Raw genomic sequence first — 57,317 nt, 5'->3', positions numbered from 1 at the left:
AACAAAGCCTTGATGGAGAAGGCCGGCGTTTCCGTGCCAAAGTCCCTCGATGACATTCCCGCCATGTGCACCGCCCTTCGCAATGCCGGGATCACACCGATCGCCATCGACGGGCAGGACCAGTGGCCGCTGGAACGCTACGTCGCGTACCAGCCGTTCCGTGAAGCGGGGCCCGATTTCGTCCAGAAGCTGAAGAAGGGCGAGGCGTCCTTCTCGGATGCCGCCGGCCAGAAGACCGTGAAGTGGATGGCAGACCTTGGAAAGGCCAAGTGCTTCCAAGAGGGCTTCTCCGCCCAGGGATACTCGGACGCACAGAACCAGTTCACCTCGGGACAGGCCGCCATGTACAACATCGGCACCTGGGAACTTCCCAGCCTCGCCACGGACAAGCTCAACCCTGATGTGCGGGACGACATCGATTTCTTCACCTTGCCCACCACGGAAGGTTCGGTGACCGCCGCGAACGAGTTCGTCTCGCCCTCCGGTATTGGCATGGCGGTGAATTCGAAGACCTATGACCCGTTGGTGAGCGACTTCCTGAAGTTCGCCCTGGAGAAGTACCCGGCTGAATACGCCGCCACCGGGGCCCTCTCCCCCACCACCAACGTACAAACGGCCATCCCGGCGAACGCGACTCCGCTGTACAAGAAGGCGCTCGAAACGGCCAACACCCTTGGGGACAAGCAAGCAATGCCGTGGGATACCCAGCTGGACCCCACCACCAACGGCCGACTGCAACAGGAACTCGTCCTCCTGGTCCAGGGCAACATCACGCCCGAACAGTTCACCAAGACCATGGACGACGCCATCAAGCAGAACGCCCCAAAGTTCTTCAAGTAAACCGAAACGGCGGGGGCTCCCAAGCCCCCGCCCGAAAGGCCCACCATGCTACCCAACAGGTCAAAAACCTCGGTCCTGGTTTTCCTGCTTCCACCACTGCTGCTCTACTGCGCGGCCGTACTCTTCCCGATTCTTCAGTCGTTGTTCCTGAGCTTCTTCTCTTGGAACGGCATCAGCGAGATGGAGTTCGTAGGGCTCGCCAACTATGTCCGGATGCTCACCGCGGACGACATTTTCTGGAGGTCCTTCTTCAACGCACTTCTCTACCTGGCCATCTGCCTGGTGCTGCAGCTCGGCGGAGCACTGGTTGTAGCCAGTCTGCTCACGTCACTTCGCCGGGGCCGGGAACTCATCAAAACCCTCTACTTGCTACCAGCCGTGATCTCCACGGTCGCGATTGCATTCCTCTTTATCCGTATCTACTCCATTGACCCCGTTGGCTTGTTGAACCAGCTGCTGCATTGGGTAGGTTTGGGTTCCCTCGAGCGGGCCTGGCTCTCCGACGTGAACACGGTGCTGGCCGCCGTATCTGCGCCCGAAGGCTGGCGGTTTACAGGGCTGTACATGCTCATCATTTACGCCGCCCTTATCGCCGTTCCCAAGGAATTGGAAGAAGCAGCTGTCCTGGACGGCGCCTCGAAGTGGACTCTCTTCACCAAGATCCGTTTCCCCTATATACGTCCCGTGTGGATTACCACCACCATCATGGCCACCACCTACGGCCTGCGCGGTTTCGATATCCCGTACCTCATGACCAACGGTGGCCCCGGGCAGTCCTCGGAGCTGCTTACCACCTACATGTACAAGACAGCCTTCACCAGCACGGACTTCGGCTACGCAAGTACCATCTCCGTCTTCATCGTGATCGAGTGCCTCGTCGCCGTCGGCCTCATCTTGTTCATGCTCAAGCGGAAGGCCGATTCATGATCACCCAGACAGCCCCGTCTACCCCGCGGGCTTCTGCTCCGTCCAAGCCGGTTAATCAGCGACGGCGGCGCAAGCCGAGCCTGTATCGGACACTCTCGCGGGTCCTGATGATGCTCATCGTGATCGTCCAGGTCTACCCGCTCGCCTGGCTGTTCCTTACCAGCCTGCGGACGGAACACGACTTCGCTACCGGTGATCCCTTCGCGCTCCCCAGCTCGTTGACGTGGGAAAACTATGCGCGGGCCTTTGAAACCGGCGATCTGGGCCGGAACATCCTGAACAGCTTCATTGTCACCATGGGCGCCAACATCCTCATTGTGTTGTTCGGCATGATGGCTGCTTACGCCATTCAGGTTCTCGGCTTCCGCCTGAGCCGATTCGTCCGCGGTTTGTTCCTGGTGGGGATTATTGTTCCCGTTCAGATCGCTTTGGTCCCGCTGTTCATCGACTACTCCGCAGTGAACCTGTTGGACACCTACCAGTCGATGATCATCCCCTTGGCCGGCTTTGCACTGCCCATGTCCATTTACCTGTTCTCATCCTTCTTCGAGTACATTCCGCGGGAAACCTACGAGGCTGCGTCCTTGGATGGTGCCGGCCCGTACAGGATTTTCGGTTTGATAACCCTGCCACTGTCACTGAACACCGTGGTCACAGTTGTCCTGGTGAACAGCATTTTCATTTGGAACGACTTCATCTTCGCCAACACTTTTGTACTCTCCGAGGACTTGAAGACTATTCCGCTGGGCCTGCAAAACTACATCGGCGCCATGGGCAAGGTGGATTGGACGGCCACCTTCGCTGCGGTCTGCGTGACCATTACTCCCCTGCTCCTGGTCTTCCTGGTCCTGAACAAGGCCATGATCCAGGGCTTGGAAAGCGGGGCGACGAAGGGATGACCGCCATGGCAGACGGATATACTCCAGAAGGAGGACAGATGATTTCGCAGGAGAAAAATTCAGGCAACGCGGCCGCCCCCATCGTTCATGCCACAGCGGGCCGCGCCCATCCGGTGACCCTCCGCGAAGTCGCTGAACTAGCGGGCGTGTCCACTGCCACTGTCTCCCTGGTCATTAACAAAAAGAAGAACGCGCGCATTGCGGACGAGACTCGTCAACGGGTCACTGAGGCAATTGCTCAACTGGGCTACCGTCCAAATGCCATGGCCAAAACACTTGTTAGTGGAACCTCGAAGTTCATCGGGCTGGTGGCCGACGGCGTAGCCACCACGCCCTTCGCCGGCCAGATCATCCATGGTGCACAAGACGAGGCCTGGAAGCATGGTTACGCCCTGCTGATCGCCAATACCGAAGGCAACCAAGACCTCGAAAAAGATGCCATCGCCATGATGCTGGAATACAAAGTCCGCGGCATCCTGTACTCAACGTGGTTCCACCGCCCCACCGACATCCCGGATACCCTTCGCGAGGCGGATTTTGTCCTGGTCAATTGTTTCTCCCCCGACGCCGGGGCCGCGCGGGCCGTAGTACCGGATGAAGCGCAAGGTGGACGATCTGCCACTGAAATCCTGCTCCGCGGCGGCCACCGGCGGATCGCGTTCATTAACACCACAACCCCTGCACCCGCCAGAGACGGACGACTTCAGGGCTACAAGGACGCACTCGAAGCGGCCGGTATTCCTTTTGATCCCCATTTGGTGCTCGAAGCGTACCCGGATCAGGAAGGCGGCTACGGAGCCACTGAGGATCTGCTCGAGCTAGGGGTCAGCGCCGTGTACTGCTACAACGACCGTATGGCGATGGGACTTTACGACGGCCTGCGGGAGAACGGACTCTCCATTCCGGAGGACATTGCCGTGGTGGGTTTCGACAACCAGGAAGTCATTGCGGCGCACCTGCGTCCTCCACTTTCAACGGTGTCATTGCCCCACTATGAACTAGGCGCTGCGGGCGTTCGGATGCTGTTGGGCCTTGATGCAGCGCCTCTCGAGTCCGCTGTGAAGGTCGCTTGCCCGGCCGTTGAGCGCCACTCCGTTGCCGTTCATTCACCTGCCTAGAAACCTCTCGACATTGCTTGTTGCCCGAGGGCGTGGATAGGAATAGCGTTGAGGTGGAAGCCCAGTGGTCCCCCATCACTGGGCTTCCCTTTGGAACCGGCCGCTTGCGCCTCAGGCCTCTACGGCAGCGTCGCTTAGGAAAGGAGATCCACCTGATCAGTTTTCACAAGGCGACTGCTGCAGCCGATGAATTGACCGGGATTGTCGGTATCGCCGCGCAGGTAATCGAAGCCCTCGGTGAATGGGGCGTGGGCTTGCTGACGCTTCTGGAGACTGTATTCCCACCCATTCCCAGCGAGGTGATCCTCCCACTCGCTGGATTCCTTACCCAGCAGGGAAGCATGAACCTGATCCTGGTGTTCGTCACCAGCACCCTCGGCGCATATGCCGGCGCAATGCTCCTCTATTGGCTGGGGTACAAGGTGGGGTTGGAGCGGTCCATCAAGCTACTTTCGAAACTGCCGTTGGTTGACCGGGAAGACTTCGAGAAGGCCGCCGATTGGTTCGAGCGCCACGGTAAATCAGCAATTTTCTTTGGCAGGCTGCTACCCGGCGTTCGCAGCCTTATCTCCCTCCCGGCAGGTGCCGAACGCATGAACCTGCTGACGTTCAGCCTCTTTACCGTGGCCGGGACCGGCGTATGGAACGCCCTGCTCATTGGGGCGGGATCACTGCTCGGCACGCAATATCACCTTGTGGACCAGTACTCACGATTCCTCAATTACGCCGTGTATGCGGGACTTGCCGCCTTCATAGTGTGGCTCATCATCCGAAGGGTCAAAAAGCGCAAGGAAAGCACTAAGTAACTGAGGAAAGTGCCAGTTACGAGGCCGCAGGTGACGGCCACTAGGCTGGCCGTATGCCCTCGCCATGGACCTTCCTCATCGCCCTGCACGCCATCGCAGCAGGTTACGCCCTGATCTTCGGCGCCGTGAACCTGCTTCGCCGCAACAAAGGCAGCGCAGCACACAAGATCCTGGGCCGCATCTGGGCAGTGGCCATGTACGTCGTGGTCCTCACCTCCTTCGGGATCAGAACCATCGACGGCGGGTTCAACTGGCTCCACGCCCTCTCTGTGCTGACGTTCTGTACGCTGACCATGGGCCTATGGTCCGTCCGCCGCGGCAATATCCGTGCGCACCAGCGGTTTATGACAGGCAGTTACTTCGGACTCATCGGTGCGTTCATCGGCGTCGTAGCCGTACCGGACAGAAGGCTCCCGCAGATGGCCATCCATGACCTCGCCGGCCTCACCCTCTGGGTGGCGGCCCTCACACTTACCGCCGGGCTGACCGTCGCGGGGCTGATGCAACTGCGCCGGAAACCCGTACTAAGCCCCGGCACCCGAAAGTACGGGCCCACTAAGCTCTGAACCGTTATCGCCGCCGCCTCTAACCGTCTTTGATGGTTTCGCTGGCGTTGCGAACGTCGTCCAGCGCAACGCGGTCATCCGTGCGGGCCATTGTGGACTGGAAGCGGGCTCGGTATTCACTGGGCGACACACTAAGGCGCTGGTTGAAGATCCTCCGCATGGACTCCGAGCTTCCAAAACCTGCCACCGCTGCCGTTTTTGTGATGCCTTGTCCTGCCGCAAGAAGTGCTTTCGCCCGGTCAAGACGAACCTGCTCAACAAACTTCGTCGGGGAAGTTTGCAGTTCCGTGGCAAAAAGGCGCGCCACCTGCCGGGGGCTCAGTCCCACCATCCTGGCAATGGAGCCGGAGGTGTGGTTTTGCTCCGGATACGCCGAGATCAGTTCTACCGCTTCACGCAAGGGTTGATTCTTGGGCTTTTCTACGGATAGGGGTGCCGAGAACTGTGACTGTCCTCCTGGCCTCTGCATAAACAGAACCAACTTCTGAGCCACCTCACGGGCGAGGGCAGGGCCGTGGTCTTTCTCCACTAATGCCAGTGCAAGATCAATGCCGGCAGAGACACCAGCCGATGTGAAGACATTTCCGTCTTCGACGAAAAGCGAATCAGGCTGCACCCGGATTTCGGGGTGGGCGGCGGCAAGGAGCCGCGTGTGCTGCCAGTGCGTTGTCGCCCGTCGTTGATCCAACAGGCCGGCGGCAGCAAGAACGAACGCGCCGGTACAGATGGCAACCACCCTCCGGGAACGTCCCTGAATGGACTGAACAGCCGCCACCAGTTCCGTGGCGATAGGGGTATTGGGCAGGTGATCACCGCCCGGAACGATCAAAGTATCGAGGCTTTTCAAGTCGGCGGGGCATCCGTCTACCCCTGCTGGGAGACCGATGGAAGTGCTGACGGGCTCCCCCGAGACAGAAATGTATTTCAGGGTATAGGCAGCTCCGAGCTTGTTCGCTTCGGCAAAAACTTCTGCCGGCCCTGCTACATCGAGCATGGTCACACCATCAAACATGAGGAAAACGACCATACCGTCGTGCTGCATGCGACCATCCTGACCTGGTTGTAAACGACGCTGCTGGCGCCGGCGAATTCACCGGCTCCAGCGAAAACCTTATTCCGGCCAATCGTTATTCTGGATGATCTGCACGAAGTTCGATCGTACGAATGACGGATCGAAGTGAGCGAGCACGTCGTCGTTCATTGTCCCGAACGTCGTGTCCGGGCGCTCCCGCATTCCCTCGTAGAACGCTTCCAGAATTTTTCCTTTGAATCCGGGCCTTGGATGCGAAGCGAGGACGTTCGCGCGTTCAGTCGGCGAAATCTTATCAAGGTTCATTCCCAGCACGTCGGTCTCCACCCCCAGCGATACAACCGCCACGTCGGGACCCAAATGCTCTGGAATCCCGGGTGTTGTGTGGAGGGCAATCGCCAACCAGACGTTCCGGGCATCTTCCTCGGAACGGCCGTGCTCCTTCAGGAAATCAAACGCCAAATCCGCGCCGTCGACTTCGAAACGCTGCCCGGTGCTTCTGTACTTGGCTGTCAGTCCCAGATCGTGGAACAGCCCGCCGACGTAGGCGAGTTCGGGGTCCACTTCCCAGTCCCTTGCGCGAGCCTGCAGGGTTCCCCAGAGGAAGACCCTGCGGGAATGGTGAAAGACAGCTGCCTCCGCTGCATCCATCACCAGTGATGTGGCTTCGCGGACCAGTTCAGTTTCGGGCACTTCGACGCCGGCGATAAATTCGGTCATTTTTCCTCCTGGATGGGTTACCTACCCAGCATTTCGTGGCGTCGACGGCGAAGGAACCGTCCAAAACGACAACCATCCCACAGATTCGGACACTTCCGGGAAGGTGCTTGCTGCTAAACGCCTGCAGCGATCCGGCGTAAATTCTCGTAAGCCTAACCTTAACCGTCGATTCGAATATGGGCCGTTGGTGCACGGTGTTGTGATCCATACCATTGACCCATCGCACTTTCCCGCAAGCCCCATGACGCAGCGCTGCAGAGACTCGACAGGGGCAGCACTCTCATTTTTCGCCCGCATCGGCGCACCATCATCAGGAGACAGCATGTCGGAATCGACAAACAGATCAAACGACCACCAGTTGCCCGCGGCGCAGCATCGGGACACAGGAGTCAAACCCGCTCCGCGCGGATTGAGGACTTTTGCCAAGGGTGCGGCCATCTTGACCACAGGCTTGCTTGCCTTGTCCGCGTGCACCAATGCTTCCGGATCCACAGCGAGTCCCACCTCCGGCCCGCACAATGCCACATTCGATCCCGTCAGCGTAACGGCGGATGAAACGCTCGCGTCACAGGTACCGGAAGCCATCAAGTCCAAGGGCACCTTGGTCATCGGCTCCGACACAACCTACGCTCCGGCTGAGTTCCTCGGTGGCGCGGACAACCGCACCCCCATGGGCTACGGCGTCGACCTCGCGAAGGCCATCGGAGCCACCTTGGACCTGAAAGTGGACGTACAGACCGCAGAATTCACAGGCATCCTCCCTGCCCTGGGACCCAAGTACGATCTCGGGATCAGCTCTTTCAGCATCACCAAAGAGCGGCTCGAGGCCGTCAACTTCGTCAGCTACCTCAACGCCGGGACAGCCTGGGCCGTGCAGAAGGGCGACCCCAGGAAGTTCTCCCCCGATGACGTCTGCGGAAAATCCGTGGGCGTGCAGACGGGAACAACCCAGGAAGATCCTGACCTCAAGAACCGCAACGATGAATGTGTCAAAGCCGGTAAACAGCCCATCGACATTGTCACCCTGAAGAACCAGACGGATGTCACCACACGCTTGGTCAACGGAAGCATCGACGCCATGATCGCAGAGTCCACCCTGATCGGATACGCCATCCAGCAGACCAACGGAGCCGTAGAAAAAGCCGGAGGGGTATACAACACCTCCCCGGTGGGCATCGCTGTCCCCAAGAATGACACGGCGCTGGCCGAGCTCGTCCGAAAAGTGGTTGCCAAGTTGATTGCTGACGGAACGTACCAGCGCATCCTCGATTCCTGGAGCAACTCCGACGGCGCCATCACCACGCCCGAAGTCAACCCTGCCGTGCAGTCATGAGCATTACCACCAACCCCTTGAGCACCATGCGGGGAAATCCTTCACCGGAGCTGATCAAAGCAGTTCCCGTCCGCCACCCCGGACGCTGGGTGGGAGCCGCCGCCATTCTTGTGGTGGCTGCCATTGGCATCCATAGCCTGGCCACCAACCCCAACTTCCACTGGGATACCTTCGGCCTGTACGTCCTCGACGAAAACGTTATCCGCGGCGTCGGTTGGACCTTGTTGCTCACCGTTCTCTCGATGGCCATAGCGGTGACCTTGGCTATTTTGCTGGCCTTCATGCGCCAGTCTGACAACCCTATCTTCCGGTGGTCCAGCTGGTTCTGGGTCTGGTTCTTCCGGGGCACCCCGGTCTACACCCAGTTGATCTTCTGGGGACTGGTGGCCGTCCTTTATCCTAAGATCACTCTCGGGGTGCCGTTCGGCCCGGAGCTACTTACCCTCACTACACAAGACCTGCTTAACGCTTTCTGGGCTGCGGTCTTGGGGCTCGCACTGAACGAGTCGGCGTATCTGGCCGAGATCTTCCGCGCCGGCCTGAAGTCAGTGGACAAGGGACAAATTGAAGCCGCTGAAGCCTTGGGCATGCGTGGCACAAAAATCATGTGGCGGATTGTGCTTCCGCAAGCGATGCGCATCATCGTCCCGCCAACCGGCAACGAAACCATTGGAATGCTCAAGACGACTTCCCTGGTTCTCGCAGTTCCTTTCACACTGGATCTAACCTTCGTCACCAATACCCTTGCCAACAGAAGCTACCTCCCCATTCCGTTGCTCATAGTCGCGGCCTTCTGGTACCTGGTGGTCACAAGCATCCTCATGGTGTGCCAGCACTTCATCGAGAAGCACTACGGGAAGGGCATCGATATTTCCACGCGCATCACAGTCAATCCCGCAGCCCTTCAGGCAGCCGGCGCAAGCGTCAACCTGGCACCGGCCACCACCACCCCTGATAGCGCACCAACCATTGAGGAGAACGGCCGATGAGGGCAGCAACCACCGATCTGGTCATGATTGAGGGCGTCCACAAGTATTTTGGGGATCATCACGTCCTTAGTGGCATCGATATGACCGTCAAACAAGGTGAAGTCGCAGTCCTGATCGGCCCCTCGGGGTCTGGAAAGTCAACCCTCCTGCGCTGCATCAACCATTTGGAGAGCATTAGCGCCGGCCGGATCCGCGTCAACGGCGAACTCATTGGATACCGCGAAAAGGATGGAAAGCTCCACGAACTGCATCTCAAGGACGTCGCCCGCCAACGCCGACACATCGGCATGGTCTTCCAACGGTTCAACCTCTTTGGCCACAAGACAGCCCTGGAGAACATCATTGAGGCTCCCGTGCAGGTCAGAGGGCTCGAAAAAGTTCCGGCGAAACGCCGTGCCCAGGAGCTCCTTGACCGCGTGGGACTCGCCCATCGCGCCGGTTACTACCCCGCGCAGCTCTCCGGTGGCCAGCAACAGCGTGTTGCCATCGCCCGGGCTTTGGCCATGGATCCGGAGCTGATGCTCTTCGACGAACCGACCTCGGCACTCGATCCTGAACTGGTGGGAGACGTCCTGGATGTTATGAAAGACCTCGCGAAGTCGGGCATGACCATGATCGTAGTAACCCACGAGATCGGTTTTGCCCGGGAGGTCGGAGACACTCTGACGTTCATGGACGGCGGGATCATCGTAGAGTCCGGCAATCCCCGCGAGCTCATAGCCAACCCTCAGCAGGAACGCACCAAGAGTTTCTTCAGCAAAGTCCTGTAAACAACGTCTCGATCCCCCAGGTGCGGGCCGCCGAGTCAGCGGCCCGCACAGGGGCAGGACCCAAACCAGCCAAGGTATTTACGTTTACACCATGAACTTCGAACATCTGAAGGCTCTAAGCGCCATCGTCGAGGCCGGATCATTCGATGCTGCCGCGACCCTGCTCGGCATCACGCCTTCCGCTGTCAGCCAGCGCATCAGGGCTTTGGAAACCTCTGCCGGGCAAATACTGGTCCGCCGCAGCCTGCCGAGCAGCCCCACGGAAGCCGGCGCCGTACTCCTGCGCACAGCCCGACAGATTCTAGCGTTGGAGGCAGACGCACTGCAGTCCTTGGGCCAAAGGCCTACGGGGCGGGCCACTGTTGCCCTCGCCGTCAACGCCGATTCGCTGGCCACCTGGTTTGTCCCGGTACTACAGGATGCGGCCGCATGGCCGGATACAGTGCTGGACCTGCACATCGGAGACCAAGACCACAGCAGCCGGTTACTGCGCCAAGGAGACGTACTGGGGGCAGTCACCACCGATCCAAAAGCCGCCGGCGGATGCCGGGCGGAGTTGCTCGGCGTGATGCGCTATGTCCCGGCAGCCTCAACTACACTGCGGCAACGGCACCAAACTTCTGATGGGGTGAACTGGTCGGAAATGCCGATGCTCCGCTTCAGCACCGACGATGACATGCAGCACCGCTTCCTTCGTTCCCAGGGTATTGAACACTTCCCCCCAACCCATACCATCCCTTCCTCCGAAGCGTTCCTTGCGGCCGCATGCGCCGGACTGGGCTGGGGCATGATCCCCGAGCAGCAACTCCAGCAGGACCTGTCCCATGGGCTGGTTCCCCTCCCCGGGGCCCCAAGTGACGTAGCGCTGTACTGGCAGTGCTGGTCAATGGTCTCACCACGTCTCGAACGAATCACCAAAGCCGTCCGGGCGGCGGGTAGCAAGCTTCGCCAATCTGACCCCCTTACATAGTGCACTAAAAGTGCAGTATGATGCCTTTATGGAAACCTCAACCCTTCTCGTGAACGCCAGCTACGTTGATCCGGCCATCTTTGAATTGCGCCCGGACTATCGAGCTCTGCTGCTCACCGTCGATGGCCTCGTACCGGGGGCCAGCAATGACGCAAGCGAGGCGCTACTCCATAGAGCGGAAGCTTCCGCCCGGCTGGCACTTCAGGAGCAAAAGGTGGAGGCACTCCCGCATGTCGCCGCGTGGCGAGCGGCCTATCAAGACTTCGGCGCCAAGCCCAACCGAACACGGAACAGCCTTGAGGCGCTCCTCCGGCGCGGTGCCACAGGACTCCCCAGAGTGAACCGGCTGACAGACATCTACAACGCCATCTCCGTGCTTTACCAAATCCCGCTCGGCGGTGAAGACCTCTCCAAATACAGCGGTCCGCCCCGGCTCATGCGCGCTACCGGCGAGGAACCTTTCGACACAACAGCCAACGGGGAGGCCGTCGTCGAGTATCCCGAACCAGGCGAAGTCATCTGGTGCGACGACGACGGCGTGACTTGCCGACGCTGGAACTGGCGGCAAGGCCGACGGACACAGCTACGGGACGAAACCTCCAGCGCGTTGTTCATCCTGGATGCCCTGGATCCTGTTAGCACTGAGGCCTTGAAGGCGGCTGCCGAGGAACTCGCAACCCACCTGACCGGGCTCGGGCCCGACATCACCATCTCAGACCATCTCATCAACAAAGCCACCCTGACGTGACCAGGCCTCCGAGGTTGCGCACAAGCAGTGGATGCCCGACCGAGGGGAACCAACAATGACCACTTCCAACCCCGCAATACCACCGTGGGCGCTGACCATAGCAGCCATGTTTTCCATCCAGCTTGGCTCTGCCCTGTCAGCAGGATTGATGCCGGCGCTCGGACCCATCGGAACGGCGTGGCTTCGGCTAAGCATGGGCGCGCTCATCCTGCTGCTCTTGGCCCGCCCGCCGCTGAAGTCCCTCCGCCTTCGTGACGCCCCGGCCGTCCTGGGTCTTGGCATCGCCGTTGGAGTGATGTCAGTGACGTTCCTCGCCGCCATGGAACGTCTTCCGCTTGGCACCGCTGTCGCCATTGAATTCCTTGGCCCGCTCAGCGTCGCGGCACTTCGCGGGCGGGGCGTTCGATCGTTGGTCTTGCCTGCAACTGCACTGGCAGGCGTCCTCCTGCTCACCGAACCATGGGCCAGCGAAGTTGACCTGATCGGCGTCGGTTTCGCTGCCATGGGCGCGGTCGGCTGGGCGGCCTACGTTCTGTTGACCCAAAAAGTGGGTGACCGGTTCAGCGGAATTGGTGGCCTCGCGCTAACCATTCCTATTGCAGCCGTGGTTGTGACGCCGTTCGGACTGCCGCAGGCTTTCGGGCACATCACATGGGAACTCGTTGCCGTGGCCGCCGCCCTGGCGGTACTGATACCGGTGCTGCCCTACATCCTGGAAATGCGGGCGCTACGTCGGATGACGCACACAGCGTTCGGCACCCTGCTGGCGTTGGAGCCCGCCATCGGCCTCCTGTTGGGTATGGTCGTGCTCGCCCAGTCCCCTTCGGCTCTCCAACTCGCGGGAATCCTGCTGGTTATCTTCGCAGGCGCGGCAGCACAACGCGGAGGGCACCGACAACAGCAGCCCCACATATCTGCGCCTGTACAGGCGTGAAACACAGTCCCCGCAACCCGGATACAGACAAAGCGGCCTTTCACACATTCGTGGAAGGCCGTTTTGCCTTTCCGTGAAGATTCCGGAGCATCAGGCCAATGGCCGATGCGGCCAAACTGCCCACATTTTTGGGCGTTTCGGCATCTCCGGCAGGCGATTCGTACCTAGGAAACTGACATACCCGGGAACGAGGCTTAAAGGACAGCATCACCGCCCTACCAAGGAGATCCCGTGACTACTTACAATCTGGCCCTGATCGGTTTCGGAGGCGTCAACCGCGCCCTGGCCGAATTGATCCGCGACGAACCCCAGCGCTTCACTTCCCTCGGGTTCGAGCTCCGCGTCGTAGCCATCACCGACCTTGCTTTCGGATCGCTTGTCCAGGGCGACGGCATCGACCTTGCAGCCGTCCTGGCCATGCCCCGCGGATCCTCCTTCGACGGGCTCCCTGGCGGCAGCTCCGACCCCCGCAACGAAGACGTCATCAAGAACAGCCTCGCCGACATCGTCGTCGAAGCGACCTTCACCAGCCCAATCGATGGCGAACCCGCCGTCTCGCACGTGAAGTGGGCCATCGAGTCGGGCAAGCACGTGGTGAGCACCAACAAGGGACCCGTCGCCCTCCGAGGCCCTGAACTGAGCAAACTCGCCGCAAGCAACGGTGTCCGCTTCGAATACGAAGGCGCCGTCATGAGCGGCACACCTGTTATCCGTCTTGCACACAAGATGCTCGGAGGTCTCGAGCTGACCGCAGTCCAGGGCATCCTGAATGGAACCAGCAATTATGTGCTGGGCCGCATGGAAGCCGGTTTGCGCTTGGACGAAGCTATCGCGGAGGCCCAGGATCTCGGGTACGCGGAGGCGGACCCGACCGCGGACATCGGCGGCTCCGATGTCCGGCTCAAGGTCGCCATTCTGGCCAACGAACTGCTCGGCGCCAGCATGAACCCCAGCGATATAGAGACCACTGGCATCCAAGACATCAAGAGCGATGACGTGGCCAAGGCGTTGGCAAGTGGACTTCGTTGGAAGTTGATCGGCGAAGCCCGCCGCGAGAGTGATGGCCGGGTCGTTGCCAGTGTCCAGCCGATCGCCCTGCCGGCCGATCACCCACTCGCAGGCATTTCCGGTGCCACCAACGCGGTGTCCTTCACCACCGACTTGCTCGGGGCAGTCACCGTGTCCGGCCCGGGCGCTGGTCGTGTGGAGACCGCCTACGCCCTCATCTCGGACATCATGGCCGTCAACGAATTCGTCAAAGGAGCCGTCCGTGCCTGAAACAGCGATTGCCGAAGTCAGCTCCACCGTGACAACCCACGATCTGGTGGTGCACAACAAGTTTGACGGTTCCGTTTTGGCAACGTTGCCCCAGTGCAGCGAGGCAGATGTACAGGTGGAACTGATCCGTGCCGCTTCCGCCGCTCCGGCAGCGGCCTCCATGCCCCGCCACGAGCGTGGGCGGATCTTGGACACCGCCGCGGACCTTCTTCAGGAGCGGTCCCAAAAAGTCGCGGAACTGATCGTTGCCGAAGCGGGCAAGACCATCAAACAGGCACGCAAGGAAGTCGCGCGGGCCGTCAACACGCTCAAGCTCTCGGCTGCAGAGACGCGCCGGAATGTCGGCGAAGTGGTTCCCTTCGACTCCTTCGCAGGCTCCGAGAACCGGCAGGGTTGGTTCACCCGTGAACCGTTGGGACTCATTGCGGCCATTACCCCGTACAACGACGCTTTGAACTTGGTGGCCCACAAGCTCGGCCCAGCGATTGCCGGCGGCAACACCGTGATTCTGAAGCCATCGCAACTGACTCCGTTGACAGCCATCCTTCTCGTGGACCTGTTGCGTGAGGCCGGCCTGCCGGCGGAGTTCGTCACCGTTGTCTTGGGTGATCGCACTATTGCGCAGACCATCATTGCCTCCAAGCTGGTCCGCATGGTTTCCTTCACCGGAGGTTTTGCCACCGGGCGTGCCATCGCAGCGAATGCCGGCATCAAGCGTCTGTCCATGGAACTCGGCGGCAACGCGCCCGTGATTGTGTTCGACGACGCCGACCTTGCCACCGCCGTCGAGGCCTGTGTCTCCGGCTCCTTCTGGGCAGCCGGACAGAACTGCATCGGCGCGCAGCGCATCCTTGTCCAAAGGACTGTCTTCGATGCCTTCTTGAAGGACTTCGTCGGCCAAACGGCTGCTTTGAAAACCGGCGACCCGCGCAACGAACAAACCGACGTCGGGCCGATGATCAGTAATGGCTCCGCGGTCGAAGCGAAGCGCAAGATCGATGACGCAGTGGCTGCCGGGGCACAGCTACTCACTGGCGGCACCCTCAACGGGCCAGTCCTGACGCCCGCTGTGCTCACGGGCGTCCCCCGCAACTGTGAGGCCTGGAGCGAGGAACTGTTTGCCCCCGTCGTCTTGGTGGAACCGTTCGAGACCGCCGAGGAAGCCATCAAGCTGGCTAACGACAGCGAATACGCCTTGCAGGCCGGGGTATTCACCAAGGACCTGGGCCGAGCACTGGCAACCGCCAAGGCGATTGACGCAGGCGGCGTGATGATCAACGACTCCTCGGACTACCGGCATGACGCAATGCCGTTCGGTGGTTCAAAATACGGCAGCATGGGCCGCGAAGGTGTCCACTTCGCCTACGAAGAAATGACCCAGCCCAAAGTCATCGCGATCGCCTCATGACCACAGGCGTAAGAATTGAACAGGACAGCCTGGGGACCTTGGCGGTCCCCAGGTCCGCCTTGTGGGGAATCCATACTGAACGGGCCATCCTCAACTTCCCCATCAGCGGCATCCAACTGGGAACCCACCGGCACCTGGTCCGAGCCCTTGCCCACGTAAAGAAGGCTGCGGCGCAGACCAACACCGAGTTGAGCCTGATCCCGGCAGACATTGGCCACGCCATCGTTGCAGCCTGTGACACTGTGGCCTCAGGCGACGTCGACCATGCTTTTCCAGTGGACGTCATCCAAGGTGGCGCCGGGACTTCCACCAACATGAACGCCAACGAGGTCATCGCCAACCTCGCGCTGGAAGCCTTGGGCCATCCCCGAGGCTCCTACGAGGTTGTTGATCCGATCGGGCACGTCAACAAGTGCCAGTCCACCAATGACGTCTACCCAACGGCGGTGCGTTTGGCTCTGGTGTTCGCTTTGGAGGACTTGTTGGAGCGCCTGGCCCTGCTTTCAGCTGCGTTCGCCGGACGGGGTCAGGCGTTCGCATCCATCCCGAAGGTTGGTCGTACGCAGTTGCAGGATGCGGTGCCAATGACCCTTGGTCAGGAGTTCACCGCGTTCTCCGTGACGCTGGAGGAAGACCAGCGCCGGCTGCGCGAGGCGGCTGCGCTGTTGCTTGAGTGCAGTCTGGGTGCCACCGCCATCGGCACGGGCATCACCGCCGATCCACTGTATGTTAACAGGGTCATCGACAAGCTCTCAGCCGTCAGCGGCGTGAAGCTGGTCCGTGCCCACGACTTCGTCGAAGCAACGTGGGACACCGGCGCCTTCATGACGTTCTCCGGAGCGCTCAAACGCACCGCTATCAAGCTGTCCAAGATCTGCAGCGACCTGCGGCTGCTCTCCAGCGGGCCGCAAACAGGACTAGCCGAGATCCGGTTGCCCGCGCGTCAAGCGGGCTCCTCGATCATGCCCGGCAAGGTCAACCCCGTGGTTCCCGAGGTCGTCAATCAGATCGCCTTCTTCGTCGCCGGAGCTGACGTAACTGTAACCATGGCGGCAGAAAACGGACAGCTTCAGCTGAACGCGTTCGAACCAGCCATAGCCCACGCCCTGCTTCAGTCAGTGAGCTGGCTGACCAACGGTGCCGACGTGCTGCGGGACCTTTGCGTGGAGGGCATTGAAGCGAACGAGGCTTTGCTGCGCTCCCGGGCGAGGGCCTCCACAGCGCAGGCCACTGCGCTGCTCCCGTTGCTGGGCTATGCAGTGGCGGCAGAGCTCGCCCACCGCGCCCTTGCTTCAGGGCACAGCGTCATGGACCTCGCTGTCACCGAAGGCCTGCTTCTGCCCGAGCAGGTTGAGGCACTGTTGGGCGCCTGACCAGGGTCAAAAGCTCGCAGCAAATCCGGCGCTGCGGACCTACGCGGGTCCGCAACGCCGGATTCTTTTATTTACTCAGTATCTGCGCACCATTTAGCGTGGAATCTGCCTGTCTATCACCGTCGAGAGGGATAAGGCAGTGGTTGTATCCCGGACTCCGGGAAACTCTGAAACCTGCCGCCAGATTTCCTGGATCCTGGCTGCGTCCGGTGCCTCCACCCTGGCGATCAGATCAAGCTCCCCACTCACGACGTCGCAGGTGATGATTTCCGGAATCGCCCGCAGGCCGGCGATGACGTCGCCACCCCTCATCCTGTCCTGACGCTGAATCAGGAGCACGGCGTTGACCGTGGGCGTTCCGTTCCCCGTGGATTCTTTGATGGTGTAACCGTTGATGAAGCCGTCCCGTTCCAGCCGTTCGACGCGCTGCCGCACAGCGTTACGGGAAAGCAGCACCTTCTCGCCAAGTTGAGCCAGGCTGATGCGGGCGTTTCGACGAAGCTCGGCAAGAATCTGCGCGTCTATCTCATCGCGTGGATTCTTGGGCATGGGCGCTCCTGACTGAGGGGGGTTGAACATGCGATTGGGCGATCCCGCGCAAAGCATCGATAACGACTGCCACTGCCCGGTGAACTACCCGTTCGGGGCGGACCAGCATGTCCACGTGGCGAACTGTCTGGACGCCTTCCAGCGGACGCAGGACGACGTCCTGGGATGCAGGAATCCGAACGGTATGCCGGGGCAGCAATGCAAGGTGTCCGCCTTCGGACACCATGGCCGCCGCAGTGCTGAAGTCATTGATCCTGTGCACAACGCGCATCGGATACCCGGCCGCAGCGGCTACGGCGTCGAGCATGTCGGCCGGTGAAAAACCAGCATGGGTGGAAATCCACGTCGTTCCGACCAAGTCAGCCGGTTTCAGCGTCTTCTTCATTGCCAGGTCATGGGACGAATGCATTGCCACATCCATGGGTTCCCGCAACAACGACAACACTGCAAGCCTGTCCCGGGGCCACGGGGGTGTGTGGCTCATTCTGTGGCCGATCACAATGTCGTAGCTGGCGGTCAGAGCCGGGAACGAAACACGGTCAACGTCTTCATCGACGCATTCAACCACTGGGAATCCTTCCGTATGTTCCAGGGCGGCCAGCTCGGGGAAGAACGTCATCGCAGCGCTGTGGAAAGCACTGACGCGCACGGTCCGGTCGATGCCTCCGACAAACTCGTCCACAGTGGCTTCGGCGCGAGTGATCGCCTCGGAAACAGCAATGGCCGCTACCGCTAGAGCCTGTCCGGCATCAGTGAGTTCAACGGATCGCCCCCGTTTCTGGGTTAAGGGGGCCTTGAACTTACGTTGGAGCGCGGCAAGTGACTGGGAAACCGCCGAGGGACTGACGCCAAGAGCGCGTGCCGTCGCGGCCACACTGCCATGATCACCGAGCTCGCGCAAGACGCTGAGTTGATATGGATCCATAAGCCTTACCTAAATTGTTGATAACAACATATCCCATTGGCGCTATGTTTCCGCCACTCCGGGCTGCGGCAGGAACAGATCACGGAACCCTAACCCTGACTAGCATCGATACCCATTGAAAGTGCACTCTAAGTGCAGTATGCTGCATTCATGGATGAGAACATCGCAACTTTGGCTTCGGCGATCGGCACTCGGGTGAAGCAGGAGCGCCTGGCCCGCCGAATGACGCTGGACCAACTGGCCGAAGCGGCGGGCGTGAGCCGCCGCATGCTGATCAACGTTGAGCAGGCAACCATGAATCCCAGCGTCGGCACTTTGCTAAGGATCAGCGACGCCTTGGGGGTAGGGTTGCCGGACCTGGTCCAGTCTCCCGAACCCAAGGCCGTCAAAGTGACCCGCCAAGGTGAAGGTGCCGTGCTGTGGAGCAGTGACTCGGGCGGACGCGGCGTGTTGGTCGGCGGAACAGAGCCACCGGAAGTGGTGGAGTTGTGGGACTGGATTCTCGGACCAGGCGACCAGCATTCAAGCGAAGCACATACTCCCGGCACCAAGGAACTCCTGCAGGTTCAGGAAGGCACCGTCACGGTGGGCATCGCGGATCAAACGGTCATTCTCGAAGTCGGGGATTCGGTTACTTTCCCCGGAGACGTGGCCCACTCGTACAGCAACAGCACCTCTGAGCCGGCACGGTTCTCCCTCGCGGTCTTTGAACGTGGTGTCGGTTCAGGCCATCGGGAGGCAGGCAATGCCTAGTATCCAAGCCCTTCAGGAAACCCTGGACGCCGCCCGAGTCGAACCCGCTGTTTTCGAACTTCGACCCGACTACCGGGCCCTGCTGGTTGCGGTCGATGGGATCGTCCCCGGGGCCAGCGATGAAGCAAGCAACGCTTTGCTGGAGCAAGCTGAGGAAGTTGCCCGCACAGCCCTGAGCGGGCAGAAGGCCGAACACCTTCCGCACATTGCCGCATGGCGGGAGGCGTACCAAGCCTTTGGAGCCAAGCCCAACCGCACACGCAACAGCCTTGAAGCATTGGTTCGCCGGGCGGACGCGGGTCTCCCGAGGGTCAACAGGCTCACCGACCTTTACAACGCAATCTCGGTCCTGCACCAGATTCCGCTCGGTGGCGAAGACCTCGCCCGTTACAGCGGGGCACCACGACTGATCCGTGCGACGGGTCAGGAACCTTTCGACACCATAGCCAGCGGAGAACCCATCGTCGAATACCCCGACGCCGGTGAAGTTCTCTGGTGCGACGACGACGGCGTCACCTGTCGCCGATGGAATTGGCGTCAAGGCCGCCGCACGCAATTGCGTGACCAGACCACCTCGGCATTGTTCATTCTGGACGCACTTGCACCCATGAGCACCGAATCGTTGCTTGCCGCAGGCGCTGACCTTAAGCGGCACTTGTCCACGCTGGGTTCAGAGGTCGTCAGCGTCCAGCGACTGATCGGCCACCAAATCTCTCCCTTGCCCACTGATTAGGGCATACCCTCCGAAAGGAAACCCGAACAATGAACCGCACACCTGACAAGCACAACCGGGCCTCCGTCCATGACGCTACCTGGGCCGTCCATGGAGGAAACAGCATCGACAAGGGCACCGGCGCCCTCCGCACTCCCCTGGTCATGGCCAACTCCTACCTTCTTCCGGACGACCCCTCGGAGATGGACTGGTCGAGCGTTGACGACGGACTGGTCTACACCCGAAACGCCGGCGCCAACCAGGTTGCCCTCGAAACAAAGCTTGCCGCTATGGAAGGCGCCGAAGCCGCAGCCGCTTTTGCCACCGGCGTCGCCGCCTTGCACGGAGTGTTCTTCGCCCTCCTGAAGTCCGGCGATCACGTAGTGGTTTCCAACGTCACCTACGAAGCGGTATACCGTCTTTTCGGGGAACTTCTTCCGGAAAAGTACGGCATCGAGGCCACCTTCGTTGACGCGGACGATCTGGAAGCTGTCCGGGCGGCCGTTCGTCCGAACACCAAACTGATTCACGCTGAAACCATCGCCAACCCCACCACCAAGGTGGCCAACGTCGCAGCCCTGTCCAGGATCGCCAAGGACGCCGGCGTCCTGCTGACCGTTGATGCCACGTTCACTCCGGCACCTTTCTACCGGGCCCTCGACGACGGCGCAGACTTGGTCATCCACTCGCTGACCAAGTACATCAACGGTCATGGCGACGCCATGGGCGGTGTGGTCATTGGACGACGCGAACTCGTCCAGCACATCCGACACGATGCCATTGTTGATGCCGGCGGTGTCATTTCCCCGTTCAACGCCTGGATGATCATGCGCGGTTCTGTCACTCTTCCGCTGCGTCTCAAGCAGCAATTCTCCAGCGCCGAGAAGGTTGCGGCGGTCCTCGAATCCGATGCCCGGATCGCCTACGTCCTCTACCCTGGCCTCGTCTCTCACCCGCAGCATGAACTGGCCGGCAAACAATTCGGAGGTCGCGGCTTCGGAGGTGTCCTCGCGTTCGCTGTCGAAGGTGACTCAAACACCCAAAACACCTTCGTGAAAAACCTGCAGGTCATCACCTCGGCAGTCTCGCTCGGCCACGATGAAACGCTGATCGTCCACGTTGGCCCGGACGCCCGCGGCGGATCCGAAAACTACCCGGCATCGTTCCACAAATACGGCCACCTGCGCCTGTCCATCGGACTTGAAGACCCCGAGGACATCATTGATGACATCCTCAGCGCCCTGGACAAGACCTTCGGTGACAAATAGCCACCATAGGACAGGAAGGGTCAGCGTCGGGACCGATCCTGATGGCGGTCAACCAAGGATGCCACCACCGCCGAGACGACGAGGCCGGCTGCCAGGTATAGGGGAAGCTGGGCCGCGGGCGCGATGAGTGCTCCCGCCAGTGCTGTCCCGGCCGAACCGGCAGTGATTTTCAGGGCGCCGATCCAGACGAACACCTGACCTCGCGCAGCGGGCGGCGCGTATTCGCTGCGGGCCGCCAAGGTGGAGGCGAAGAAGTAGGAGTTCAGTACGCCGGCACAAGCAAACGCTGCGACCGCCATCGGGAATGTCCCGGCCAGGGCTGCACCGCACAAGGCAATCCCTACCGCGGCGGCCAGCCAGGTCATTAGTGGGTCTGCGTCTGTTCGCAGCGGGCGGACCATGACTCCCGCCGAGCCCAGGAGCCCGCCCAGTCCATAGGCGGCTGTCAGGATGCCGGCTGCTGCCGGCGCTACGCCCAGTGCGCCTGTGGATGCTACAGCGGTGATCGGTAGTGCGGCCACTGACAGTGCTACGACAACGGTCATATAGAGGGTTCGTCGCAGCGGGCCATTGGAGATCATCATTAGAAGTGTCCGGCCAGGCCGTGGAACTTCGGCGGCAACCGAAGCTGGAGGCGTGTAGGGCAATAGCCTGATGAGAGCAGCTGCCACGAACGTCGCCCCTGCAAGGATCAGTGCTGCGGCGGCGGGATCTGCCCAGGCGGAGACGGCCGCAACCAAGGACGGCCCAATCGTCCCGCTGATGCCGTAAGTCGCCACGTCCCAGCCCTGAGCGCGCCGTTGGCTGGTGCGCTCAGGGCCTGCGATTGCGGCCAATCTGCTGCTGATCCCGCCCGTGAGGAGAGGACCGACCAGACCGGAAGCGATGAGCAGGAGGGCCGGGACGATGGGCGGAGTTACCGGGAAAAGAAGAACCGCAGCCGCCAGGGTTGCCCCATGGACAACACAAGCCCACGCAATTACTGTCCTGCCGTCCTTGGCTGTATCCAGGCTGCGCGCTATGAGGGGCCCGAAGAGATGCGGCGCAGTGATGCACGCACCCAAAATTCCAGCCAACCAGCCGGGCGCTCCGCTCGTGGTTGCCAGCAGAACTATCGCGACCACGGCGCCGCCATCGGCACTACGCGCCAGGGTGGCAGCCAGGACATAGCGTGCAAGGCCGCCCGGAGAGCCTGGCTGGTTCTGGTTCTTCCCTGCCAGGGTTACTGCCGCGCTGTGGCCTCTGCCTTCGGTTGTTTCGGAAGATTCAACCTGAGACATCTAAGCTTCCAAACCGCATTGCCGGATAGCCTCGGCCACCCTTTCCCGCCCCTCGGAATCCAAGCCGTGGAGAGGCAACGGCAAAGCCGAGGACGGCACGACGCCTAGGTCCTCAGCCAGGGCTGCGGTGACGCGCAGGCTTCCATAGCTGCGGAACAGGGACCAGAGGGGTTCCAAATCGGAGGAGGCGGCCAAAGCCAGATCGCTTCGCCCCGCGACAGCATGATCAACAAGGGTCCTTGCCTGTCGAGGCAACACCCCGGCAATCACTGAGTACCAAACGTTGCATCCGGCCAGCAGCGCCTCGGCGGCAGCCCAGTCTCCACTGATGCCCAGTGACGTTTCGTCCGGCAAACCGGCCTTGAGCTTGGCAACCCTGGCGGCTACTTCACCGGAGGCGGGCGGCGGAATCTTTACGGACGCAATTCCCGGGATCCGGGCAATCCTGGCGTGCAGGTCATCGCTGAAGGTAAAGCCGGTGGTGCTTGGGTTGTCGTAGACAACAATTGGAAGATCCGACTCTGCCGCCACAGTATCGAAAAGCCCGAAAACCTCGGCCTCCGATAGCTTCTGGTAGGACACCGGGGCCAGGAGCAATGCGGAAGCACCTGCTGCATGCGCATCAGCGGCGGACAGCAGCACGTCCCGGGTGCGCACTGCGCCGACTCCGGCGAGAACAGGCACCCCGTTGGCAGCCTCTACTGCAGCTTCAAGGACGGCCCTACGTTCCTCGCGGGAGAGGTAGGCGTAGTTTCCGGTTGAACCGAGAACACCCAGCGAATCCGCTCCGGCCTTCGCAGCACGGTTCACCACCCGGCCAAGTGCCTTCAGATCGACGCTTTCACCGGCCATGGGGGTGAGTGGGAATGCACTGAGGCCGTTGAACACTGGTTCCTACTTTCGTCATGCCGCAAAATCGCAGCGCTTCGTGGTGACACGGTCCATGCTTCCAAAAGCTTTGGTCCTACACTAGGTCCAAGAACGCGTAAGCCTGGAGGTCCAAATGACTGAAGCTGAAATACCGATTGAACTGGACAGGAACAGTCCAATGTCGCTCACGGCACAAGTGGCCAGCAAACTACGCACTGCAATCCTCAACGGCATTCTTCAGCCAGAGCACACGCTGCCTGCGACCCGAAGACTCGCAACTGAACTGGGAATTTCGCGAGGTGTGGTGGTGCGCGCCTTCGAACAACTTTCAGGCGAGGGGTTCCTCGAGAGCAACGGCGCGGGCGGGACCAAGGTGGCCATCCGCCCCGACATCCAGCCCCGCCCCTCCAACGGAAGACGACCCAGTAGGAGCACACCCCCGGCCGATGTGATCGACCTGACGCCTGGCCGTCCATCCGGATCACCGTTTCAGGACAGGCAATGGCGTACCGCCTGGAAGTCGGCCCTGGCGGAACAGGGGAATGTCCAACTTCCGCCACCCCTGGGGACCACGTCACTTCGGGAGGCGGTGGCGGATCACCTTGCCGTATCACGAGGACTCGCCGTCGATGCAGAAGACGTCATCATTACCGGTGGCACCAGTGACGCGCTGCATCTCGTAGTAGCCATGCTCCGCAACCGCTCGGCACAGCCCCGCATCCTGGTTGAGGATCCCGGCTACCCCACGGCACGCCGGGTCATGACCGCGGCCGGTGCTCAGCTGGCGACGGTGCCGGTGGATCAAAACGGCCTCAACAGCTCTCAGCTGGCCGTGCTGGAGGAAGTACCGGATGCAGTCCTGGTGACCCCGAGCCACCAATACCCCTTGGGCGGCAGGATGGCCGTCCAGGAAAGGCTTGGGCTGCTCAAATGGGCGGGCCAACACAGTGTTCTGGTGCTGGAGGATGACTATGACAGCGAATTCCGCCACAGCAGAATGCCCCTTCCAGCCATGGCATCCCTCCCAAGCGCGGCCGACGTCGTCCTGCTGGGAACGTTTTCCAAGAACCTAAGCCCCTGGCTGCGATGCGGATACTTAGTGGCTCGGGGCAACGCCGGAGAAATGCTGAAGGCCACGAGGGAGGCCTTGGACACGCCCGTGGCCGGGGTGCTGCAGTCGGCTATCGCCCACTACATCAAGGGCGGCGGGCTTTCCCGGCATGTCACTCGCGCCAGGCGCGAATATGCGCATCGACGATCCCTCCTCATCGACCGCCTGGGCCCGCGGGATGACTTGGAGCTCACCGGACTCGACGGCGGGCTGCATGCCGTCATTCGCTTCAAAAGCCCAGACGCTGCAAGCGTGGCAACAAAGGCCTTGGAGTTAGGAGTTCGGGTGGTTCCCTTGGCCGGGTACTACGCCGATCGCCCAGCCGAAAACGGCTTGGTGGTTGGCTATGGCGCCGTCTCCGACCTACAACTTTCCAAGGCCCTGACTGTTCTTTCGGGACTAATAGGGGGCGCTGCCTAAGGTCGAGCAATTTTCCCTCCGCCCGCAGGTTAAAGTGCACTCCACTGCCCTAATAGTGCATAATGAGTGTCACCCGCAGTGTTCACTAATCCATCAGCACGAAAAGGTGCAGATCAGGGTTTCACTTCAGCAAGGAAAAGCTCATGGCGTGGCTCGTACTCATACTGTCCGGCGTGCTCGAAGCCGTTTGGGCAACTGCGCTAGGCGCCTCAGACGGTTTCAAGCGCAAGCTTCCAACATTTGTCTTCATCGCTTCCATGGCCGTCAGCATGGCCGGACTGGCCTACGCGATGAGGGAACTGCCCACCGGCACGTCCTATGCGGTATGGGTGGGCATCGGCGCGGTACTAACTGCGGTGCTTGCCGTCCTCCGCAAACAGGAGAGACTCTCCCTTTCGCGCGCCGCACTGCTCACCACCTTGATTGGGTGCGTCGTCGGGCTGAAGGTGGTCAGCTGATGCACTGGATAGTACTTCTTGCCAGCGCCGTCCTCGAAGCCATATGGGCTACGGCCCTCGGGCAAAGTGAGGGATTCACCAACAGCGCTGCAACAACCGTTTTCGCTGTAGGCCTGGTGCTCAGCATGCTTGGCTTGGGATTTGCAGCCAAACAGATTCCAATGAGCACCGCCTACGCCGTATGGACCGGCACCGGAGCCGCGCTGACCGTTACCTGGGCAATGATCGAAGGCAATGAGACACCCACTGCGCTCCGAATAATCTTCCTCGTGGGCATCATCGCCTGTGTCATCGGTCTGAAACTCATACCCGCGAAGACCATCAAGGCAGCCGACAAATCAATTCCGTGACGCTCAGAAGCGCCCAACCGACGAGCCGTTAGGCTTCAGGCTTCTGGTTCGCGGTTACCTTCGCATGGAGCTTCGGGCCAATGAACTGCCCCAGGACAAGCCAGGAAATCGTCGCCACCAACGCGACATTGCCAAAGGCCAGGTTGCCGCCCGTGACACCGTTGATGTCCAGCCACACAATAAAATCGGCCACAAGGATAGCCAAGGTGATTGGCCACAGCGGGCGCCGCCACGCATACATTCTCTGTCCCAGCATTTCCGGTTCCCCCAAGCAGTTGATACTACGCCGGCCGCATGGCCCGTGTCCGCGCCCAGTCTTCAGCGAAGGCGCTGGCGCTGCAAGTCGACCCGCCCTGCATGTCAGACACGAAAAACCCCTCCACCCCGGAAAATCCGGAGCGGAGGGGTTCGTGGAGCCCCCTGTCGGATTCGAACCGACGACCCCCGCTTTACAAGAGCGGTGCTCTGGCCAACTGAGCTAAGGAGGCACGCTCCGGTTACCCGAAGCAAAGCGCGAAAGAGCGCTAGATAAGGTTAGCCCAGACCATCCCCGTCAACGAAATTCACGAGCAAAGCAACGGCAGCAACAAGGCCCAAACGCAACAGCGGCCGGCCACCCCCAAAGGGTGACCGGCCGCCGTCGTGATTTCCAGGGGTTAGCCCTTGGCGGTAATTGCCGTCTGGATCTCGGCGTTGAGGTCGGACCTGCCGTCCCACTGCTTGCCGTCGATGAACACGGTGGGCGTACCGGTGACGCCGATCGCCGCAGCTTCCTGCGTGGCAACCTTCACCCACGGACGGAACTGCTTGCTGTCGATGCAGGAGTCGATGTTGGCCGCACCGATTTCGGTGGCCATTTTCTTGAGGTCGTTGTCAGAGATGCCTGCTCCGCCTTCAGCCGGCTGGCGTTCGAAGAGCAGGTTGAAGAATTCCGCGTACTTCTCGGGGGAAGAGTTGACCACGCAGGCAGCAGCGTTGGCTGCACGGGATGAGTAGTTGGTGGTGGACTGGCGGTCCAGGAAACCGAGGGCGCGGTACTCAACCGAAATCTTGCCTTCGTTGCGAAGGTTGGTGAGTGACTCGCCGTAAGCGGTCTCAAACTGCTTGCAGACCGGGCAGATGAAGTCGATGTAGGCAACAACCTTGACGGGCTTGCCGGCCTCGGCCTCGCCACCGGGAACGGCTACCGTGGCGGGCTTGGTATCAAGAGGAGCCGGTACATCTGCCACGTTGACGGTGGCAGGTTCGGACTTCACAACTTCAGTGTTGGCAAGCAGCGTGATGCCGCCGTGAACGTTGCCGTTGGCCGGTGTTGGTCCTTGATCAGCTACGGGCGCGTTGTTCTGAGCATTACCGATAACCACAAACGCAATCAAAGCGATGATGACAACAACGGCCACCACGATGCCCCAGCCGACAAGAAGCTTGTTGCGCTTCTCCTTCTTCAGCTGTTCTTCGCGGATAGCGTGCGCTTTCTCCCGCGCCTGGGCGGTCTTTTCGGCCTTGGACAGGCGTGGTTCGTTTGCGGGGCTCATCAGTTCCTCGGGTATTCGACGTCAAAGTGCATTATCTAGGGCAACGGGGTCAGTTTACGGGAGCAAACTTGGGCTTTGCCCCACACCTCGTGGCCCGGTTGTTGAACGATCAACTGCCGGGGAAGATTCCGCTAGTAGGCTGGGAGTTGAGTCACAGCAACCCCAGGGAGCGTTAATGCAGGATTTGGCAAGCGAAAAACTCACTACCGAACAAAGCGCCAAGGCTTCTCCAACAAAGAAGCCGACGGCGAGCACGTTCGATTTCATGGTGGTTTCCAACCGGCTGCCCGTGGACCGGTGCAGCAGCGACGGAAACGACGACGGCGGAGATGGCTGGCGTCGTTCGCCCGGCGGCCTGGTCACGGCCCTCGCCCCGATGATGACAAAGTCCGACGGCGCGTGGGTGGGTTGGCATGGCGCCCCGGACGAGACTGTGCGCCCGTTCAGCCACGAAGGCATGGACCTGGTTCCGGTTCAGCTCAGCAGCCACGAAGTGGAGCTGTACTACGAAGGTTTCTCTAACGCGACCATCTGGCCGCTCTACCACGATGTCATCGCACCGCCCGAGTTCCACCGTACGTGGTGGGATTCGTACCGCCAGGTCAACAAAAAATTCGCCGACGCCGTCATTCGCCACGCCGCCGACGGCGCCACAGTGTGGGTTCAGGACTACCAACTGCAGCTGGTTCCGCGGATGCTCCGCGAGGCCCGACCGGACCTGAAGATCGGCTTCTTCAACCACATCCCCTTCCCTCCCCCGGAGATTTTCGCTCAGCTCCCGTGGCGCCGGGAGATCATTGACGGCTTGCTGGGCGCGGATCTTCTGGGGTTCCAGCGCCCCAGCGACGCAGGCAATTTCATGCGCTCTGCACGCCGGTTCCTGGGTGCCAGCGTCAAACAGCAGCAGGTTCATGTGAAGGGCCCGGACGGCGAAGTCACTCACATCGCCCGGGCACAGGCCTTCCCCATCTCCATCGACGTTGACCAGATCCGCGAGCTCGCGGCCAGGCCTGACATCATCGAGCGGGCCAAGCAGATCCGCAAGGACCTGGGCGATCCCAAGACCATTCTGTTGGGTGTGGACCGGCTGGATTACACCAAGGGAATCGGCCACCGCTTGAAAGCCTTCGAGGAACTCCTTCGCGAAGGCAGCATCAAGGTGGAGGACGCCACCCTGATTCAGGTGGCCAGCCCCAGCCGTGAACGCGTGGAACAGTACAGGCTGCTGCGCGAGGAAATCGAAGGCACGGTTGGCCACATCAACGGCACTTACGACACCATCCAGAACACGGCCGTCCGCTACCTGCACCACAGCTATCCGGTGGAGGAAATGGTGGCGCTGTACCTCGCCGCGGACGTCATGCTCGTAACCGCACTGCGCGATGGCATGAACCTGGTGGCAAAGGAGTACGTCACGGCACGCTCCGAAGATGACGGCGCCTTGGTACTCAGCGAGTTCGCCGGTGCCGCCGATCAACTCAAGCAAGCACTCCTGATCAACCCGCACGATATTGACGGACTCAAGTCGGCCATTTTGCGTGCGGTGAACCTCCCGCCCAAAGAAGCCCGCCGCCGTATGAAACTGATGCGCAAGCAGATCCTGGACCATGATGTAGATCATTGGTCAGCTGAGTTCCTGGCTGCGTTGGAGGAAAAGGTGGTGCGTGATGACAGCTGAGAGCCTTTCCCTGTCACCGGAACTGCTGGACGCCGTCCGGCGCATTTCCGGCACGGAACACCTCTTGGTCGCCCTCGACTTCGATGGGACCCTGTCCCCCATCGTGGACCACGCTGAGGACGCACGCCCCCTGCCCCGCTCCGCTGCTGCATTGGAAGCCCTCGCCCAACTTCCACGCACGACGACGGCCCTCATCTCGGGCCGCGCACTGGACAGTTTGAGGTTGGTCGCCTCGCCTCCGACGGACACGCTGCTGATCGGTAGCCACGGCGCTGAGGTCTGGCTGGGCGAGGGATCTTTGGGCCTTGAACTCGACGAAGACCAGCGGCTCAAGCTGGCCGCGGTCCGTGAGGTCCTTGCGGAAATCGTGAACATTGCACCGGGAACCTTGCTCGAGGACAAGCCTGCCGGCGTCGTCCTCCATACGAGGATGGCCGACGACGACGTTGCGGAAGACGCCGTCGAGGCCGCGATGCGGGTGCTCCGCGAGCACCCAGGTGTCTACCTGAAGACGGGCAAGCGCGTGCTGGAGACGTCCGTAGTCCATGCATCCAAGGGTGAGGCCGTGGAGTTCCTCCGTCAGGCAACCGGAGCTACGGCCATCCTGTTCGCGGGTGACGATGTGACCGATGAGGATGCCCTGGGCCGGCTGATGGGCGACGACGTGGGCATCAAGGTGGGTTTGGATTTCACTCAAGCCCAGTACCGGGTGGAGGCGCCGGTCCACGTGGCGGAGCTGTTGGAAGCCTTGCTCCGGGAACGTAAACGGGTCACCGCTGAGGCCTGAAGCGTGACGAACCCAACATGTGACGTTCGTAACATTTAGGTAGTTAGTCAAAAAGTCTGACATACTCTTGGTTGTGATGTGACGCACAGTACCGTGCGGCGTCGCACGATCCTCCCCGGCCATTGGCCGGGGAGTTCAACTGAAGAAAATGAACCATTCACAACGGATCGTCCGGCACGTACCTGCCGGTGAAGGGATTGATAACTGTGGCTACAGTTACTTTTGATAACGCTACGCGTCTGTACCCGGGCACAGATAAGCCCGCCGTCGATAAGCTCAACATCGACATCGCCGATGGCGAATTCCTGGTCCTCGTTGGACCCTCCGGTTGCGGTAAGTCCACCTCGCTGCGCATGCTCGCAGGCCTTGAGGATGTCAACGCCGGCCGCATCCTGATCGGTGATCGCGACGTCACGGACGTCCCGCCGAAGGACCGCGACATCGCAATGGTCTTCCAGAACTACGCCCTGTACCCGCACATGACCGTTGCGGACAACATGGGCTTCGCACTCAAGATCGCCGGCGTCTCCAAGGAAGAGCGTGCCGAGCGTGTCCGCGAAGCCGCCAAGCTTCTTGACCTTGAGCAGTACCTGGACCGCAAGCCGAAGGCACTCTCCGGTGGTCAGCGCCAGCGTGTTGCCATGGGCCGTGCGATCGTCCGTAACCCGCAGGTCTTCCTCATGGATGAGCCGCTTTCCAACCTTGACGCCAAGCTCCGCGTCCAGACCCGTACGCAGATCGCATCCCTGACCCGTCGTCTCGGCGTCACCACGGTTTACGTGACCCACGACCAGGTCGAAGCAATGACCATGGGCGATCGCGTTGCAGTCCTGAAGGACGGCCTGCTGCAGCAGGTCGACACCCCGCGCAACCTGTACGACCGCCCGCAGAACGTCTTCGTCGCAGGCTTCATTGGCTCCCCGGCCATGAACCTGCTCGAACTGCCTGTAGTCGACGGCGGCGTCCAGTTCGGTGGAACTGTTTACCCCGTGCCGCGCAACATCCTCGAAGAGGCTCACGGCCAGACCGTCACCGTCGGTTCCCGCCCGGAAGACCTCGAGACTGTCGGCAACGGCGAAGGCCTCCAGGTTGAGGTTGACGTCGTCGAAGAACTCGGCGCCGATGCCTACGTCTACGGCCACACCATCCTGGATGGCAAGAGCCACGACATCGTTGCCCGCGTCGACGGTCGTCGCCCCCCGATGAAGGGCGAGTCCATCTTCGTTCGTCCGCAGTCCGGCCACGTGCACCTGTTCGACACGAAGACCGGCCTCCGCCTGGGCGACTAGTCCCCAGCGGCGCTGACCAGTCTGTACGTTCCGCAGTGTGATAGCGGCCCGACCCCTACCGGTCGGGCCGCTCTCGCGTTAACCTTTCTCCCGGAAAGAACGGCATGAACACCACAGATAACCTGATCCCACGGCCTTCGCACGTGGCACTCCTGGATGGACAGGGTTTCACCCTCGCATCCGCAGCACGGATTGCCGCTCCCCACCAAGCAGTACCGGTCGCTGAGCAGCTCGCCTCGGTGTTGCGCCGCGGCACCGGCTTTGATTTGCCCCTAGTTGAGGACACCCAACCAGGTGACATCACACTGGAGTTGCTGGAAGAGTTCGACGGCGGCGCGGAAGCTTACGCGATAAGCGCCACCGAGGGTGAGGTAAGGCTCACGGCCTCCACTGCCGCAGGACTTTTCAACGGAATCCAGACGCTTCGCCAGCTCTTCCCCGCGGCCGTTGAGGGCGCTGAGGGCCCTGAGGGTCCTCACTCAAGCCAACGCGCGTGGGTGATCCCCGCCGTCGAGATTGCGGACGCCCCGCGATTCGCGTATCGCGGACTAATGCTGGACGTTGCCCGCAGCTTCTTCACAGTGGAGGAGGTGAAGAAGCAGATCGATGTCATGACGCAGTTCAAGCTGAACGCCCTGCACTTGCACCTCACTGACGATCAAGCATGGCGGATCGAGATCCACGATCCCGGGTCTGGGGGCAATCCCTCCGGAATGCCCTATGCGAATCTCACCGCCGTGGGCGGACGAGGCGCTGTTGAGGTCCCCACCGCTATGCCCGCTCGGGGCCGCGAAGGGTTCTACACGCAGCAGGACTTCAAAGACATCCAAGCCTATGCCGCCAGCAAGAACGTCCTGGTGGTGCCTGAGATCGACCTCCCGGGACACGTCAATGCTGCCCTCGCCGCCATTCCACAGCTGAGTGCTGACGGCCAAGCCAAGCCCATGAGCACCACGGCGGACGTGGGCTGGTCAACGCTCAGCGCAGACTTGCCAGCAACGTATGAGTTCGTACGCGAGGTCCTCGGACAGCTCGCTTCCATCACTGCGGGCCCGTACCTCCACATCGGTGGCGACGAAGCCCTGGTGACCGGTCATGAGAACTACGTGACCATGGTTCAGGAGTTTGCCAACATTGCCGCCCGGACCGGTAAAACAGTGGTGGGCTGGAACGAGTACGCCGCAGGTGAACTTCCCCAAGGCGCTGTGATCCAGTACTGGCACGGCGACCTCGCTCCGGTGGTCCAACAAGCGGAGACCGGTGGTTCACCCGTGATCATGTCGCCGGCCGCCAATACATATCTGGACCAAAAGTACGCGCCGGACTCGCCCATCGGACTCGAATGGGTGGAAGGCGGACCGTTCACCTGGGCGGAGTACTACAACTGGGATCCTGCCCAAGGCGGGCTGAAAGAGCACCATATCCTCGGCGTCGAGGGTCCCCTGTGGACCGAAACGGTCCGTGACAACCAGCAAGCCCAGTGGCTCCTTTATCCGAGGGCCATTTCCCTGGCCGAGGTTGCCTGGTCCGGTCAGGAGGTCCGGAACGCCGGTGACTTCCGACGACGACTGGGCGCCTTGGGTGAGCGGCTCACCAGGCAGGGCGTCGTCTTCCAGGAAGCGCCCGACGTCGAGTGGTCGGCAAGGTCCACGTGGACGTTCCCGGAAGCGGCGACGTCCTTCCCTCCCAAGTACGGAACAATTGAGGCATGAGCGAGCAAAACGAAGCCCAGTGGCACGACGAACCCACCGACTACGGGCAGATCGGAAAGCTCCCCAGGACCGAAGCGGCAAGTGCCCAGGACACCGCACCACCTGCGAGTGTCATCGGATCCCTGAACATCACCGCAGCGGCGGCAGATCCGGAGTTGCTGGACCTCCCGTGGCACATCGCCCTGGAAGACTGGCCTGCCGAGAACCTTGCAGCGCTCCCCCGCGGTATCTCCCGGCACATCGTCCGCTTCGCCCACTTGGGCGGCTCGGTTATCGCCATCAAGGAAACCTCTGAGCACGTTGCCCGTCACGAATACCACATGCTGCGTAAGCTGGCCCGGCTGGACGTCCCCTGCGTTGAGCCGGTAGCTGTCATTACGGGCAGGACCACCGCCGACGGCAAGCCGCTGAACCCGGTACTGGTTACGCGGCACCTGAAGTTCTCCATGCCGTACCGTGCGCTGTTCTCGCAGATGCTCCGCAAGGACACCCTCACGCGACTCATCGATGCGCAGGCGCTGCTGCTGGTGCGGTTGCACCTCATCGGCTTCTACTGGGGTGACGTTTCGCTGTCCAACACCTTGTTCCGCCGTGATGCCGGCGCCTTTGCGGCTTACCTCGTGGACGCGGAAACGGGCGAGCTCTACCCGGACCTGTCCATGGGCCAGCGGGAATACGACCTTGAAATCGCCCGCGTCAACATCGCCGGTGAACTAATGGACCTGCTGGACGGCGGCCTCATCGAGGAAAAGGTGGACCCCGTGGCCACCAGTGAGCTGATCATGGACAGCTATCGCCGGCTCTGGACCGAGCTGACGGAAAAGGAGTCCTTCGAGCTCGGCGAACGGTGGCGGGTGGGTGCCCGCATCCGACGCCTCAACGAGCTCGGCTTCGACGTGGAGGAGTATGCCATCAAGACCACGGCGGACGGCTCCACCATCCAGCTCCAGCCCAAAGTCGTCGACGCCGGTCACCACCAGCGCCGGTTGCTGCGCCTTACCGGACTGGACGCGCAGGAGAACCAGGCCCGCAGGCTCCTCAATGACATGGACCAGTTCCGTGCGGACAACAACCCGGACTTGGACGAGGAAATCAGCGCCCATATCTGGGTTAGCCAGATCTTCGAGCCCATCGTGCGCTCCATCCCCCGGCACTTGGCCGGAAAGCTGGAGCCCGCGGAAGTAGTGCACGAAGTTCTGGAGCACCGCTGGTACATGAGCCAGAAGCAGGACAGGTATGTCCCCTTGGCCGAGACCGTACAGTCCTACCTGGACACCGTGCTGCAGCACCGCCGCGACGAAGCTGCCATCATGCTGAACCCGGACACCGAGCTGCTCAAGATCCTTGAGGTCGAGGTAGAGGAATCCGGCCGGTACGACGAAGTGGACGAGTACCCGGACGCCGACGACTAGCTACGGCTCCAGGGTCTCGGCGAGGCCGGCCAGGACTGGTTCGCGGCCCAGTTCGATGTGTGAGTACGCCAGCGAATAGGCCAGGTCCGGCTTACCCTTCAGGATCGCGTTGCAAAGTTCCGTGTGTTCATCGCGCTGGAGTTCGTTGCTGCGATTGTGCGCCAGCCCGAAAATCCAGCGCATCCGTCCGAACAGCGGTTTCACGGATTCAATCAGCAGCCTGTTCCCCGAGAGGCGTACGATCTCGGCGTGAAGCTCGGCGCTGATCACGGCCACGTCGTCGGTGCGGCCGTCGTCGATGGCTGCCTTCGAGGCCTCCATGAGTTCTTCCAGTCGACCACCGTCGCTGCCCTCGGCGACACGTGTGGCAGCCATCCGCGCAGCGAACGTTTCCAGGCAGAGGCGGACGTCGAAGAGCTCGTTGACATCGGTGAGGGTCAGCTGGCGCACCACGGCACCGCGCCGCGGGAAGGTCGCGACGAATCCGTCCTGCTCCAGGCGCTGGATGGCTTCGCGCACGGGAATACGGGAGACGTTGTAAAGCTCCGAGAGTTCGCGTTCCCGCAACCGCATACCTTGCGCGTAAGTGCCTGTGACGATGCCCTCCAACACCAGTTGGTAGACGTTCTCCGCACGGGCCTCTTCATCGCGGCCATTTCCGGTTTCCGGCATCGCCTCAGCCACTGTCAAACTTCCCTTCACGCCAGCGTCCGCTCCCTGTGCCGGACGGCGCCGGTCAGCGTTCCACCCGAGCATACACGGGAGGAAACAGCTCACCGGCCCCACGGTTCCGGGCGTCCCGCATGGTGTAGGCGTTGCGCATCTTATCGAAGAGCTCCTGCCCCTTGACGCGCCAGTAGTCCAGGTCCACTCCCTCGATCTCACCGTTGACCATGATGGTCCTGCCTGCCACCACAGAGAGCACGGCCTGGCGGGCTGTGCCGTTCAGGAGGAGGGTCCGGAGCGGGTCGTCGTGGACGCCGTCGCGGATGTCTCCCAGCGAGAAGGCCACAAGGTCTGCTTGGGCACCGGGTTCGAGCCGCCCCAGGTCAGGACGGCGCAGTGCATGTGCTCCTCCAACCGTGGCGGCGTCGAAGTATCCGGCGACGTTGCCGGCGTCGTTGGTCCCCTCGATGATTTTGGCGAGCTGCACACCGGCATCAATGCCCCTGATCAGGTCCGGCGGGAACGAGTCAGTGCCCAGGGAAATGTTGATGCCTGCCGCCTTATAGGCGTTGAAGGAATCCAACGTGCTGCCATAGCGCATGGAAGTCAATGGGCAGTGAATGATGCTGGCGCCGCTGGCTGCCAGTCGGGCGAGGTCGCCGCGGTCCTCGCTGTGCACCGCAGGATTCCGGTCCGTGTAGGTGGCATGGGGGATCAGCAGGCGTTCGTTGAGCATTCCTACCTGCTCCAAAAGCTCGAGGGGCGTCACCCCGTGCCAGTCCAGAATGAGCTCGCGCTCCACAAGTCCTTGAAGTGAGTGCAGGCGCACCAACACATCGCGTTCCGCGGAGGATGCCGCCGTCTCCTTGAGCAAGTCGAGATCCAGCGTCTCGATCCGGCACGGGAGCAGGACTCCATTAACCAGGGGATCGTCGAGTTCGGTGGCGTGGTCAATGAAGCGCAAGGCATCGGTCAACCCCTCCCGCCCGCGGTCGACGTCGAACATCACTGAACGTTCGCCGTTCTCCAACACCACATTGACGCCCGAGCGGTACGCCGGGCCCATGTAGCCTCGCAGGCCCAGGCGTCGACTGGTCTCGGCCATGCCTACCAGTTCCTCGAAGGGTTCTGCCCACTCGGAATGAACCTCCGATGCGATGGGCATGTAGGTGGTGATGCCATGCAGAACCAGCTGGATCAAGGCGTACTCGCGAATCTCCTGTCGCTCTTCGGCCGTGAAGACGTCAGAGCGGCGGTGACGGAAGTAGTCCTCGGACCACTGATGCCCCTTGGCCTGCTCCGGACCTGCCCAGCTGTCCAGAATGAGGTGGTCAATGTCCGTGAGGGCATCGAGGTCGATCAAGCCGGGCATGAGCAACGCCTCGCCTACGTGGAGTTCTTCGTCCACCGGACCCGTGTAGCCAGTCCCCACGTAGTCAATGGTGTGGCCGCTGTAGACCACGGATGCATTCTCCAGCAACACGTGGCGTCCGTTGTGATGGCCCAGCACATAGCGGGCGGTGACCTTGGTAGGCACGGCGACTCCTGTTTCCTGTCCGCCAGGACAGCTCGTATTACTCTCTGGTATTCCAAACAGTACATTATTTGTGATTTACATCGCATCAATCCTGCTCTAGTCTATTTTGGTATACAAGAACTCCGGAGCCAGCTCCTGATCATGAAACGAGCAGAACCGTTGACCCAGATACAATCCGTCGAACCAAGCATTGGCAGCCCGCCTCTCCCTCCGGCAGGGTCGCCGGAGGCCAAGGCACCTGCCGAAGCACGTTCCCTCCTCGCCACAGCTTGGATGAGGATCCGGCGCAGCAAGATTGCCCTCCTCAGCCTGTGCGTGGTGGTGGCCATCCTGCTGTTCGCCATCCTGGCTCCCGTACTGAGCGCCATGTCCGGCAACGATCCCTACACGTCCAACACCAGCCCGGAAGTTCTGGACGACTTTCAAACGCCCGGCCTGCCGCTTCCCGGCTATATGTACCCGTCGGCCCAGCACTGGTTGGGAGTGGAGCCCGGGCTGGGGCGCGATCTCTTCGCGAGGCTCGCGTATGGCGGACAGGTCTCCCTCACCATCGCTTTGCTCTCCACCGTTGTTTCAGTGGTCCTCGGAACCGTCCTCGGCGCGGCAGCCGGCTACTTCGGTGGCAAGACCGACGCCATCATCAGCCGCATCATGGACTTGTTCCTGGCCTTCCCGCATCTTCTCCTGGTGCTCTCCCTGACACCCATCCTGCAGTCACGGCTCAGGGATACGCCGCTGGGTGAAGGAAGCTTCCTGCCCATGGCCTCCCTGGTCATCATCCTGGGCTTCTTCGGCTGGGCGTATCTCGCAAGAATCGTCCGCGGGCAGGTGCTGAGCCTCCGCGAGCGCGAGTTCGTGGAAGCCGCGCGCTCCTTCGGCGCCTCACACCTCAGCATTCTTTTCCGGCAGATCATCCCCAACGTCATGGGTGTGGTCCTGGTCTATGCCACCATGCTGATCCCCACCAACATCTCGGCCGAGGCAGCTCTGTCCTTCCTGGGCGTTGGCGTAAAGGACCCCACACCGTCGTGGGGCCAGATGCTCAACGCCGCCCAATCCGGCAACTGGTACCTCAGTGATCCGTGGTTCCTCGCTGTTCCCGGCATCATGCTCATCGTCACAGTCCTGGCCTTCAACCTCCTGGGCGATGCCGTCCGGGATGCCTTGGACCCTAAAGCTTCGCGCCACTAACCCTCATCGCCTTACACCCCCTCACAAGGAGCATCATGAAAACCCCTGCAAGAGCTCTGGCACTTTCAGTGTTGATCGCCATGGCCGCTACCGGTTGCGGCGCCGGCCAAAGCCAGCCCAGCAGTTCCAAGCCTGCCGGGTCGGTCACGGAGCTGGCCCCCAACGTGGTCAAGTCGGGCTTCAATGGCAAGGGCGGCAATATCAACGTCCTGATGTCATCCGATTTCCAGACGCTGGACCCCGGAAACAGCAACTACGTCCAGACGGCCAATGTCGGTCAGCTCTACTACCGAACCCTGACCATGGCCAAGGAGACAGCCGGCCAGCCGCCAACAGTGGTCCCGGACCTCGCAACGGATACTGGCAAAGTCTCCGACGACGGCCTCAGCTGGACGTTCACCCTGAAGGAAGGCGTGAAGTTCGAAGACGGCACGCCCATCACCTCGGCCGACATCAAGTACGGCGTGGAACGCACCTTCGCGCAGGATGTCTTCACCCAGGCACCGCAGGAGCTGAATGCAGCCCTCGACGCCGGCGGGTACAAGGGGCCGTACAAGGATCCTTCCGCTGTGCTCAAGGCCGTTGAAACGCCTGATGACCGCACCGTGGTGTTCCACCTGAAGAAACCGTTCGCCGAGTTCCCGGCGTTGGCATCACGCTCCAACACAGCTCCTGTCCCGAAGGCCAAGGACACCAAGCTGGACTACACCAACCACCCCGTGTCCTCGGGCCCGTACATGGTGGAGTCCTATAACCGTGGCAAGTCCCTCAAACTGGTTCGCAACCCGCACTGGGATCCCGCGACGGACCCCAACCGCTCAGCACTGCCGGACACGTTCAGCTTCTCGCTTTCCACCTCGCAGGCCACCATCAGCCAGCAGCTTCTGGCGGACTCGGACCCCAATGCCATCACCTTGGACTCCAATGGCGCGCTCCAAACCTCGGACTCCGCCAAGCTGGCCGACGCCAAGGTTAAAGACCGGGTGGCCTCAGGTCTTTTGGGGTGCAACGACGTCCTGAGCTTGAACACGGAAAAGATCAAGGACCCGGACGTCCGCAAGGCGATCGCGTTGGCCCTTGATCGCCAGTCCATCCTGGTTCAGTACGGTGGACGACGCTTCGGCGAAATCACCCAGAGCCCGCTGAACTCAAAGATGCGCGGCTATGTGGAGACCGAACTGGAACTGGACCCCGCCGGAAAGCCGAAACTGGAAGAAGCCAAGAAGCTCTTGGAAGGCAAGGACTTCCCCAAGACCTTGACCTACGGTTACGCCAACAACCGCGATGCCTTCAAGAACACCGGCACAGTTGTCCAGCAGAACCTCAAGTCCCTGGGCATCGAAGTTGAACTGGTTCCGATTCCGGCACCCAACTACTACTCCGTTCTGGCCAGTGAGCAGCTGCCGGACATGGGCCGTTCCGGCTGGTGCGGCGGAGCCGACCCGGCTTCGGTCCGCACCTCCGCGGATCCCCTGCTGGGACCGAACAACGAGGGCACTAGCTACGGTTTCTCCAATACGTCCCGATACTTTGATCCTGTAGTTTCCAAGGCCATGTTCGACCTGCGAAATACAGACGGCAGCTCCGAGGAACTTGGCAAGAAGTGGTCGGAGGCGTTCGGCTCAGCCCTGAAGACCTACCCGATCGTCCCGCTCATCCGCAGCCACACCAACAGCGTGGTGGGTTCCAACGTCCGCAACGCCCAAGTGGGCTACTTCTTCGGCGGCATCGATCTCTCGATCGTCGGCGTCGAGCAATAACCGGGCTTCGTCAACTAATCGGGCTTCGTCAACTAATCGGCCATAGTCCAGAAGGAGAAGCGGGCCGCCCGCATCAGCGGGCGGTCCGCAAACCACCACCATGATGACTTTCATTCTTCGCCGGGCCGGCTCGTTGGTCCTGCTTCTCGCCGCGGTCAGCTTCATTACCTTTACGCTTTTCCAACTCGGCCCCTCCGACCCCGCAGCTGCTGCTTGCGGGCAGGAATGCACACCCGAACGGGTCGCCGAGGCCCGCGTTGCCTTGGGCATGGATCAGCCCTTTTTCGTCCAGTACGCCGATTACATCCGCGGGCTCTTTTCGTCACGAATGATCGGCGCCCCGGGTGCACAGACCCTCTGTGAATGGCCGTGCCTTGGCAAGTCCTTCCAAACCAATGAGAACGTTGCGGACATTATCGCCCGTTCACTCCCCTACACCTTCTCCATGGCCATCGGCGCGCTGGTGCTGTGGACCATCACCGGCGTCGGGCTCGGCCTGATGGCCGCCCTGCGCAAGGGCTCGTCCGTGGACAAATTCATTGTTGGCGCGGCATCCGTTGGTGTCTCCCTGCCCATCCCGGTTACGGGCTTGTTCCTGCTGCTCCTGTTCGTCAACCAGTTGCACCTCTTGCCCTTCACTACCAACGAGATCAACAGCCCGTTCGGCCCCCAAGGACCTGGTGCGTGGGTGGCCAACTACCTGCTGCCCTGGATTGCGCTGGCTGTGCTCTTCAGTGCCTCCTACATCCGGGTCACCCGCACCAACATGATCGAGACGTTCGGCGAGGACTTCATCCGGACGGCCCGCGCCAAAGGACTGGCACCGCGGACGGTAACGTTCAAGCACGGCGTACGGGCAGGCATTACACCGGTTGTGACCATGCTCGGCATGGACATCGGCTTGCTGCTGGGCGGGGCAGTCCTCACCGAACAGATCTTCTCCGTCCCCGGTCTGGGCTTCACGGCCGTGCACGCCGCCATTTCGGGCGATCTCCCCGTCACCATGGCCATCACCATGCTGGCCGCGTTCTTCGTCATCGTGGCCAACGTCGTAGTGGACCTCGCCTACGCCGCTATCGATCCCCGAGTGAGGCTCCAATGATCCAGTTGAGTAACAACGCCGCAGCGGCGAGCGCCTTGGCCGGCAGTACCGCCACTGCACCGTTCCTTGAAGTCCGTAGCCTTACAGTGAAGTTCCCTACTGATGACGGCGTTGTCTCCGCAGTGAACGGAATGGACTTCTCGCTGGAGCGCGGCCAGACCCTTGGCATTGTGGGCGAGTCCGGTTCCGGAAAGTCCGTCACCAGCCAAGCATTGATGGGCCTGCTGAAGGGCACTTCGGCGCAGGTCACAGGCCAGGCGCTGTTCCAGGGCAAGGACTTGGTCAGCCTGCCCGAGTCCGCGATGCGGCCGCTCCGCGGCCGCAACATCGGGATGATTTTCCAGGATCCCCTCTCGGCACTGCACCCGTTCTACACTGTGGGCCACCAGATCGCCGAGGCCTATCTGGTCCACAACAAGGCGAGCAAAAAGCAGGCCCGGGCTGCCGCCGTCGACATGCTGGGAAGGGTGGGTATCCCCAGCCCGGAGCAGCGCTACGACGAGTACCCCCACCACTTCTCCGGCGGCATGCGCCAACGTGCAATGATCGCCATGGCACTGATCTGCGAGCCTGAGCTCTTGATCGCGGATGAACCAACAACCGCTCTGGACGTGACGGTTCAGGCGCAGATCCTGGACCTCATGTCAGAGCTCCAAGAAGAAACCAATTCCGCGTTGATCCTCATCACGCACGACCTCGGTGTGGTGGCTGAAGTCTGCGACAACGTGCTTGTCATGTACGGCGGGCAGTGCGTCGAGTCCGGCCCCGTGGACGAGATCTTCTACGACACCCAGCACCCCTATACTCTGGGGCTGCTCAACTCGATGCCCACGCTCAACAGCGCATCGAGCCGGCTAAACCCCATACCGGGCCAGCCGCCGTCGCTCCTTGACCTGCCCAAGGGCTGCATTTTCAGTGCAAGGTGCCAATACGCAGAACTGGCCGGCGACGGCATCTGTGCCAGCCAGCGGCCTGAGCTGCTGGTCGAGGAAGGGCACGGCAAACGCTGCCATCTGAGCGGCCCGCAGATCATCACCATTCGGAATTCGCGTTAGGACCTGCCATGGAACATCAGCCAATTCTTCAGGTGGAGAACCTGCAAAAACACTTTCCGCTGAAGGGAGGCCTGCTTCCGGGAGCCGCGAAACGTTCGGTCAAAGCGGTCGACGGCGTATCGTTCAGTCTCGCCCGAGGCCAGACTCTGGGTCTCGTCGGTGAGTCCGGGTGCGGTAAATCGACCACTGGCCGCATGGTGGCGCGCCTCATGGACCCGACGGGCGGCCGGATCCTGGTGGACGGCGAGGACATCAGCCAGCTTCGCGGCAAGGATCTCTACAACTTCCGCCGTAAAGTCCAGATGATCTTCCAGGACCCCTTCGCGTCCCTGAATCCGCGGCAGACAGTGGGTACGGCCATCGCCGCTCCCATGGTGGCGCAGAAGATCAATCCGCCCGGTGGTCTTAAGAACCGGGTGAAGGAACTCCTGGACCAGGTAGGGCTCAAACCCGAGCACTACAACCGTTTCCCGCATGAGTTTTCCGGAGGCCAGCGCCAGCGCGTGGGTATTGCCCGGGCGATTTCCCTGAATCCGTCGGTAATCGTGTGCGATGAACCAGTGTCCGCTTTGGACGTCTCGGTGCAGGCACAGGTGGTGAACCTGTTGCAACAGATCCAGCGTGACACCGGCGTTTCCTACATTTTCATCGCGCACGATCTCTCTGTGGTCCGGCACATCTCCCACGAAGTGGCTGTGATGTACCTGGGCAAGATCGTCGAGCAGGGGCCTCGGGACGCTTTGTTCAGCGATCCCTTGCATCCGTACACCAAAGCACTTCTCTCGGCAGTGCCCCTTCCGGATCCGCGGGCAGCCCGTGAACAGGTGAAGATCCGGCTTCGTGGCGACCTCCCCTCGCCGGCAAACCCACCCAGCGGCTGCGTCTTCCGGACACGGTGCCCGCTCATTGGCACGCTTCCCGATGAACGGCGCCAAAAGTGCATTGACCAGATCCCCACCCCCGCCAAGCCCGCAGCGCCTGCCTGCCATCACACAGGTGTAGCCGCGACGGTGCTGGCGGGCGTGCAATAGAAGCAGGCAACAGATTTACTATCAGAGGAGTAACCATTGAATACCCTGATCCGCGCCGTCCGCCCCTGGGGGCAAGCGCTCAGCGACGTCAGCCTGGTGGCGGGCGAAGCAGGCGGCAAGATCACCGCCGTCGAACCGCATGATCCGGGCCGTGTGGTTCCAGGTGGCGTCACGGTGGTGGAAGGCCGCGGACGTTTGCTGCTTCCGTCCTTCTCGGATATCCACGTCCACCTTGATTCCACCCGTATCGGCCTCCCGTTCCGGGAGCACACCGGCGGTCCGGGCGTGTGGACCATGATGATGAACGACCGTCAAAACTGGCGCAATGCGGAAGTCCCACTGCAGGATCGCGTGAACGACACCCTTGCCCGGATGATCGCCCGGGGCACTACCCGGGTCCGCTCCTACGCGCAGGTTGACGTGGACTGCAGGCTTGAGCGCTTCGACGCCGTTGCTGCCGCCAAGGAGAAATTCGCGGGACAGGCATCCGTGGACATCATTGCTTTCCCACAGGCTGGATTGTTACTGGAAGAGGGGACGGTGGAACTCATGGAGGAGGCGCTGAAAGCCGGCGCCAACGTGATGGGTGGCATCGATCCCTGCACGTTGGACCGCGATCCGGCAAAGCACTTGGACATCGTGTTTGGCCTGGCAGAGAAGTATCAGGTTCCCATCGACATCCACCTCCACGAGCCCGGCGAATTGGGTGTTTTCAGCACCGACCTGGTGCTCGAGCGCACCCGGGCGCTGGGGATGCAGGGGAAGGTAACCATGTCCCACGCCTACCAATTGGGCAGCGTTAACGAGGCCACTACGCGCAGGCTCATTGATGCCTTCGCGGAACTGGACGTGTCCTTGGCCTCGGTCGCTCCGGCTGCTGCAGGCCAACTGCCCATTCCGCTGCTCACCGAGGCCGGCGTTCGTTTGGGATTGGGCGAGGACGGTCAGCGCGACTACTGGTCCCCCTACGGCAATACGGACATGCTGGACCGAACCTGGCAGCTCGCCTTCACCCACGGTTTCCGCAAGGACGAGCTGATCGAGCACTGCCTTGCCATCGCCACCATCGGTGGTGCGAGCATCCTTGACCCCGGCGCAATCAGGCTGAAGGACACGGCCCATCGTCCCGGCGTCGAGGTTGGCGATCCCGCGGAACTGTTACTGGTGGATGGCGAAACTGTGGCTTCAACAGTCATGGACCGGGGCAGAGACCGGACGGTCATCCACGCCGGAAGAGTTGTGGCTGACCAACTGGAACTGGTCTAGCCTCACTGGAACCCGCCCTTGTCCGAACTCCTCACCGTTGAACGTGGAGGAAGTCGGACAAGGGCGGGTTTCTGCGTTGCCAGGCTACTCGCTACTCCCTACTCACCTCTGGCCGTAGGCGCATCATCCAGCGGCGACCACCATGTCACAGCGGGAGTGACAGTGAAGCGACGGCCTGTCACTTCACTGGGTGTGATGCGGATGAACTGGTCCTTCTGGCCAGCTTCCCACGGGAACAGCAGGAGTCCGATGGTATCCAGTACGTCCTGCGTCAACTTCACGGCCGACGCTTGGCCCTTGACCACCACGCTCCATGCCACCCCTGTTTCGGAGTTGACGCCGTCGGCTTCGATGGCCACAGGCGCGTCGCCAAGGGCTGCATGAAGTTTGGTGCCTTCGCCCGTCCGGAACACCATGGTCCCGTGGTCAACCTTGTAATTCACGGGAAAGATGTCCGGGTGGTCATCCACCACAACTGCAAGCCTGCCCACTGAGACACCGCGGAGGAGCTCCCAGCATTCGTTGGTTTCCAGGATTTCCGTGGCAGGTGTTTCCGGCTGTTGAGTCCCTGATGGTGAGTTCGTCATATCGCCGAGGATACGCCGGAGCATAGCCTGCCGACAGTGGCCGAACACCATCTAACGGACTATTCACCCCCGCGTGCGAGGGTGAATAGTCCGTTGGGGGACGAATTTTGGCGCGATGGCTCAACGTTGACCACCGGCCCACGGATGGCCAGGAAACCGGCACCGGCCAGAACTACGGCTTCGGCGGCGAGCGCCTGGAATGTCAGCTCCCAGCCCCCGGTCCAGGTATAGAGGAGTCCGGCCACCAGTGGACCGAGCGAGGCGAGTGCGAACCCCAGCCCCTGGCTCATTGCCGAGAGCTTTCCTGCAGATTGTGGTCCGTCAGATCGGATCACCACCAACGCCATGGCAAGGCCAAACCCTGCGCTCTGGACGACTCCCAGTATCCCCACCATGACGAACTGCAGAGCGGACGGCGCCGCGAGGACTCCCAAAAGTGCCAGGGCAACCGCCAGTCCGAGCCCCGGCGCCATGATCCGAAGGATGGCAGGACGACCGGCCAGCACGGGTGCCAACAAACTGGCCGGCAGGCCCGCCAAGCTGAACCATGCGAGCAGGGCTGCGGCATCGGCTGTTGCGAGCCCGCGGGATACCAAAAATACCGCCAGCCAGGATGTGATCGCGAAGTAGAGCATGGCTTGGAGGCCGAAGAACGCAGTCACGGCCCACGCGGTGCGCTGCTTCCGGAGCGGGACGGCCCGCTTTCCCGTGGCAGTCGTCGACGGCGCGTCCCCGCCCGACGTCGTGACAGCGCCACCCTTGGACCCTCCTGTTCGGCGGATCAGGAAGGCTCCCAACAACGCGGGAACAGCCCATACAGCCAGCGCCGATGGCAGGTTGCCGCCGAAGGCGTGCTCCAGTGGTTGGACCAGTCCCGCCCCAAGCGCCGCTCCAAGGCCGAATCCCATGGTGCACAGCCCTGTCCACCAGCCCGTGCCGCGGTTGGCTTTAACGATCTGGGGCACCAGGACACTCGCGGTCATGATCGCCATGCCGGCCAGGAACGTGCCCGGCAGCAGGAGTGCCGGCACGGTGGCCCGAACCACCAACGCCGCAGCGAGCACCAGCAGGGCAAGAGCCACAGCCCGCCCCGTGCCGTATCGTCTAGCAAGCCAAGGCCCGATGGGACCGGAAATACCAAACGCCAGCACGGGCAAGGTCCCCAGCAACGGCAGCAGCGCGGGGTCCAGGTTGAAAACTCCCGGCACCTGGTTCATGACCCCGGCAACGGTCGTAATCGCCGGTCGAAGGTTAACTGACACCACGACAAGTGCGAGCAGCACCAGGCCAGTCATCAACCTCGGTCTAAATCCCGTCCCAGCCAACCGCTTCACACCCACGTCATTCCCCTCACAAGCCTTTTGGTATACCAAGTAAGACTAAGAGGTGATCAGTGGAAAGTAAATGCCGCAAAAATACGGTCACTAAGTTGACCCCCAGTGCAACCGGTCAAATTTGGGATACCAGGAAGTGCCAAGGCGATCGGGGTTTTGGAGGTGATAGAGCGTCACGCTCAAACACGAGGGACCTGATAGAGCGTCAGAGGGTCTTTTACCTGCGGGACGCCTCAGGGCTTGATCAGATAGCCTTCCCCGGGTTCAGAATCCCCAGTGGGTCGAACAGTTCTTTGACCCGCCGTTGCAGCTCCCGCACGGGCCCGGGCTGCTCCAGGCCGAGCCATCGGAGCTTGTATTGGCCAACGCCGTGCTCACCCGTGATGGTGCCGCCCATATCCAGGCCCACGCGAATGGATTCGTCCAAAGCAGCATTCAGCCTCTTCAAAGCCTCCGCATCGGTGGCTGGGTCCACCCTGTCCATCCAGAAGGTGGGGTGCAGGTTGCCGTCGCCGGCGTGGGCTACTACTTTGAGGCGGACTTGGAATCGGGCTGCCATCGCTTCAAGTTCGGCGACGAAATCCACTAGTCGCGAGCGCGGGACGGCGATGTCTTCGCCCACCCTGAATTCGTCGTCTACTTCCACACCGCGGCTGTTGCGTCGCATTTCCACCAACATTTCGGCTTCGGCGCTGACTTCCGTGGTCACTGTGGCGCCGCCTTCAGCCAGGACTCGCCGAACGACGTCGGCCTCCGCTGCGGCACCAAAGCCGTCAGTCTGGATCAGAAGCAAGGATTTACCGCGTTTTTGGAGGTCGCCGCCATGGAGTTCGTCGAGCTGCACCAACGTGCCGTTGTCCAGGAGCTCCATGATGGCGGGCTGTACCCTGGCCCTGCCCACGGCGAGTACTCCGGCGGCGGCGCTGCGGAAGTCCTGGTAGAAGGCAGCGATGGTGTGCACCTCGGGAGGCAGGTACTTCAGGCGGACGGTCACGCCCACCACGATTCCCAAGGTTCCTTCAGACCCAACAAGCAGCGCGGTCAGGTCGTAGCCTGCCACGCCTTTGAAGGTCTGATGGCCTGTGTGCATCAGTGATCCGTCGGCCATGACAACGTCCAGGGCCAGCACGGAATCCCGGGTCACACCGTACTTGGCGCAACGCAGTCCTCCGGCATTAGTGGCCACGTTGCCCCCGATGGTGGACATCTTGTAACTCGCGGGGTCGGGCGCGTACATCAGGCCGTGTTTGGCCGCGGCAGCGTTCAGGTCCGCGTTGATGACGCCGGGTTCGACGACGGCGGTCTCGTCGTCGGGGTTGAGGTCCAGGATGCGGTTCATCCGTTCGAGGCTCAGGACGATGCAGCCTTGGGTGGCGTGCGCTCCCCCGGAGACGCCGGTTCCGGCTCCTCGGGGAACGATCGGCACTTGATGGGCGGCGCAGCGGCGAACAATGTGTTGTACGTCTTCCACTGACTCAGCCCACACCACAGCGAGGGGCAGGTGCCTTTCCAGCAGTGGTCCTTGATCCACCGAGTACACAGTGAGGGTTTCTTCATCGTCCGCCACCTGCCCGGCCACAAGCCCAGCTGCGAGCTCCTCCAGGAAAGTTCCCCGGATGGCAGGTGGTTGGGTGGCTTCCCCCCGGCCCACTGTGCGTTCCTTGATGCTTTCCCCTGATGTTCCGGCGATGGCCGTTTCGTCCGACAAGGCTTTCCCTCCACATGAGCACCGCGGACACGCCAAACCGGCAGTCTTCGCAGTCTTTCCTTGCCAGTCTAGCCAGCACCGGCATCGCCTTGGGCGCCCTCTAGTGCGTGGGAAGCCGGGTTCCGGGGATCGCCCAGATTCCTGCGGAGATACCTTCCGAGCGCAGGCAAACACCTTCGACGCCGGATGGATCGGCAGTTGCCGTTGCCACCGTTCCGAAGTGGTGCAGTGGCGACAATAGTAAAGCCTCAAGCTGCGCGTCGCTGAGGACCTGATCGTCGAGGACCACAGCGGCAGCATCCCTTGAAACGAAGACCAGTACTGATGACTCCATGGTTTCCCGGACAAAGATCAGGGCGTCGCCCTGGGCGTGCAGCCACCGCACGCCGCCCTCAGTCAGCGCGGGCAGTTCCCTGCGGAGCCGCGCGAGGCTCGCGTAGACGGATCGCAGGTCCTTGACCACGCGATGCTTGACCACAGTAGCCGGCGTATCTTCCGATCCCGGCTCGGTCCACGGCATGGGAGTCCTGGAGTCCTCGCCGTTGAACCCTTCGAATCCAAACTCGTCACCGGCAAACAGCACCGGAAGTCCCGGCAAGCAGAAGGTGAGCACCGCGCCCACTTCCGGGCCGCCGTCGACCATCACCGTGGCTGCACGTGCTGTGTCGTGAGTATTGAGGGCGTTCATGTTGTTTTGTCGCACACCCCAGCTAAATCCCGCTGCGAGGTCCTCATGCGTCGCGAGAAAATCTTCAGTGGAGATCCTGTTGGGCCCGGACTGGGGTGAGCCGAAGAAGTTTACGTTCGGCGCGTCTTTCGCGAGCCAGGACCATAACGGCCGGGTGAGATTGGAATACGTCATGGCCCCCTGCCAGTGCTCACCCGTAACGTCGGGGGCGGCATCTGATGTGGACTCAGCGAGCAGGGCCGCATTCGGATTGATTTCACGTACGCGGTCAGCGATGAGCCGGGCAACTTCATGGTTGAGGTCTATCGCGCCCAGGCGACCCGTCATGTTGCCGACGTCGATCCTCCAGCCATCCAGGTTGAACGGCGCCTTAAGCCAACGGGCCACCACCGAATCATGGTCCTCCACGAAGCGCCGGCGGAGGGCTTCCGAGGACCAGTTGAATTTGGGTAGTGATGGAACGCCCCACCACGACTCGTAGCTGGAATGGTCCAGGCTGAAGTAGTAGTAGCCGGCCTCCTCTGATCCAGGATCGGCGAGCGCTTTGACGAACCACTCATGGGCAGCGCCGGAGTGGTTCGCGGTGAGGTCCCCCATGACGCGGATGCCACGCGCGTGTGCAGCTTCAACGAAATCCACCAACGCCTGGTCGCCGCCCAGGAGCGGATCCACGGAATCGAAGGTGGAAGCGTCGTATCGGTGGTTGGAACGTGCAGGGAAGAACGGCGTCAGGTAGAGGACATCGACGCCCAATTCCTGCAGGTGGTCCAGTTTGCCCGTGATCCCGGGGAGGTCTCCCCCGTAGAACTGTTTGGAGGCTTGCTCGCCCGTCCCGACCACGGGTGTGTCCCAGGAACACGCAATTGCCCAGTCTGGTGTGGGGTGTCCGTCTGCTTGCGTGGATCGGGCGAACCGGTCCGGGAACACTTGGTACATGGTGCTCTTCCGCAGCCACTCCGGTGCCGGGGCGAACGCCGTCAGCCTGAAGTCCGCCGAATCCGAAACGTCCCGGCCGAACAGGCCTTGGGCGGTGAGGTTCCAGTAGCGCCGCTGCCCTGTACCGGCAGGCGCCGGGGTACTCGTGACTTCCAACAGGAAGCGGTACTTGGCCACCGGATTCGCCACGAGCATCGCTGCTTCCCACCAATCCCAGCCATCCACGGAGCCGAGCCGGATGGCGGCGTCGTAGCGGGGCTCACCGTCCTGGACCGAACGGACCCAAACTTTCGACGCCGGACCCCAGCCCTGCGGTATGCGGATCCGAAGGCGAACGGTGTCGCCGAGGGACACTGACCCGGGTCCGGTGTTGGATACGAAGAGACTCGAGCCGTCGTGGTGCGGAAGGGCGATTGGCATGGTCAGCCTTTCACTGAGCCGGCGGTAAGTCCGCTGACGATGTACTTCTGGAGGAAGAGGAACAGTGCCATGACCGGGATCGCGGCGATCACGGCCCCGGCTGCGAAGACACCCCAGTTCTCGGAGCGCTGCTGGGCCACGTAGGAGTAAAGCCCGACGGCGAGTGTCTGGCTGTCCGGATCGGTCAGCACCACGCTGGCGATGACGAACTCGCTTGAAATGCCGATGAAGGCCAAGAGACCCACAACCGCCAGAATCGGCGTGACCAAGCGCAGGATGATGCCGAAGAAGATCTGCACGTGGCTGGCGCCGTCGATCTTTGCGGCCTCATCCAGTGACTGCGGGACTGTGTTGAAGAACCCGTACATAAGGTAGGTGTTCACACCCAGCGCTCCGCCGAGATAGACCATGATGAGGCCCAGCTGGCTGCCCAGGCCCAAGGCCGGAATTACCTGCGAAATCCCGCTGAGGAGCAGGAAGATCGCGACGACGGCCAACAGTTGCGGGAACATCTGCAGCAGGAGGAGGGTCAAGAGTCCCATCCGGCGGCCCTTGAAGCGCATCCGGGAGAATGCATATGCGGCCATGGCGCCGAGGAAAACGGTAGCGGCGGACGTAACTGTACCTACCACCAGAGTGTTCACGAACCAGCGGCCGAAAGGTCGGGTGGGGTCGCTGAAGAGCGCCACGAAATTGCCGGTGTCGAACCTGGAAAACAGTCCATTTGAACCCACCAGCGTGCCATTGGAATCCAGGGCAGCGGAAAGCACATAGAGGAGCGGGAACACGGCGAAGATGGTGGTGACGATGCCCACCACATACCGCCAGCCTTTGTCCTTGAACCAGACCCCAAATGGACGGCGCTTTTGCGCCAACGGCGAGGGGCCGCCGTCGAACGTTCTTTCCTTGCTGGAGGCGAGTGTGCGTACGCTCATCAGTTCACGTCCTCGAGTGCTTTGGTCTGCTTGAAGCTGATGGCCGAAATGGTGGCCACGATGATGAAGATAATGATTGCGAGCGCGCTGGCCAGGCCGTAGTCGCGTCCGGTTCCTTGGCCGAAGGCCACCTTGTAGACCAAGGTGATCAGAATGTCGGTGGAACCGATATCGCGGTCAGTGTCCGCGAAGCGCGGCCCACCGCCGGTGAGCATGTAGATGACGTTGAAATTGTTGAAGTTGAAGGCGAAAGAAGAAATGAGCAGCGGTGCCACGGATACCAGCAACAGGGGCAACTTGATGGAACGGAACACGCGCCAAGCGGAGGCTCCATCCATGCGGGCTGCCTCGTCGATTTCGGATGGCAGCGACTGAAGGGCGCCGGTGCAGACCAGGAACATGTAGGGGAACCCAAGCCAGACATTCACCACCAGCACGCTGATTTTGGCCAGGACCGGGTCCGTAAGCCAGCCGATGTTCGCGCCGCCGAGCAATGTTTGGTTCAGCCAGCCGAACTCGGGGTTGAGGATGCCGGACCACACCAGGCCGGACAGGAAGGCGGGGAAAGCGTAGGGCAGGATCATCAGTATCCGGTAGGCCTTCTTGCCCCGGAGGTCCTCACGGTTGAAGGTCATGGCTAAGAAGAGGCCCATCACAAAGGTGAGGGCGACGGATGCGATGGAGAACGTGAACGTCCAGAGGATCACGCCCACCAGCGGTCCGCGAAGGCTGGGATCCGTGAAGGCCCGAACGAAGTTGTCCATGCCGACGTCAATCTTCCAGCCGGTGGCCAAGGTCTCTCCGCTGGCATCAGCAAACGCGCCCTTGCCGTTGTCGCGGTATTCCGTGCCGGTTTCCGTATCCACGAAGGTATCCGTGGCGGCGTCGTAGGTGAGCGACGGTTTGAACTGGTAAGCCGTGCTGCCGTCTGCTGTGCGCAACGTTCCATCGGCGGGATCATCCGAAACCGGAACCGTGATCTTCAGGATTTCCTGCTGGTTGGCCACGATCTCCTGGAACTTCAGCGTCTGGTAGCCCGGCAAGGAGTTGGCCTTGCCTGTTGAGTCTTTGCCGGCGTCGGGGGCCTCGACGAGCGGATCTTCGCTGCTGCCGAGTTGCGCCTTCCCTGCCGGATCAGTGAACAGCAGATAGAACTCGTTGTCCTTGGTCAGCACGGATGCCTTGTAAGCAGGCGAATCCGGGACGCGTTTCTGTGCTGTCAGCTGGATGGCTGAAACGGCATCGTCCTTAGTGCTGTTGTGCCCATCACCGTAATTGGTGAAGGCGATATAACCGCTGAACACCACCACCAGGACTTGGAACACCAGCAGGAACAGCACCCCGGGAGCCAGGTATTTGGCCGGGAGCCCGCCCTTGCGGAGGTAGATCCAGTTAATGGCCAGAACCACCAGGGACGACACCGCCAGTGCCGCCCACGACTGGCTGAGGAAAAGCATCATCAGGACGTATACCGCGAAGGCGTCCACAAGACCGAGCAGGACAACTTTGAGAAGGGTGCCCTTGAGGGAATCCGGATGGCGTGGGGGCGTGGCTGTGCGCGGCGGCTTCGCTGGACGGCTGGAACTGCTGCCGGCCGCCTCAGCCGGGGCCGCTGGGCCTTGGCTTGAGGGCAGTTCGCGGAGATCAGGTTTTGGCATTGTGGATCCTTGGGTGAAGCGGTTGGCGGCAGGCAGGGCCGGGCGGTGGGATGCCGCCCGGCCCTGGGCAGACCGGTGGAGTTATCCGGTTGCGGTGTTAGCCGCCGATCTTGGACTTGATGCTGTCGGCCATCTTGGTCCAGGCCTCGGCCGGATCGCCCTGGCCCTTGATGATGGCCAGCTCAGTGGCACCCCAGTCGGCCCACACCGCGCTCATTTCCGGGATGGCCGGCATGGGAACACCGTTGGCACCGATCTTGCCGAACGCCTCCACCACGGGATCGCTGGCGGCCTTCTCGAATGACGCCTTGAGGGCCGGCGGCCGTCCGCCTGCTGCATACATGGAGTCCTGCGCCGACTCGGAGGTGAGGTAGTTGGTGACGAACTCGTTGGTGGCCAAGGCATTGGCACTCTTGGCGCTGATGAAGAAGCCGTTGACGCCGATGAACGGCTGGGCGGGCTCGCCGCCGGCGGTAGGCAGCTCATCTACGGAGAACTTGATGCCCTTCTTTTGGACATCCGGAACGTTCCACGGGCCAGTCACGAAGTACGGAGATTCGCCGGCCAGGAACTTCTCCTTGGCAATGTCACCCGTGATGTTGGAGTTGATGATCTTCTCGCCGGCATCACCCCAGGCGGCCAGCTTCTTGGCGAATTCGACGCCGGCAGCGTCACCGATGAGGAGCTGCTTGGCGTCATATTCGCCGTCGGCGTTCTTACCGAAGACCTGTGAGCCCATGGAGGACTGCAGTGGGTACAAGTGATATGGATCGCCTTGCTTCGGGTCCATGCCCACCAGGAACGGGAAAGTGGCTTTGCCGTCTGCCACGGCCTTCTTGCCGTTGGCCACTACTTCGTCCAACGTGGCAGCCTGGCTGTCCACGATGCTGGTGTTGCGCAGCAGCGCAATGTTTTCGATGGCATACGGGACACCGTAGACAGCGCCGTTGTAGGTCATGGCCTTGATGGAGGAATCCTGGAACTGTCCGGCTTTGTCGCCTAGCTCGACGGGTGCGATCACTCCGTTCTGGACGAACTTTCCAATCCAGTCGTGGGGTCCGACGATCAAGTCCGGCCCCTGGCCGCTGGGGACCTGGGTGATGAAGTCGTCCCGCACAGCAGCAAAGTCCTTGACCACGAGCTTCACCTCAATACCGGTATCGGACTTGAACTTCTCTGTGATGTCCTTCAATGCCGGGGAGCGTTCGGCGTCCACCCACATGGTGATAACACCAGCTCCTGCGGCCTTAAGGTCCGGTTTTCCAGCTTCCGAGCTCGGCGCGGTGGAGGCGCTTCCACCGCACGCGCTCAGTGCCAGGGCTGCGGCCACGGAGAGCGCCCCGGTGGCGAAAACGCGCCGGGTGGTGTGAGTCGCGAGGGTATTGTGCACCTTCATTGGTGTCCCTTTCGTTCTTTTTGCTTCGACGGCAAGGGGCTCAGGACCCGTCGAACCGCCGGTGACATGGCTCACAACTGCAAGCGCTTCCAAACACTACAGTGCTTGCCGCATGTTTGAAAAGCCCGCCCCTCCCAAGTCGCCCAAAGACAGCACCCTTAGGACTGGAAACGTTTACAACTTTGCGATTCCTCTTCTACGATGTGTCCATGTCCGTTGATTCCTTGCTCTCGGTCGCGAGCCCCGAGCCCACCACTGTTTTCACGCACCTGACCCCGGTCCACGACGCCTCAATGGCGCACGGATGGTGGCGTTCCGCCGTGATCTACCAGATCTATCCGCGTTCCTTCCGGGACCTCAACGGTGACGGCGTAGGCGACTTGGCTGGGATCACTGCCGAACTGCCGCAGTTGGCGGCGTTGGGGGTCGACGCCGTGTGGCTGTCCCCCTTCTATCGCTCACCCCAGCGGGATGCAGGATATGACGTCAGCGACTACTGCGATGTCGATCCCCTGTTCGGTACCCTGCTCCACTTCGACGCCCTCATCGCAGAGGCCAACAGGCTCAACCTGCGCGTCATCGCGGACCTCGTCCCCAACCACTGTTCTGACCAGCACGTCGCTTTCCAAGCAGCACTTGCTGCCGGCGCCAACAGTGCGGAGCGGGACATGTTCATTTTCCGGGACGGTTTGGGACCCGACGGCAATGAGCCACCCAACAACTGGCAATCGCACTTCGGCGGCCCGGCGTGGACACGCATCATCGAACCTAACGGTCAGCCCGGCCAGTGGTTCCTGCATCTCTTCGACTCCTCACAGCCGGACTTTAACTGGGACAACCCTGCCGTCCATGCTGAGTTTGAACGCGTTCTCCGCTTCTGGCTGGACCGCGGCATCTCCGGCTTCCGGGTGGACGTTGCCCACGCGCTGGTCAAGGCCGCTGGCCTCCCCAACTGGGGTGGGCGTGCAGACGGCAACAGCTCCGACGGCTTCCCGGGCCAGGATGCGCCGATGTTCGGCCAGCCCGCCCTGCACGATATCTATCGCCGCTGGCGCTCCATCCTGGAAGAGTACGGACCGGACCGCATCCTGTGCGCCGAAGCCAACGTGGACCCGCTCCCCCGGCTGGCACAGTGGGTCCGTCCCGACGAAATGCACCAGGCCTTCAACTTCCCCTACCTGCACGCAGGACTGGATGTAAACCGCCTCCGCCACATCATCACCGACTCGTTGGTCTCGCTGGACGCCGTGGGTGCCCCGAGCACCTGGGTCTTATCCAACCACGATGTCGTAAGGCACGTGTCCCGCTTCGGTTACGACGGACCAGGGCCCCGCGACGGTGACGGCATTGGGCCGGATGACGTGCAGCCAAACGAAGAACTCGGACGACGACGCGCTGCCGCGGCCACCATGTTCATGCTCGGACTACCCGGCGGCGCGTACCTCTACCAAGGCGAAGAGCTGGGCCTTCCCGACTCCTTGAGCATCCCCGGCAGCATGCGCCAGGACCCCACGTTTGCCCGCACCGGCGGAGCCCGCATTGGCCGCGATGGCTGTCGCGTTCCGCTTCCTTGGCGTTCGTCCGAACCACACTCCGGTTTCGGCAACGGCATGGACCCATGGCTGCCCCAGCCCGAGTCCTGGCCCGAACTGGCGAGGGACAAGCAAGAGTCGGATCCGGCGTCGCATTTGAACCTTTACCGCCGGATGCTGGCCCTCAGGGCCACGCATCGGCTCGGCGAAGGCTCCCTCGCCTGGGTGGAGGACTACTGCAGCGAGACCTCGCTCGCCTACCTCAACGGCAACACCCTGGTGATCATGAACGTCGGGGCTGAGGCGATGCCGCTTCCAGTAGGGGGAACAATCCTGCGGAGCTCCGTTGCAGAAGGCAGCGCAGCTGATGTAGCAGACGCAGATGTACCAGGCATTGATCTACTAGGCTCGGGGGAGACAATCTGGCTTTCAGCCAGCTAACTTTCCCCCCAAGGAGCAGCATGACCGGCATCAAGGACGTAGCCGAGCGAGCAGGGCTGTCCGTTGCCACGGTCTCACGGGCGCTAAGCGGGAAGGGCAATGTTTCCCCAACAAGCCGGGAACGTGCCCGTGCCGCTGCTGCCGAGTTGGGATTCGTGCTTTCCTACCATGCGTCGAGCCTGGCCTCCGGGCGTACGCACAATGTCGGATTGGTGGTGCCCTCGGTCCACCGCTGGTTCTTCTCAGCGGTGATCGAGGGCGCCTCCGCGGCCTTGCTGGAAGCCGGATACGACCTCACCCTGTACAACATCGGCGAGAACCCCGCGCACCGGCAGAGCGTCTTCAATGATTTCCTGCTCCGCAAGCGGGTAGACGCCGTCATTGCAGTATCCCTGGAGCTCAGCGAAGACGAAATCGAGCAGCTTCATGCGGTGCATCGGCCCATTGTGGGTATCGGCGGCCCCTTACCGGGAGCGTCCACCATCAGGATCGACGACTCCGGGATCGCGCTGAAAGCCACCAACCACTTATTGGGTCTGGGGCACACCAAGATAGCGCATATCACCGGTCACGAAGCCTATGACCAAGACTTCCACCTGCCGGGAACCCGCCGCAGCGGTTTTGAAAAAGCAATGAACGACGCCGGCTGCCCGGTCAGGACGGAATGGATCGTTTCTGCGGACTTCACTATAGAAGGCGCCTACGCAGCCGCGCGGCAACTGCTGGCCAGCGCACCCGATCGTCCAACGGCCGTTTTCGCAGCGTCGGACGAAATGGCTATCGGCACCATCCTGGCCGCCCGGGACTTCGGCCTGCGTATCCCTGACGATCTCTCGGTCATGGGCATCGACGGGCATGACCTGGGCAATGTCCTTGGCCTGACCACCATCGATCAGGATGCCAAAGGGCAGGGGGCCTTGGCTGTCCGGACCCTCCTGGGTGCCATCAACAACGGGCTGGTTCTGGAACCCGCAGACACGGAGCACCCCACCAAACTGGTGGTGCGGACAAGTACCGCTGTGCCCAGGCCCGGCACCTCCTAGGACGTTCCTAGGGCAGCCGCCGTTCCATCACTAGCTCCAGCTTTGACGTGTCCTGCGGATAAGGCCGGCTGGCACCCGTGGTTTGGAATCCGTGACGCCTGTAGAACGCCAGCGCCCTTGAGTTGTCCTCATGCACCCCAAGCTCAATGCTTTCCGCTGCCAGTTCTTCCGCTGCGGCCTTGCACGCCTCGTTCAGGAGTTCGTCAGCAAGTCCCAGCCCGCGGTGCTCGGGGGCAACATAGACGCTGATCAGCATAGCCTGCAGCGGCTTCTGCGGGCTCTGGGGGTGTTTGACCACCACGCGCATCAGGCCGCAGAATCTGCTGCCGTCCTCGCCGCCGTCGGCAACGAGGGTGATACTGGCGTCCCCGGACATCGCGGCCGCACGCTCCTGCCATTGGGTGTCCGTTTGCCGGCGCGCAGCATCCAGGCTTTCCACGTAGGCCATGGGCGTATCTCTGAGCATCTCCAGGCGGACAGCCCTCAACAAGGCCCAATCGTTCGCGTGGAGCTTGCGGATCCTAGGCAACTGCTCCGCCCATGAATCTCACGTAGCGCTCCAGGACACGGGGCCACCCCTCGGCGTAGGACGCGCGCGAAGCGGCAGGGTCTTCGGCGCCCTCCCAACCGTCATGGACCAAGCGAACTTCAGTGCCCTCTTCCACGGCCCGGAACGATACACGGATCTCGGTGGACCAGAGAGGTGTGCTCGCGGGATACCAGCTGGCGTGGAAAGACAATGGCGGCTGCCAATCGTCGATGGTTCCCCAGACGGCGGTACGTCCGTCCTCGGCCGTCTCGAGGATCAGGTTCTCTTCGAACTCAACATGTGATCCCTCGCCGAACACACTCTCTTGTTCCAGCGGCCACCAAAGATGCGGATGATCCGTGAATCCCTGGAAGGCATGTGAGACGTTCGTGGGAACGACGACTGTAATGATGAGCGGCTCCAGGGCGTCGTTGTCCTGCTGGGACGGCTCGGGATCCGACTCGGGATGGCTGAAGAGGTTTTCCATGACCACCAACTCTACCGGGGGCAGGAGGCACACACTTGGGTTAACCAGGGGAGTTAAATGCAAAGAGCCCCGACCTTCGTGGTCGGGGCTCTTTTCAAATTATGTCCGGCGGTGTCCTACTCTCCCACACCCTCCCGGGTGCAGTACCATCGGCGCTGTGGGTCTTAGCTTCCGGGTTCGGAATGGGACCGGGCGTT

53 protein-coding genes, 1 tRNA gene and 1 rRNA gene (1 of these 55 running past the window's edge) are annotated in these 57,317 nt (G+C 61.6%); 34 read left to right on the top strand and 21 right to left on the bottom strand.

Going from position 1 to position 57,317, the window contains the following annotated elements; translation table 11 throughout:
* From ACIQTW_RS21010 to ACIQTW_RS20985, 6 genes are all read left to right on the top strand, one after another.
* Positions 1-840, top strand: the 3' portion of a protein-coding gene (locus ACIQTW_RS21010) for an ABC transporter substrate-binding protein (RefSeq protein ID WP_402941215.1). The gene continues 498 nt to the left of window position 1, outside the view; the window shows 840 of its 1,338 coding nt (coding positions 499-1,338); the start codon falls outside the window, past its left edge; the stop codon is at positions 838-840.
* A 45-nt stretch (positions 841-885) separates the two neighbouring features.
* Positions 886-1,767, top strand: a complete 882-nt coding sequence (locus ACIQTW_RS21005) for a carbohydrate ABC transporter permease (RefSeq protein WP_402941212.1) — start codon at positions 886-888, stop codon at positions 1,765-1,767.
* Positions 1,764-2,666 carry a carbohydrate ABC transporter permease gene (locus ACIQTW_RS21000; protein ID WP_402941210.1) on the top strand — a complete coding sequence of 301 codons (903 nt, stop codon included), beginning with the start codon at positions 1,764-1,766 and terminating at the stop codon, positions 2,664-2,666. The genes ACIQTW_RS21005 and ACIQTW_RS21000 overlap by 4 nt, the downstream gene beginning before the upstream one ends.
* Before the next feature lie 38 nt (positions 2,667-2,704).
* Complete coding sequence (locus ACIQTW_RS20995; RefSeq protein WP_402941208.1) at positions 2,705-3,784, top strand: LacI family DNA-binding transcriptional regulator; 1,080 nt, start codon at positions 2,705-2,707, stop codon at positions 3,782-3,784.
* Positions 3,785-3,936: 152 nt separating this feature from the next.
* Positions 3,937-4,590 (top strand): DedA family protein, encoded by a 654-nt coding sequence (locus ACIQTW_RS20990; protein ID WP_402941284.1) that lies wholly within the window; start codon positions 3,937-3,939, stop codon positions 4,588-4,590.
* A gap of 53 nt (positions 4,591-4,643) precedes the next feature.
* Positions 4,644-5,156 carry a DUF2306 domain-containing protein gene (locus ACIQTW_RS20985; protein WP_402941205.1) on the top strand — a complete coding sequence of 171 codons (513 nt, stop codon included), beginning with the start codon at positions 4,644-4,646 and terminating at the stop codon, positions 5,154-5,156.
* 19 nt (positions 5,157-5,175) lie between these two features.
* Here ACIQTW_RS20985 and ACIQTW_RS20980 read toward each other — a convergent pair whose 3' ends face one another.
* Together ACIQTW_RS20980 and ACIQTW_RS20975 are read right to left on the bottom strand one after the other, a co-directional pair.
* The gene (locus ACIQTW_RS20980; RefSeq protein WP_402941202.1) at positions 5,176-6,198 is read right to left on the bottom strand and encodes a GlxA family transcriptional regulator; all 1,023 of its coding nucleotides are present in this window, start codon (positions 6,196-6,198) and stop codon (positions 5,176-5,178) included.
* A gap of 69 nt (positions 6,199-6,267) precedes the next feature.
* The gene (locus ACIQTW_RS20975; RefSeq protein WP_402941199.1) at positions 6,268-6,906 is read right to left on the bottom strand and encodes an HD domain-containing protein; all 639 of its coding nucleotides are present in this window, start codon (positions 6,904-6,906) and stop codon (positions 6,268-6,270) included.
* A gap of 322 nt (positions 6,907-7,228) precedes the next feature.
* Between ACIQTW_RS20975 and ACIQTW_RS20970 the strand changes: the two genes are divergently transcribed.
* From ACIQTW_RS20970 to ACIQTW_RS20930, 9 genes are all read left to right on the top strand, one after another.
* Entirely contained in the window at positions 7,229-8,239 is a 1,011-nt protein-coding gene (locus ACIQTW_RS20970; RefSeq protein WP_402941196.1) for an ABC transporter substrate-binding protein, read from the top strand.
* Positions 8,236-9,228, top strand: coding sequence for an amino acid ABC transporter permease (locus ACIQTW_RS20965; protein ID WP_402941193.1), 993 nt, complete (start codon positions 8,236-8,238; stop codon positions 9,226-9,228). The genes ACIQTW_RS20970 and ACIQTW_RS20965 overlap by 4 nt, the downstream gene beginning before the upstream one ends.
* On the top strand, positions 9,225-9,998 hold the full coding sequence (locus tag ACIQTW_RS20960; RefSeq protein ID WP_402941190.1) for an amino acid ABC transporter ATP-binding protein: 774 nt from the start codon (positions 9,225-9,227) through the stop codon (positions 9,996-9,998). The genes ACIQTW_RS20965 and ACIQTW_RS20960 overlap by 4 nt, the downstream gene beginning before the upstream one ends.
* 91 nt (positions 9,999-10,089) lie before the next feature.
* Positions 10,090-10,968, top strand: a complete 879-nt coding sequence (locus tag ACIQTW_RS20955; protein WP_402941187.1) for a LysR family transcriptional regulator ArgP — start codon at positions 10,090-10,092, stop codon at positions 10,966-10,968.
* A gap of 28 nt (positions 10,969-10,996) precedes the next feature.
* The gene (locus ACIQTW_RS20950) at positions 10,997-11,716 is read left to right on the top strand and encodes a B3/4 domain-containing protein (RefSeq protein ID WP_402941184.1); all 720 of its coding nucleotides are present in this window, start codon (positions 10,997-10,999) and stop codon (positions 11,714-11,716) included.
* A 55-nt stretch (positions 11,717-11,771) separates the two neighbouring features.
* Positions 11,772-12,650, top strand: a complete 879-nt coding sequence (locus ACIQTW_RS20945; protein WP_402941181.1) for an EamA family transporter — start codon at positions 11,772-11,774, stop codon at positions 12,648-12,650.
* Positions 12,651-12,881: 231 nt separating this feature from the next.
* On the top strand, positions 12,882-13,928 hold the full coding sequence (locus ACIQTW_RS20940) for a homoserine dehydrogenase (RefSeq protein WP_402941178.1): 1,047 nt from the start codon (positions 12,882-12,884) through the stop codon (positions 13,926-13,928).
* Entirely contained in the window at positions 13,921-15,336 is a 1,416-nt protein-coding gene (locus ACIQTW_RS20935) for an aldehyde dehydrogenase family protein (protein WP_402941175.1), read from the top strand. The genes ACIQTW_RS20940 and ACIQTW_RS20935 overlap by 8 nt, the downstream gene beginning before the upstream one ends.
* Positions 15,333-16,709, top strand: a complete 1,377-nt coding sequence (locus ACIQTW_RS20930; RefSeq protein WP_402941173.1) for an aspartate ammonia-lyase — start codon at positions 15,333-15,335, stop codon at positions 16,707-16,709. The genes ACIQTW_RS20935 and ACIQTW_RS20930 overlap by 4 nt, the downstream gene beginning before the upstream one ends.
* A 93-nt stretch (positions 16,710-16,802) precedes the next feature.
* On the opposite strand, the gene ACIQTW_RS20925 is transcribed toward ACIQTW_RS20930, so the two are convergent.
* Complete coding sequence (locus tag ACIQTW_RS20925; RefSeq protein WP_402941171.1) at positions 16,803-17,258, bottom strand: Lrp/AsnC family transcriptional regulator; 456 nt, start codon at positions 17,256-17,258, stop codon at positions 16,803-16,805.
* Entirely contained in the window at positions 17,236-18,183 is a 948-nt protein-coding gene (locus ACIQTW_RS20920; protein WP_402941168.1) for a LysR family transcriptional regulator, read from the bottom strand. The genes ACIQTW_RS20925 and ACIQTW_RS20920 overlap by 23 nt, the downstream gene beginning before the upstream one ends.
* 150 nt (positions 18,184-18,333) lie before the next feature.
* Between ACIQTW_RS20920 and ACIQTW_RS20915 the strand changes: the two genes are divergently transcribed.
* The 3 genes from ACIQTW_RS20915 to ACIQTW_RS20905 are packed head-to-tail and all read left to right on the top strand — an operon-like array spanning position 18,334 to position 20,916.
* Positions 18,334-18,936 carry a helix-turn-helix domain-containing protein gene (locus ACIQTW_RS20915; protein WP_402941165.1) on the top strand — a complete coding sequence of 201 codons (603 nt, stop codon included), beginning with the start codon at positions 18,334-18,336 and terminating at the stop codon, positions 18,934-18,936.
* On the top strand, positions 18,929-19,669 hold the full coding sequence (locus ACIQTW_RS20910) for a B3/4 domain-containing protein (RefSeq protein ID WP_402941162.1): 741 nt from the start codon (positions 18,929-18,931) through the stop codon (positions 19,667-19,669). The genes ACIQTW_RS20915 and ACIQTW_RS20910 overlap by 8 nt, the downstream gene beginning before the upstream one ends.
* Positions 19,670-19,698: 29 nt before the next feature.
* Positions 19,699-20,916: a trans-sulfuration enzyme family protein gene (locus ACIQTW_RS20905; RefSeq protein WP_402941160.1), complete on the top strand. Its 1,218-nt coding sequence runs from the start codon at positions 19,699-19,701 to the stop codon at positions 20,914-20,916.
* Between the two features lie 20 nt (positions 20,917-20,936).
* Here the strand turns inward: ACIQTW_RS20905 and ACIQTW_RS20900 are convergent, their stop codons facing one another.
* Positions 20,937-22,196, bottom strand: a complete 1,260-nt coding sequence (locus ACIQTW_RS20900; RefSeq protein WP_402941157.1) for an MFS transporter — start codon at positions 22,194-22,196, stop codon at positions 20,937-20,939.
* Positions 22,197-23,084: a dihydrodipicolinate synthase family protein gene (locus ACIQTW_RS20895; protein WP_402941154.1), complete on the bottom strand. Its 888-nt coding sequence runs from the start codon at positions 23,082-23,084 to the stop codon at positions 22,197-22,199.
* Positions 23,085-23,199: 115 nt separating this feature from the next.
* Here ACIQTW_RS20895 and ACIQTW_RS20890 point away from each other — a divergent pair, with 115 nt between their 5' ends.
* From ACIQTW_RS20890 to ACIQTW_RS20880, 3 genes are all read left to right on the top strand, one after another.
* Positions 23,200-24,597 (top strand): PLP-dependent aminotransferase family protein, encoded by a 1,398-nt coding sequence (locus ACIQTW_RS20890; RefSeq protein WP_402941152.1) that lies wholly within the window; start codon positions 23,200-23,202, stop codon positions 24,595-24,597.
* Between the two features lie 143 nt (positions 24,598-24,740).
* Positions 24,741-25,055 (top strand): DMT family transporter, encoded by a 315-nt coding sequence (locus ACIQTW_RS20885; RefSeq protein WP_402941149.1) that lies wholly within the window; start codon positions 24,741-24,743, stop codon positions 25,053-25,055.
* Positions 25,055-25,405, top strand: coding sequence for a DMT family transporter (locus ACIQTW_RS20880; protein WP_402941147.1), 351 nt, complete (start codon positions 25,055-25,057; stop codon positions 25,403-25,405). The genes ACIQTW_RS20885 and ACIQTW_RS20880 overlap by 1 nt, the downstream gene beginning before the upstream one ends.
* A 28-nt stretch (positions 25,406-25,433) precedes the next feature.
* Here ACIQTW_RS20880 and ACIQTW_RS20875 read toward each other — a convergent pair whose 3' ends face one another.
* From ACIQTW_RS20875 to ACIQTW_RS20865, 3 genes are all read right to left on the bottom strand, one after another.
* Positions 25,434-25,661 (bottom strand): hypothetical protein, encoded by a 228-nt coding sequence (locus ACIQTW_RS20875; protein ID WP_402941144.1) that lies wholly within the window; start codon positions 25,659-25,661, stop codon positions 25,434-25,436.
* Positions 25,662-25,816: 155 nt separating this feature from the next.
* A tRNA-Thr gene (locus ACIQTW_RS20870) sits at positions 25,817-25,893 on the bottom strand.
* A gap of 168 nt (positions 25,894-26,061) precedes the next feature.
* Positions 26,062-26,940, bottom strand: coding sequence for a DsbA family protein (locus tag ACIQTW_RS20865; RefSeq protein ID WP_402941141.1), 879 nt, complete (start codon positions 26,938-26,940; stop codon positions 26,062-26,064).
* Between the two features lie 175 nt (positions 26,941-27,115).
* Between ACIQTW_RS20865 and ACIQTW_RS20860 the strand changes: the two genes are divergently transcribed.
* The 5 genes from ACIQTW_RS20860 to ACIQTW_RS20840 all read left to right on the top strand — a co-directional run bounded on the left by ACIQTW_RS20860 (position 27,116) and on the right by ACIQTW_RS20840 (position 33,818).
* Positions 27,116-28,618 (top strand): trehalose-6-phosphate synthase, encoded by a 1,503-nt coding sequence (locus ACIQTW_RS20860; protein ID WP_402941139.1) that lies wholly within the window; start codon positions 27,116-27,118, stop codon positions 28,616-28,618.
* Entirely contained in the window at positions 28,608-29,405 is a 798-nt protein-coding gene (otsB, locus tag ACIQTW_RS20855; RefSeq protein WP_402941136.1) for a trehalose-phosphatase, read from the top strand. Before ACIQTW_RS20860 ends, otsB begins: the two co-directional genes overlap by 11 nt.
* A gap of 206 nt (positions 29,406-29,611) precedes the next feature.
* A complete protein-coding gene (locus ACIQTW_RS20850; RefSeq protein WP_207596410.1) occupies positions 29,612-30,694 on the top strand; it encodes an ABC transporter ATP-binding protein in 1,083 nt (360 codons plus the stop codon).
* 104 nt (positions 30,695-30,798) lie between these two features.
* Positions 30,799-32,406: a beta-N-acetylhexosaminidase gene (locus tag ACIQTW_RS20845; protein WP_402941132.1), complete on the top strand. Its 1,608-nt coding sequence runs from the start codon at positions 30,799-30,801 to the stop codon at positions 32,404-32,406.
* A complete protein-coding gene (locus tag ACIQTW_RS20840) occupies positions 32,403-33,818 on the top strand; it encodes a DUF4032 domain-containing protein (RefSeq protein WP_402941129.1) in 1,416 nt (471 codons plus the stop codon). The genes ACIQTW_RS20845 and ACIQTW_RS20840 overlap by 4 nt, the downstream gene beginning before the upstream one ends.
* On the opposite strand, the gene ACIQTW_RS20835 is transcribed toward ACIQTW_RS20840, so the two are convergent.
* Complete coding sequence (locus ACIQTW_RS20835; RefSeq protein ID WP_402941127.1) at positions 33,819-34,520, bottom strand: GntR family transcriptional regulator; 702 nt, start codon at positions 34,518-34,520, stop codon at positions 33,819-33,821. It lies immediately after the preceding gene.
* Between the two features lie 34 nt (positions 34,521-34,554).
* Positions 34,555-36,021, bottom strand: a complete 1,467-nt coding sequence (locus ACIQTW_RS20830; RefSeq protein ID WP_402941124.1) for a chlorohydrolase family protein — start codon at positions 36,019-36,021, stop codon at positions 34,555-34,557.
* Between the two features lie 141 nt (positions 36,022-36,162).
* On the opposite strand from ACIQTW_RS20830, the gene ACIQTW_RS20825 reads away from it, so the two are divergent.
* The 6 genes from ACIQTW_RS20825 (at position 36,163) to ACIQTW_RS20800 (ending at position 43,426) form a co-directional block, all read left to right on the top strand.
* Positions 36,163-37,212, top strand: coding sequence for an ABC transporter permease (locus ACIQTW_RS20825; protein WP_402941121.1), 1,050 nt, complete (start codon positions 36,163-36,165; stop codon positions 37,210-37,212).
* Between the two features lie 35 nt (positions 37,213-37,247).
* Positions 37,248-38,972, top strand: coding sequence for an ABC transporter substrate-binding protein (locus tag ACIQTW_RS20820; protein WP_402941118.1), 1,725 nt, complete (start codon positions 37,248-37,250; stop codon positions 38,970-38,972).
* 100 nt (positions 38,973-39,072) lie between these two features.
* Complete coding sequence (locus tag ACIQTW_RS20815; protein ID WP_402941116.1) at positions 39,073-40,074, top strand: ABC transporter permease; 1,002 nt, start codon at positions 39,073-39,075, stop codon at positions 40,072-40,074.
* Positions 40,071-41,129 carry an ABC transporter ATP-binding protein gene (locus ACIQTW_RS20810; RefSeq protein ID WP_402941113.1) on the top strand — a complete coding sequence of 353 codons (1,059 nt, stop codon included), beginning with the start codon at positions 40,071-40,073 and terminating at the stop codon, positions 41,127-41,129. The genes ACIQTW_RS20815 and ACIQTW_RS20810 overlap by 4 nt, the downstream gene beginning before the upstream one ends.
* Positions 41,130-41,137: 8 nt before the next feature.
* Positions 41,138-42,160, top strand: a complete 1,023-nt coding sequence (locus tag ACIQTW_RS20805; RefSeq protein WP_402941110.1) for an ABC transporter ATP-binding protein — start codon at positions 41,138-41,140, stop codon at positions 42,158-42,160.
* 36 nt (positions 42,161-42,196) lie between these two features.
* Entirely contained in the window at positions 42,197-43,426 is a 1,230-nt protein-coding gene (locus tag ACIQTW_RS20800; RefSeq protein WP_402941107.1) for an amidohydrolase family protein, read from the top strand.
* A gap of 98 nt (positions 43,427-43,524) precedes the next feature.
* On the opposite strand, the gene ACIQTW_RS20795 is transcribed toward ACIQTW_RS20800, so the two are convergent.
* The 7 genes from ACIQTW_RS20795 to ACIQTW_RS20765 all read right to left on the bottom strand — a co-directional run bounded on the left by ACIQTW_RS20795 (position 43,525) and on the right by ACIQTW_RS20765 (position 53,088).
* Entirely contained in the window at positions 43,525-44,037 is a 513-nt protein-coding gene (locus tag ACIQTW_RS20795; protein ID WP_402941105.1) for a pyridoxamine 5'-phosphate oxidase family protein, read from the bottom strand.
* Between the two features lie 35 nt (positions 44,038-44,072).
* A complete protein-coding gene (locus ACIQTW_RS20790; protein ID WP_402941102.1) occupies positions 44,073-45,308 on the bottom strand; it encodes an MFS transporter in 1,236 nt (411 codons plus the stop codon).
* Positions 45,309-45,591: 283 nt separating this feature from the next.
* Positions 45,592-47,055, bottom strand: coding sequence for an FAD-binding oxidoreductase (locus tag ACIQTW_RS20785; RefSeq protein ID WP_402941099.1), 1,464 nt, complete (start codon positions 47,053-47,055; stop codon positions 45,592-45,594).
* 100 nt (positions 47,056-47,155) lie between these two features.
* Positions 47,156-49,099, bottom strand: coding sequence for a glycoside hydrolase family 13 protein (locus tag ACIQTW_RS20780; protein WP_402941096.1), 1,944 nt, complete (start codon positions 49,097-49,099; stop codon positions 47,156-47,158).
* Positions 49,100-49,101: 2 nt separating this feature from the next.
* Positions 49,102-50,034: a sugar ABC transporter permease gene (locus ACIQTW_RS20775; RefSeq protein WP_402941093.1), complete on the bottom strand. Its 933-nt coding sequence runs from the start codon at positions 50,032-50,034 to the stop codon at positions 49,102-49,104.
* Positions 50,034-51,692, bottom strand: coding sequence for an ABC transporter permease subunit (locus ACIQTW_RS20770; RefSeq protein WP_402941090.1), 1,659 nt, complete (start codon positions 51,690-51,692; stop codon positions 50,034-50,036). The genes ACIQTW_RS20775 and ACIQTW_RS20770 overlap by 1 nt, the downstream gene beginning before the upstream one ends.
* 97 nt (positions 51,693-51,789) lie before the next feature.
* A complete protein-coding gene (locus ACIQTW_RS20765; protein ID WP_402941087.1) occupies positions 51,790-53,088 on the bottom strand; it encodes an extracellular solute-binding protein in 1,299 nt (432 codons plus the stop codon).
* 209 nt (positions 53,089-53,297) lie between these two features.
* Between ACIQTW_RS20765 and ACIQTW_RS20760 the strand changes: the two genes are divergently transcribed.
* Together ACIQTW_RS20760 and ACIQTW_RS20755 are read left to right on the top strand one after the other, a co-directional pair.
* The gene (locus ACIQTW_RS20760; protein ID WP_402941085.1) at positions 53,298-55,061 is read left to right on the top strand and encodes a glycoside hydrolase family 13 protein; all 1,764 of its coding nucleotides are present in this window, start codon (positions 53,298-53,300) and stop codon (positions 55,059-55,061) included.
* A 20-nt stretch (positions 55,062-55,081) separates the two neighbouring features.
* Positions 55,082-56,104, top strand: a complete 1,023-nt coding sequence (locus tag ACIQTW_RS20755) for a LacI family DNA-binding transcriptional regulator (RefSeq protein ID WP_402941082.1) — start codon at positions 55,082-55,084, stop codon at positions 56,102-56,104.
* 7 nt (positions 56,105-56,111) lie between these two features.
* Here the strand turns inward: ACIQTW_RS20755 and ACIQTW_RS20750 are convergent, their stop codons facing one another.
* From ACIQTW_RS20750 to rrf, 3 genes are all read right to left on the bottom strand, one after another.
* Positions 56,112-56,633, bottom strand: a complete 522-nt coding sequence (locus tag ACIQTW_RS20750) for a GNAT family N-acetyltransferase (RefSeq protein WP_402941080.1) — start codon at positions 56,631-56,633, stop codon at positions 56,112-56,114.
* On the bottom strand, positions 56,626-57,120 hold the full coding sequence (locus tag ACIQTW_RS20745) for an SRPBCC domain-containing protein (RefSeq protein WP_402941078.1): 495 nt from the start codon (positions 57,118-57,120) through the stop codon (positions 56,626-56,628). Before ACIQTW_RS20745 ends, ACIQTW_RS20750 begins: the two co-directional genes overlap by 8 nt.
* A 103-nt stretch (positions 57,121-57,223) precedes the next feature.
* A 5S ribosomal RNA gene (rrf, locus tag ACIQTW_RS20740) occupies positions 57,224-57,317 on the bottom strand; the annotation flags it as partial.

The organism is Paenarthrobacter sp. NPDC090517 (assembly GCF_044769165.1).
GTDB lineage: Bacteria > Actinomycetota > Actinomycetes > Actinomycetales > Micrococcaceae > Arthrobacter.
This window is presented reverse-complemented; position numbering and strand designations above follow the sequence as displayed.

Coding starts and splice junctions, on each gene's coding strand:
- ACIQTW_RS21005 (WP_402941212.1), top strand. CDS start 886: ATGCTACCCAACAGGTCAAAAACCTCGGTCCTGGTTTTCCTGCTTCCA.
- ACIQTW_RS21000 (WP_402941210.1), top strand. CDS start 1,764: ATGATCACCCAGACAGCCCCGTCTACCCCGCGGGCTTCTGCTCCGTCC.
- ACIQTW_RS20995 (WP_402941208.1), top strand. CDS start 2,705: ATGATTTCGCAGGAGAAAAATTCAGGCAACGCGGCCGCCCCCATCGTT.
- ACIQTW_RS20985 (WP_402941205.1), top strand. CDS start 4,644: ATGCCCTCGCCATGGACCTTCCTCATCGCCCTGCACGCCATCGCAGCA.
- ACIQTW_RS20980 (WP_402941202.1), bottom strand. CDS start 6,198: ATGCAGCACGACGGTATGGTCGTTTTCCTCATGTTTGATGGTGTGACC.
- ACIQTW_RS20975 (WP_402941199.1), bottom strand. CDS start 6,906: ATGACCGAATTTATCGCCGGCGTCGAAGTGCCCGAAACTGAACTGGTC.
- ACIQTW_RS20970 (WP_402941196.1), top strand. CDS start 7,229: ATGTCGGAATCGACAAACAGATCAAACGACCACCAGTTGCCCGCGGCG.
- ACIQTW_RS20965 (WP_402941193.1), top strand. CDS start 8,236: ATGAGCATTACCACCAACCCCTTGAGCACCATGCGGGGAAATCCTTCA.
- ACIQTW_RS20960 (WP_402941190.1), top strand. CDS start 9,225: ATGAGGGCAGCAACCACCGATCTGGTCATGATTGAGGGCGTCCACAAG.
- ACIQTW_RS20955 (WP_402941187.1), top strand. CDS start 10,090: ATGAACTTCGAACATCTGAAGGCTCTAAGCGCCATCGTCGAGGCCGGA.
- ACIQTW_RS20950 (WP_402941184.1), top strand. CDS start 10,997: ATGGAAACCTCAACCCTTCTCGTGAACGCCAGCTACGTTGATCCGGCC.
- ACIQTW_RS20945 (WP_402941181.1), top strand. CDS start 11,772: ATGACCACTTCCAACCCCGCAATACCACCGTGGGCGCTGACCATAGCA.
- ACIQTW_RS20930 (WP_402941173.1), top strand. CDS start 15,333: ATGACCACAGGCGTAAGAATTGAACAGGACAGCCTGGGGACCTTGGCG.
- ACIQTW_RS20925 (WP_402941171.1), bottom strand. CDS start 17,258: ATGCCCAAGAATCCACGCGATGAGATAGACGCGCAGATTCTTGCCGAG.
- ACIQTW_RS20920 (WP_402941168.1), bottom strand. CDS start 18,183: ATGGATCCATATCAACTCAGCGTCTTGCGCGAGCTCGGTGATCATGGC.
- ACIQTW_RS20915 (WP_402941165.1), top strand. CDS start 18,334: ATGGATGAGAACATCGCAACTTTGGCTTCGGCGATCGGCACTCGGGTG.
- ACIQTW_RS20910 (WP_402941162.1), top strand. CDS start 18,929: ATGCCTAGTATCCAAGCCCTTCAGGAAACCCTGGACGCCGCCCGAGTC.
- ACIQTW_RS20905 (WP_402941160.1), top strand. CDS start 19,699: ATGAACCGCACACCTGACAAGCACAACCGGGCCTCCGTCCATGACGCT.
- ACIQTW_RS20900 (WP_402941157.1), bottom strand. CDS start 22,196: ATGTCTCAGGTTGAATCTTCCGAAACAACCGAAGGCAGAGGCCACAGC.
- ACIQTW_RS20890 (WP_402941152.1), top strand. CDS start 23,200: ATGACTGAAGCTGAAATACCGATTGAACTGGACAGGAACAGTCCAATG.
- ACIQTW_RS20885 (WP_402941149.1), top strand. CDS start 24,741: ATGGCGTGGCTCGTACTCATACTGTCCGGCGTGCTCGAAGCCGTTTGG.
- ACIQTW_RS20880 (WP_402941147.1), top strand. CDS start 25,055: ATGCACTGGATAGTACTTCTTGCCAGCGCCGTCCTCGAAGCCATATGG.
- ACIQTW_RS20875 (WP_402941144.1), bottom strand. CDS start 25,661: ATGCTGGGACAGAGAATGTATGCGTGGCGGCGCCCGCTGTGGCCAATC.
- ACIQTW_RS20865 (WP_402941141.1), bottom strand. CDS start 26,940: ATGAGCCCCGCAAACGAACCACGCCTGTCCAAGGCCGAAAAGACCGCC.
- ACIQTW_RS20860 (WP_402941139.1), top strand. CDS start 27,116: ATGCAGGATTTGGCAAGCGAAAAACTCACTACCGAACAAAGCGCCAAG.
- otsB (WP_402941136.1), top strand. CDS start 28,608: ATGACAGCTGAGAGCCTTTCCCTGTCACCGGAACTGCTGGACGCCGTC.
- ACIQTW_RS20845 (WP_402941132.1), top strand. CDS start 30,799: ATGAACACCACAGATAACCTGATCCCACGGCCTTCGCACGTGGCACTC.
- ACIQTW_RS20840 (WP_402941129.1), top strand. CDS start 32,403: ATGAGCGAGCAAAACGAAGCCCAGTGGCACGACGAACCCACCGACTAC.
- ACIQTW_RS20825 (WP_402941121.1), top strand. CDS start 36,163: ATGAAACGAGCAGAACCGTTGACCCAGATACAATCCGTCGAACCAAGC.
- ACIQTW_RS20820 (WP_402941118.1), top strand. CDS start 37,248: ATGAAAACCCCTGCAAGAGCTCTGGCACTTTCAGTGTTGATCGCCATG.
- ACIQTW_RS20815 (WP_402941116.1), top strand. CDS start 39,073: ATGATGACTTTCATTCTTCGCCGGGCCGGCTCGTTGGTCCTGCTTCTC.
- ACIQTW_RS20810 (WP_402941113.1), top strand. CDS start 40,071: ATGATCCAGTTGAGTAACAACGCCGCAGCGGCGAGCGCCTTGGCCGGC.
- ACIQTW_RS20805 (WP_402941110.1), top strand. CDS start 41,138: ATGGAACATCAGCCAATTCTTCAGGTGGAGAACCTGCAAAAACACTTT.
- ACIQTW_RS20795 (WP_402941105.1), bottom strand. CDS start 44,037: ATGCTCCGGCGTATCCTCGGCGATATGACGAACTCACCATCAGGGACT.
- ACIQTW_RS20790 (WP_402941102.1), bottom strand. CDS start 45,308: ATGACTGGCCTGGTGCTGCTCGCACTTGTCGTGGTGTCAGTTAACCTT.
- ACIQTW_RS20780 (WP_402941096.1), bottom strand. CDS start 49,099: ATGCCAATCGCCCTTCCGCACCACGACGGCTCGAGTCTCTTCGTATCC.
- ACIQTW_RS20775 (WP_402941093.1), bottom strand. CDS start 50,034: ATGAGCGTACGCACACTCGCCTCCAGCAAGGAAAGAACGTTCGACGGC.
- ACIQTW_RS20770 (WP_402941090.1), bottom strand. CDS start 51,692: ATGCCAAAACCTGATCTCCGCGAACTGCCCTCAAGCCAAGGCCCAGCG.
- ACIQTW_RS20765 (WP_402941087.1), bottom strand. CDS start 53,088: ATGAAGGTGCACAATACCCTCGCGACTCACACCACCCGGCGCGTTTTC.
- ACIQTW_RS20760 (WP_402941085.1), top strand. CDS start 53,298: ATGTCCGTTGATTCCTTGCTCTCGGTCGCGAGCCCCGAGCCCACCACT.
- ACIQTW_RS20755 (WP_402941082.1), top strand. CDS start 55,082: ATGACCGGCATCAAGGACGTAGCCGAGCGAGCAGGGCTGTCCGTTGCC.
- ACIQTW_RS20745 (WP_402941078.1), bottom strand. CDS start 57,120: ATGGAAAACCTCTTCAGCCATCCCGAGTCGGATCCCGAGCCGTCCCAG.